Source organism: Enterococcus saigonensis (assembly GCF_011397115.1).
Lineage (GTDB): Bacteria > Bacillota > Bacilli > Lactobacillales > Enterococcaceae > Enterococcus_C > Enterococcus_C saigonensis.
In genome coordinates this window covers 1,241,715-1,299,385 of record NZ_AP022822.1, presented here as the reverse complement: position 1 = coordinate 1,299,385, position 57,671 = coordinate 1,241,715, and the positions used below count along the sequence as shown (strand labels likewise).

Annotated in this window: 58 protein-coding genes and 1 riboswitch (2 of these 59 cut by a window edge); of the genes, 8 read left to right on the top strand and 50 right to left on the bottom strand. The window is 36.0% G+C overall.

The features are described from left to right. From EsVE80_RS06135 to EsVE80_RS06085, 11 genes are all read right to left on the bottom strand, one after another. Positions 1 to 68, bottom strand: partial view of an HAD family hydrolase gene (locus tag EsVE80_RS06135; protein WP_173102924.1) — the 5' portion only. It extends 568 nt beyond the left edge of the window; only the first 68 of its 636 coding nucleotides appear in the window; its start codon is at positions 66 to 68; its stop codon lies beyond the left edge, outside the window. A gap of 14 nt (positions 69 to 82) precedes the next feature. Then, positions 83 to 2,812 carry a sigma 54-interacting transcriptional regulator gene (locus EsVE80_RS06130; protein ID WP_173102923.1) on the bottom strand — a complete coding sequence of 910 codons (2,730 nt, stop codon included), beginning with the start codon at positions 2,810 to 2,812 and terminating at the stop codon, positions 83 to 85. A 104-nt stretch (positions 2,813 to 2,916) separates the two neighbouring features. Continuing rightward, positions 2,917 to 3,894, bottom strand: a complete 978-nt coding sequence (locus EsVE80_RS06125; protein ID WP_173102922.1) for an SIS domain-containing protein — start codon at positions 3,892 to 3,894, stop codon at positions 2,917 to 2,919. Positions 3,895 to 3,946: 52 nt separating this feature from the next. Further along, positions 3,947 to 4,759, bottom strand: a complete 813-nt coding sequence (locus EsVE80_RS06120; protein WP_173102921.1) for a PTS system mannose/fructose/sorbose family transporter subunit IID — start codon at positions 4,757 to 4,759, stop codon at positions 3,947 to 3,949. Between the two features lie 15 nt (positions 4,760 to 4,774). Continuing rightward, a complete protein-coding gene (locus EsVE80_RS06115; RefSeq protein WP_173102920.1) occupies positions 4,775 to 5,554 on the bottom strand; it encodes a PTS mannose/fructose/sorbose/N-acetylgalactosamine transporter subunit IIC in 780 nt (259 codons plus the stop codon). 18 nt (positions 5,555 to 5,572) lie between these two features. After that, a complete protein-coding gene (locus EsVE80_RS06110) occupies positions 5,573 to 6,043 on the bottom strand; it encodes a PTS sugar transporter subunit IIB (RefSeq protein ID WP_173102919.1) in 471 nt (156 codons plus the stop codon). Continuing rightward, positions 6,040 to 6,456, bottom strand: coding sequence for a PTS sugar transporter subunit IIA (locus EsVE80_RS06105; protein WP_173102918.1), 417 nt, complete (start codon positions 6,454 to 6,456; stop codon positions 6,040 to 6,042). Before EsVE80_RS06105 ends, EsVE80_RS06110 begins: the two co-directional genes overlap by 4 nt. Positions 6,457 to 6,777: 321 nt before the next feature. Continuing rightward, on the bottom strand, positions 6,778 to 9,330 hold the full coding sequence (locus EsVE80_RS06100; RefSeq protein ID WP_173102917.1) for a glucosaminidase domain-containing protein: 2,553 nt from the start codon (positions 9,328 to 9,330) through the stop codon (positions 6,778 to 6,780). Between the two features lie 235 nt (positions 9,331 to 9,565). Further along, positions 9,566 to 10,081 carry a GNAT family N-acetyltransferase gene (locus tag EsVE80_RS06095; protein ID WP_173102916.1) on the bottom strand — a complete coding sequence of 172 codons (516 nt, stop codon included), beginning with the start codon at positions 10,079 to 10,081 and terminating at the stop codon, positions 9,566 to 9,568. 17 nt (positions 10,082 to 10,098) lie between these two features. Continuing rightward, positions 10,099 to 10,608 carry a signal peptidase I gene (gene lepB, locus EsVE80_RS06090; RefSeq protein ID WP_173102915.1) on the bottom strand — a complete coding sequence of 170 codons (510 nt, stop codon included), beginning with the start codon at positions 10,606 to 10,608 and terminating at the stop codon, positions 10,099 to 10,101. A gap of 221 nt (positions 10,609 to 10,829) precedes the next feature. After that, on the bottom strand, positions 10,830 to 11,762 hold the full coding sequence (locus EsVE80_RS06085) for a dihydroorotate oxidase (RefSeq protein ID WP_173102914.1): 933 nt from the start codon (positions 11,760 to 11,762) through the stop codon (positions 10,830 to 10,832). 189 nt (positions 11,763 to 11,951) lie between these two features. Here EsVE80_RS06085 and EsVE80_RS06080 point away from each other — a divergent pair, with 189 nt between their 5' ends. Next, complete coding sequence (locus EsVE80_RS06080) at positions 11,952 to 12,287, top strand: metal-sulfur cluster assembly factor (RefSeq protein WP_173102913.1); 336 nt, start codon at positions 11,952 to 11,954, stop codon at positions 12,285 to 12,287. A gap of 93 nt (positions 12,288 to 12,380) precedes the next feature. Here EsVE80_RS06080 and EsVE80_RS06075 read toward each other — a convergent pair whose 3' ends face one another. From EsVE80_RS06075 to EsVE80_RS06060, 5 genes are all read right to left on the bottom strand, one after another. Continuing rightward, positions 12,381 to 13,289 (bottom strand): YitT family protein, encoded by a 909-nt coding sequence (locus EsVE80_RS06075; RefSeq protein WP_408639873.1) that lies wholly within the window; start codon positions 13,287 to 13,289, stop codon positions 12,381 to 12,383. Between the two features lie 127 nt (positions 13,290 to 13,416). Further along, a complete protein-coding gene (locus tag EsVE80_RS06070; RefSeq protein WP_173102911.1) occupies positions 13,417 to 15,765 on the bottom strand; it encodes an ATP-dependent DNA helicase in 2,349 nt (782 codons plus the stop codon). A 180-nt stretch (positions 15,766 to 15,945) separates the two neighbouring features. Beyond that, positions 15,946 to 16,317 (bottom strand): phage holin family protein, encoded by a 372-nt coding sequence (locus EsVE80_RS06065; RefSeq protein ID WP_173102910.1) that lies wholly within the window; start codon positions 16,315 to 16,317, stop codon positions 15,946 to 15,948. A gap of 57 nt (positions 16,318 to 16,374) precedes the next feature. Beyond that, positions 16,375 to 16,584, bottom strand: coding sequence for a hypothetical protein (locus EsVE80_RS13840; RefSeq protein ID WP_232061294.1), 210 nt, complete (start codon positions 16,582 to 16,584; stop codon positions 16,375 to 16,377). A 13-nt stretch (positions 16,585 to 16,597) separates the two neighbouring features. Beyond that, positions 16,598 to 17,068, bottom strand: a complete 471-nt coding sequence (locus tag EsVE80_RS06060; protein WP_232061292.1) for a phenylalanine--tRNA ligase beta subunit-related protein — start codon at positions 17,066 to 17,068, stop codon at positions 16,598 to 16,600. 143 nt (positions 17,069 to 17,211) lie between these two features. On the opposite strand from EsVE80_RS06060, the gene EsVE80_RS06055 reads away from it, so the two are divergent. From EsVE80_RS06055 to EsVE80_RS06045, 3 genes are all read left to right on the top strand, one after another. Next, positions 17,212 to 17,832: an MBL fold metallo-hydrolase gene (locus tag EsVE80_RS06055; protein ID WP_173102909.1), complete on the top strand. Its 621-nt coding sequence runs from the start codon at positions 17,212 to 17,214 to the stop codon at positions 17,830 to 17,832. Positions 17,833 to 17,902: 70 nt separating this feature from the next. Then, entirely contained in the window at positions 17,903 to 18,610 is a 708-nt protein-coding gene (locus tag EsVE80_RS06050; protein ID WP_173102908.1) for a histidine phosphatase family protein, read from the top strand. Between the two features lie 201 nt (positions 18,611 to 18,811). Next, a complete protein-coding gene (locus tag EsVE80_RS06045; RefSeq protein ID WP_173102907.1) occupies positions 18,812 to 19,645 on the top strand; it encodes an undecaprenyl-diphosphate phosphatase in 834 nt (277 codons plus the stop codon). Positions 19,646 to 19,823: 178 nt separating this feature from the next. On the opposite strand, the gene EsVE80_RS06040 is transcribed toward EsVE80_RS06045, so the two are convergent. Together EsVE80_RS06040 and EsVE80_RS06035 are read right to left on the bottom strand one after the other, a co-directional pair. Next, on the bottom strand, positions 19,824 to 20,447 hold the full coding sequence (locus EsVE80_RS06040) for a DUF47 domain-containing protein (RefSeq protein ID WP_173102906.1): 624 nt from the start codon (positions 20,445 to 20,447) through the stop codon (positions 19,824 to 19,826). A 21-nt stretch (positions 20,448 to 20,468) separates the two neighbouring features. Continuing rightward, on the bottom strand, positions 20,469 to 21,452 hold the full coding sequence (locus EsVE80_RS06035) for an inorganic phosphate transporter (protein WP_173104137.1): 984 nt from the start codon (positions 21,450 to 21,452) through the stop codon (positions 20,469 to 20,471). Between the two features lie 242 nt (positions 21,453 to 21,694). Between EsVE80_RS06035 and rpsT the strand changes: the two genes are divergently transcribed. After that, a complete protein-coding gene (gene rpsT, locus EsVE80_RS06030) occupies positions 21,695 to 21,949 on the top strand; it encodes a 30S ribosomal protein S20 (RefSeq protein ID WP_071864692.1) in 255 nt (84 codons plus the stop codon). A 37-nt stretch (positions 21,950 to 21,986) separates the two neighbouring features. Here the strand turns inward: rpsT and holA are convergent, their stop codons facing one another. The 8 genes from holA to EsVE80_RS05990 form a co-directional block, all read right to left on the bottom strand. Next, a complete protein-coding gene (holA, locus tag EsVE80_RS06025; RefSeq protein WP_173102905.1) occupies positions 21,987 to 23,009 on the bottom strand; it encodes a DNA polymerase III subunit delta in 1,023 nt (340 codons plus the stop codon). 48 nt (positions 23,010 to 23,057) lie between these two features. Continuing rightward, positions 23,058 to 25,115 carry a DNA internalization-related competence protein ComEC/Rec2 gene (locus EsVE80_RS06020; protein ID WP_232061290.1) on the bottom strand — a complete coding sequence of 686 codons (2,058 nt, stop codon included), beginning with the start codon at positions 25,113 to 25,115 and terminating at the stop codon, positions 23,058 to 23,060. Positions 25,116 to 25,299: 184 nt separating this feature from the next. Then, positions 25,300 to 25,785, bottom strand: a complete 486-nt coding sequence (locus EsVE80_RS06015; protein ID WP_173102904.1) for a ComE operon protein 2 — start codon at positions 25,783 to 25,785, stop codon at positions 25,300 to 25,302. Between the two features lie 24 nt (positions 25,786 to 25,809). Then, entirely contained in the window at positions 25,810 to 26,433 is a 624-nt protein-coding gene (locus EsVE80_RS06010; protein WP_173102903.1) for a helix-hairpin-helix domain-containing protein, read from the bottom strand. A 100-nt stretch (positions 26,434 to 26,533) separates the two neighbouring features. Then, a complete protein-coding gene (locus EsVE80_RS06005; RefSeq protein WP_173102902.1) occupies positions 26,534 to 27,148 on the bottom strand; it encodes an HAD-IA family hydrolase in 615 nt (204 codons plus the stop codon). Positions 27,149 to 27,167: 19 nt separating this feature from the next. Then, positions 27,168 to 28,511, bottom strand: coding sequence for a PFL family protein (locus tag EsVE80_RS06000; protein WP_173102901.1), 1,344 nt, complete (start codon positions 28,509 to 28,511; stop codon positions 27,168 to 27,170). 15 nt (positions 28,512 to 28,526) lie between these two features. Beyond that, positions 28,527 to 28,793, bottom strand: a complete 267-nt coding sequence (locus tag EsVE80_RS05995) for an ACT domain-containing protein (protein ID WP_173102900.1) — start codon at positions 28,791 to 28,793, stop codon at positions 28,527 to 28,529. A gap of 98 nt (positions 28,794 to 28,891) precedes the next feature. Beyond that, the gene (locus EsVE80_RS05990; RefSeq protein WP_173102899.1) at positions 28,892 to 29,560 is read right to left on the bottom strand and encodes a 2,3-bisphosphoglycerate-dependent phosphoglycerate mutase; all 669 of its coding nucleotides are present in this window, start codon (positions 29,558 to 29,560) and stop codon (positions 28,892 to 28,894) included. 181 nt (positions 29,561 to 29,741) lie between these two features. On the opposite strand from EsVE80_RS05990, the gene EsVE80_RS05985 reads away from it, so the two are divergent. Then, positions 29,742 to 31,109, top strand: coding sequence for an MATE family efflux transporter (locus tag EsVE80_RS05985; protein WP_173102898.1), 1,368 nt, complete (start codon positions 29,742 to 29,744; stop codon positions 31,107 to 31,109). A gap of 80 nt (positions 31,110 to 31,189) precedes the next feature. On the opposite strand, the gene EsVE80_RS05980 is transcribed toward EsVE80_RS05985, so the two are convergent. The 6 genes from EsVE80_RS05980 to EsVE80_RS05955 all read right to left on the bottom strand — a co-directional run bounded on the left by EsVE80_RS05980 (position 31,190) and on the right by EsVE80_RS05955 (position 35,594). Further along, on the bottom strand, positions 31,190 to 31,558 hold the full coding sequence (locus EsVE80_RS05980; RefSeq protein WP_173102897.1) for a P-II family nitrogen regulator: 369 nt from the start codon (positions 31,556 to 31,558) through the stop codon (positions 31,190 to 31,192). After that, positions 31,555 to 32,310 (bottom strand): DUF1538 domain-containing protein, encoded by a 756-nt coding sequence (locus EsVE80_RS05975; RefSeq protein WP_408639868.1) that lies wholly within the window; start codon positions 32,308 to 32,310, stop codon positions 31,555 to 31,557. The genes EsVE80_RS05980 and EsVE80_RS05975 overlap by 4 nt, the downstream gene beginning before the upstream one ends. Then, positions 32,307 to 32,990, bottom strand: a complete 684-nt coding sequence (locus EsVE80_RS05970; protein WP_173102896.1) for a DUF1538 domain-containing protein — start codon at positions 32,988 to 32,990, stop codon at positions 32,307 to 32,309. Before EsVE80_RS05970 ends, EsVE80_RS05975 begins: the two co-directional genes overlap by 4 nt. 231 nt (positions 32,991 to 33,221) lie before the next feature. Next, entirely contained in the window at positions 33,222 to 33,839 is a 618-nt protein-coding gene (locus EsVE80_RS05965; RefSeq protein WP_173102895.1) for a 3D domain-containing protein, read from the bottom strand. A gap of 337 nt (positions 33,840 to 34,176) precedes the next feature. Then, positions 34,177 to 34,314 (bottom strand): hypothetical protein, encoded by a 138-nt coding sequence (locus EsVE80_RS05960; protein ID WP_173102894.1) that lies wholly within the window; start codon positions 34,312 to 34,314, stop codon positions 34,177 to 34,179. Between the two features lie 320 nt (positions 34,315 to 34,634). Continuing rightward, positions 34,635 to 35,594: an L-lactate dehydrogenase gene (locus EsVE80_RS05955; protein WP_173102893.1), complete on the bottom strand. Its 960-nt coding sequence runs from the start codon at positions 35,592 to 35,594 to the stop codon at positions 34,635 to 34,637. 146 nt (positions 35,595 to 35,740) lie between these two features. Further along, positions 35,741 to 35,813: riboswitch (Fluoride riboswitch) on the top strand. A gap of 107 nt (positions 35,814 to 35,920) precedes the next feature. Between EsVE80_RS05955 and EsVE80_RS05950 the strand changes: the two genes are divergently transcribed. Next, complete coding sequence (locus EsVE80_RS05950; protein ID WP_173102892.1) at positions 35,921 to 37,201, top strand: chloride channel protein; 1,281 nt, start codon at positions 35,921 to 35,923, stop codon at positions 37,199 to 37,201. Beyond that, positions 37,191 to 37,532 (top strand): hypothetical protein, encoded by a 342-nt coding sequence (locus tag EsVE80_RS05945; RefSeq protein ID WP_173102891.1) that lies wholly within the window; start codon positions 37,191 to 37,193, stop codon positions 37,530 to 37,532. Before EsVE80_RS05950 ends, EsVE80_RS05945 begins: the two co-directional genes overlap by 11 nt. A gap of 62 nt (positions 37,533 to 37,594) precedes the next feature. Here the strand turns inward: EsVE80_RS05945 and nifJ are convergent, their stop codons facing one another. From nifJ to EsVE80_RS05855, 18 genes are all read right to left on the bottom strand, one after another. After that, positions 37,595 to 41,137: a pyruvate:ferredoxin (flavodoxin) oxidoreductase gene (nifJ, locus tag EsVE80_RS05940; RefSeq protein ID WP_173102890.1), complete on the bottom strand. Its 3,543-nt coding sequence runs from the start codon at positions 41,135 to 41,137 to the stop codon at positions 37,595 to 37,597. 51 nt (positions 41,138 to 41,188) lie between these two features. Next, positions 41,189 to 42,592 carry an NADPH-dependent glutamate synthase gene (gene gltA, locus EsVE80_RS05935; RefSeq protein WP_173102889.1) on the bottom strand — a complete coding sequence of 468 codons (1,404 nt, stop codon included), beginning with the start codon at positions 42,590 to 42,592 and terminating at the stop codon, positions 41,189 to 41,191. Beyond that, complete coding sequence (locus tag EsVE80_RS05930; protein ID WP_173102888.1) at positions 42,579 to 43,418, bottom strand: sulfide/dihydroorotate dehydrogenase-like FAD/NAD-binding protein; 840 nt, start codon at positions 43,416 to 43,418, stop codon at positions 42,579 to 42,581. Before EsVE80_RS05930 ends, gltA begins: the two co-directional genes overlap by 14 nt. A gap of 28 nt (positions 43,419 to 43,446) precedes the next feature. Beyond that, positions 43,447 to 43,890 carry a flavodoxin gene (locus tag EsVE80_RS05925; RefSeq protein WP_173102887.1) on the bottom strand — a complete coding sequence of 148 codons (444 nt, stop codon included), beginning with the start codon at positions 43,888 to 43,890 and terminating at the stop codon, positions 43,447 to 43,449. A gap of 260 nt (positions 43,891 to 44,150) precedes the next feature. Further along, on the bottom strand, positions 44,151 to 45,089 hold the full coding sequence (ribF, locus tag EsVE80_RS05920) for a riboflavin biosynthesis protein RibF (protein ID WP_173102886.1): 939 nt from the start codon (positions 45,087 to 45,089) through the stop codon (positions 44,151 to 44,153). A gap of 4 nt (positions 45,090 to 45,093) precedes the next feature. After that, the gene (gene truB / locus EsVE80_RS05915; protein WP_173102885.1) at positions 45,094 to 46,017 is read right to left on the bottom strand and encodes a tRNA pseudouridine(55) synthase TruB; all 924 of its coding nucleotides are present in this window, start codon (positions 46,015 to 46,017) and stop codon (positions 45,094 to 45,096) included. Positions 46,018 to 46,113: 96 nt separating this feature from the next. Next, positions 46,114 to 46,464 (bottom strand): 30S ribosome-binding factor RbfA, encoded by a 351-nt coding sequence (gene rbfA / locus EsVE80_RS05910; RefSeq protein WP_173102884.1) that lies wholly within the window; start codon positions 46,462 to 46,464, stop codon positions 46,114 to 46,116. Positions 46,465 to 46,484: 20 nt separating this feature from the next. Further along, on the bottom strand, positions 46,485 to 49,139 hold the full coding sequence (gene infB, locus EsVE80_RS05905; protein WP_173102883.1) for a translation initiation factor IF-2: 2,655 nt from the start codon (positions 49,137 to 49,139) through the stop codon (positions 46,485 to 46,487). 12 nt (positions 49,140 to 49,151) lie between these two features. Beyond that, positions 49,152 to 49,454: a YlxQ-related RNA-binding protein gene (locus tag EsVE80_RS05900; RefSeq protein ID WP_173102882.1), complete on the bottom strand. Its 303-nt coding sequence runs from the start codon at positions 49,452 to 49,454 to the stop codon at positions 49,152 to 49,154. Then, positions 49,447 to 49,743, bottom strand: a complete 297-nt coding sequence (rnpM, locus tag EsVE80_RS05895; RefSeq protein WP_173102881.1) for an RNase P modulator RnpM — start codon at positions 49,741 to 49,743, stop codon at positions 49,447 to 49,449. The genes EsVE80_RS05900 and rnpM overlap by 8 nt, the downstream gene beginning before the upstream one ends. A gap of 15 nt (positions 49,744 to 49,758) precedes the next feature. Beyond that, complete coding sequence (gene nusA / locus EsVE80_RS05890) at positions 49,759 to 50,958, bottom strand: transcription termination factor NusA (RefSeq protein ID WP_173102880.1); 1,200 nt, start codon at positions 50,956 to 50,958, stop codon at positions 49,759 to 49,761. Between the two features lie 18 nt (positions 50,959 to 50,976). Beyond that, positions 50,977 to 51,450: a ribosome maturation factor RimP gene (rimP, locus tag EsVE80_RS05885; RefSeq protein ID WP_173102879.1), complete on the bottom strand. Its 474-nt coding sequence runs from the start codon at positions 51,448 to 51,450 to the stop codon at positions 50,977 to 50,979. 140 nt (positions 51,451 to 51,590) lie between these two features. Continuing rightward, a complete protein-coding gene (locus EsVE80_RS05880) occupies positions 51,591 to 51,938 on the bottom strand; it encodes a DUF2752 domain-containing protein (RefSeq protein ID WP_173102878.1) in 348 nt (115 codons plus the stop codon). Beyond that, on the bottom strand, positions 51,923 to 52,342 hold the full coding sequence (locus tag EsVE80_RS05875) for a DUF4234 domain-containing protein (protein WP_173102877.1): 420 nt from the start codon (positions 52,340 to 52,342) through the stop codon (positions 51,923 to 51,925). Before EsVE80_RS05875 ends, EsVE80_RS05880 begins: the two co-directional genes overlap by 16 nt. A 160-nt stretch (positions 52,343 to 52,502) precedes the next feature. Then, positions 52,503 to 54,443, bottom strand: a complete 1,941-nt coding sequence (thrS, locus tag EsVE80_RS05870; protein WP_173102876.1) for a threonine--tRNA ligase — start codon at positions 54,441 to 54,443, stop codon at positions 52,503 to 52,505. A gap of 289 nt (positions 54,444 to 54,732) precedes the next feature. Then, positions 54,733 to 54,909, bottom strand: a complete 177-nt coding sequence (locus EsVE80_RS05865; RefSeq protein ID WP_173102875.1) for a 2-hydroxymuconate tautomerase — start codon at positions 54,907 to 54,909, stop codon at positions 54,733 to 54,735. Between the two features lie 244 nt (positions 54,910 to 55,153). Further along, the gene (locus tag EsVE80_RS05860; RefSeq protein ID WP_173102874.1) at positions 55,154 to 56,935 is read right to left on the bottom strand and encodes a heavy metal translocating P-type ATPase; all 1,782 of its coding nucleotides are present in this window, start codon (positions 56,933 to 56,935) and stop codon (positions 55,154 to 55,156) included. Positions 56,936 to 57,037: 102 nt separating this feature from the next. Then, on the bottom strand, positions 57,038 to 57,671 hold the 3' portion of the coding sequence (locus EsVE80_RS05855; protein WP_173102873.1) for an aminoglycoside 6-adenylyltransferase. 239 nt of this gene lie beyond the right edge of the window; only the last 634 of its 873 coding nucleotides appear in the window; the start codon falls outside the window, past its right edge — the gene reads right to left on this strand; its stop codon occupies positions 57,038 to 57,040.

Below are 57,671 nucleotides of genomic sequence, written 5' to 3'. Positions count from 1 at the left end.
CGTTGGAAATAAAAACTTTCTGAATCAATTAAGACACCGTCCATATCAAAAATTATACCCAAAGTCATATTAATTACTCCTTTTAGCCATTGATTATTTCATGAATCAGACGTAGTTCTAAATCTGAAATTTTGATGGTGTATTCATTTTCAACACTACGAAAAGCGCGATGAATTTGTTCCATCTCCATCCCAGCTTGCATCATATACGCATCAATATCTTCTTGTTGATCAACACTTTCCTTGCGTAAAATACGTTCAATCATGCAACAACAATGCAAATACAATAAAAACAACTTACTATTAGATAGCGTAATATCCAAATTAATTTCTACATCTGAGATTGCACTTTGAACCAAACGCAAAAGCTTTGTTGCATCTAAAATCGTTAAACTTTCAATGATTTTATTAATTGAAAAACTAAACATTAGTTGTTCTTTTAGCTCTTTATCGCTAATATCAAAATAATCTTGTAAAATTGTTACAAACTTCTCAATATCTTGACCATTAATCAAGTGATCTAAACCGATGTATGGGATTTGCTGAATCTTTGGATCTTCAGTGCCAACAATCATAAGGACCTCATACATCTGAAAAGGATCCTCATACAGCTTGTTTTTTTCTAACTTATGATAGTCATATGGAATAATAGCCAGTTCATCACAATAATCCTCTAAACAATGTTCTAAAATTTCTTGAATTTGAATGGCTGATCCCATTCCAGTATAACAACACGTTAAAATAGCTTGCTTTTTTTCTTTTTTCGGTAAAATTAATTGTTTTTGGACTTTATTTTCAATGTCAACCTTTTGGCTGATTTCCGAGATTGATAATTGGCTTTGAATCAAATGCCCAATTTCCAAAACCAAAGGAGTTGAAACATAGTCAATAATCAATAATGGTCCGCGAATTTTGTCTTCTAAGCGTGTTCCTAATTGATTTAAAGAACCCATGTCGACTAATAAAATTAAACCTGCATCGGTATGGTAATCATTGATAAAACGAATAACTTGCTCCTCCACTTTATCCAATGTGATATTTATTGGCATATCGTATGCATGAAAAATATTTTGGTGTAACATACGATTACCGACATTAGCCATACTGCTAGCCGTAGTATAACCGTGGGCTAATATAATGCTTTTAATTTCTTTTTCCTGTGGTGTTATTTGTAGACCGTGAAAATAAAAGGAAATAAAGATTAGATCCTCCTCTTTAAAGTCTTGGTCTAGTTGGCGAGAGATATGTCCTAAAGCTTTTTTTGCATACCAATAGGATGTATCCATCGAACTTGAAATCAAATGCAAGAGTTTTCTCTTCGTGGTATGCCATTCGTGATTTTCTGCAATAGTATCGGTATTATTTTTGCGATAAAGGTACTGAGCAAGTGCAATAACCCGATTCCCGTCTTGATCAAAGCCATAATTGTCATGCATCCAATCAAATGTTTCTCGAATTTGGTACGTCAAAACAGAATAAAACGATTCTTCTTTAGCATAATTATCTTTAAACATAAATTCATCCATTAAATTATTGACACGATTTACCATATTTTCGATAAAATCTTTTATAGCAATCTCTTGGTCTTCGACTTTTTGATAAAGTTGAACCATTTTTTCAAATAACTGCCGAATTTGTTTTGCTTCTGTTGACTCTAAAAAGACTTGATTTTTGGTATGGGGCAAATATTGCCGATCTGGTAAAGCTTTAATTGTTTTTTTTAATTGTTCTTTTAAACGCAATGTATTCTCATGTGGTAAATCTTTTAATCGCACGCGAATTGCTGGGCTATTTTGATTTTTGGCATAGGCACTCCCACAGACATATTTGACAATATTTTTAATTTTACCAACATTTCCTTCTAAATCGCTATTCAACAAAAAATCTACCAATTGATAACTAACATCTACGCGCTTTGATAAAATATTGGCTTCATTAATAAAGAAAGTATCAATTAACTGCATTCTTTCTGATTGTGGACGCTGTTCATAATTGGGCAAGGTGACAATCACGGGCAGGCGACGAATAAAAGTAGGCAAAAAAGTTTGATAGACGTTCTCTGTTGTTGCAAAAATCAAACGCACCTTTGCCTTTTTCTTAATCGCATTGTCGCCCATAGGGGAAAATTCACCCGTATCCATAAAAGTAAATAATTTTTCTTGTCCTTCATCAGACAAACGGTGGACTTCATCTAAAAATAAAACCCCGTTATCTGCCTTTTCAATTAGGCCGATATGATCTTTTTCTGCGCCGGTAAAAGCCCCTTTAACATGACCAAATAAAGCTGACGACAATAATTCAGGGTTATTAAAATACTGGGCACAATTATATGCGATAAAGGGTGCCTCTTTTTGAATGATTTTTTCAGACACTGCATACTCATGTATTTTTTCTGCCAAAAAAGTTTTCCCAGAACCACTACTTCCTGACAAAAGTATTGGCAGGCCATTATTAGGATAGAGGACGGCAGTTTTAACTTGATCTACAACTTCTTTCAAACTTCCCTTTGCACCAATAACCTGCTCGAGTGCATTTTGTTTTTCTAAGGTAAATAAGTCTTCCCAGCTATCATACTCTGTACTTTTGACTATAATTCCAATCTCGGCGAGTGCTTTAACATGCAAAAAAGAGACAGGATAACCTTTAACTTTGACAACTAAGCCTTCTTTTAGTCCTTGATTTAAGTAAGAACTGGTTGTGCTGCGATTTAAACCGACATTTTTACTAATAGCCGCAGCGGAAAAATTCTCGCTAGCGTACTTCCCATAATTTCTTGTTAAATCAATTAAATATTTTTCTACCTTTTCATTCACGATTCACATCACCTCGGCTCTTCTTAACTCAATTGTAAGAGATTTCATAGTTGCTTTCAATATAATGCAGAAAAGCTGAGGCAAATGCCCCAGCTTATGAATTCTTAATACTCAAGTTTCCACATGTAGCGACGTTTTGTTAACGGATGTTGGCGTGCTTCAGCTAATTCTTCAGCATAAACTCGGAAGACTGCCGTAATAACAAATGGATTGAAATAATCTAGAACTTCTTTCGCAATATGTGCAGATAGTCCCCAATCTAGTGCATCGACGACTTCTGTTTTTGCATCAAAGCGATCTAAGAAGGTTAAAGCACGGGCATCAATCGGACGTGTACGACCGTCATTCATCAATAAGATAAATGGTACATCTTTGTCTGTAATTTCAAAGGGACCATGGAAAAATTCACCAGCATGGAAAGTACCAGAGTTGATCCATTGCATCTCCATCATTAAGCAAATAGAAGTAGAATATGCTACTTCGTGAGTCGCACCTGAACTCATCACATAGATAACTTTTTCATCTTTAAAACGTTGTGCAAATTGTTTAGCTTGTAAGCGTGCTCCTTCTGCACTTTCTTGCGATAAATCATAAATTTTATGGAAACCGTCCATCATTTTATCATAATGCACATATCCTTCAACTTGATTTAACAATTCAACTGCCAGTTGCAAACAATAACCTGTTTTCTCGAGTTTCGCAGCATAATTTTCAGCAAAACGATGATAAATGACATAATCCGCATCTTTTGTTAGCGGTGAATCCACGCTACGTGTTAAACTAATTACTGTGGCACCTTTCTCTTTAGCTACTGCGTTTGCTTGAACAGTTTCAGGAGTGGTACCTCCTAATGAAGCTGAAATAACAACAGTATGCTCGTCGATTGAGCTAGGTGTCGCATAATTGAATTCATTAGCCGTAAAATGACTAATACGCAACTTCTGTGCATTTTGATCTAAAAAGTATTTTGCTGGATATAAATCTGCTTTTGAAGCTCCACACCCGACAAATACAATTGACGTTACTTCTTTATTACTAACAATCTCTTTAACAATCTCTTTTGGACTTAAACTTGAATTCATTTTTGAATTCCTCCTCATAACTTTTTTATTTGAACCTTAATAGGTTTGTCCCTTAACTAAAAATCCCACCAACACTTAATAAAATCCCGCCAATAATACAAATTGCCAACATTAATCCTGTCCGAACTTTTTTTTGCAACAACCAGTACATGAAAAATGTCAAACCTAATGGAATTAACTGCGGCATAATGTTATCTAAAACATCTTGCAAAACAAATGCCTTACCAAATTTTAGAGGTGTTGTAATGCCAATCATACTTGCAATCATGGCGCCAATTACCATTAAACCAACAATTGTACAGACATACATCACCTTGTCCATTAACCCTTCTTGATAAAGCTTTGCCAAATATTTATTTCCTGTGTTGTAACCGATTTTCCCACCATAATATGTGACTAAAAACGAAGGAATAAAAGAGATAATCATTGCCAAAATTGGCCCTAAAATGCTACCTTGTTGCGCTAAATTAATCCCGAATCCAAAAGCCAGCACCCGTACAGTTCCTTGAAAAAAGGAATCACCAATTCCAGATAGTGGTCCCATTAATGAAGTTTTTAACGCACCAATTGCTTCAGGATTGAAATTTTCTTGATCTTCAGCATATTGTTCTTCCATTGAGGCTGCTAAACCTAATACAAAGGCACTTGTCTGCGGGGTACAATTGTAATACGCCATGTGACGTTCATATGCTTCTATCTTTTTTGACGCATCTTCTGGCTTGTCATAAATTTTGTCAATAATCGGTGCAATGCCATACATAAAGCCCATATTCATTTGACGCTCATAATTCCATGATGCTTGGATCGCCCACGAACGCCAGAAAAATTGCCAATATTTCCAACTATTTGGATCTTTTTTAGTCATCTATAAGACTCCTTTCTACAAATCATCTAAAGGATCAGGTTCACTTTGACTGCCATTACCGCTTTTATTACCAAAATTAACTTGTGCCATTACAAAAGCTACAATACACGCAAATGCTGCGACCCCCGTAATGCTTAAACCAGAATATGCGGTAATTAAAAAACCAAGCACTAAAAACGGTACCATTTTTTTCGTTAACATCGTTTGTAAAAGTAATGCAAAACCATATGCTGGTAGAATTTTACTTGCTAAAGTTAATCCATTTGTTAGCCAAGCAGGAATACTGTCAACAATACTTTTAACTAAGTCAGTACCAAAATAAATAGCTAGAAAAATTGGAATAAAGTACATTAATGAGTATAAAACCGAACCGTATACGATATGAATTCTTCTTGCCCCAGCAAATTTCCCTTCAGCAATTAACGTATCTGCTCGGTGAGTTAAATTGGATAAGACCGTTCGCATCAAAATGCCTAACATCTGACCCAAAACTGAAATTGGAATTGCAATAGTTAACGCTGTTTCCGCATTAGAACCTGATAAAATTGCAAAAGCTGTTGCGATAATGGACGCCATATTCATATCTGGCGGTGCGGCAGCTCCGATATTCACCAAACCCAACGACATCAATTCCAACGATGCCCCAACCATCAAACCTTTTTCCAAGTCTCCCAATACTAAACCAACCAGCGTACTTACAATCAAAGGCCGTTCAAAGTTCAGTCTTCCCAACAATCTGGAGTCCAGAATACAAAATATTCCGATTAGACCCAGGGCAATCGATTGAAACAACATAACGCAAACCCCTTTCTTCTAAATCATTATATTTAAATCCTCTTTTTTAGAGGTTGGTACCTGTTGCATAAACTGGATAATTCCCATTTCTTTCAAAGCTTTAGCATCTTCAATTTCACTTTCAGTTAAGAAGATTGCGTTACTGAACTGCTTTGAACCTTCTTTTTTTATAATGCCACCATAATTAATCGCTTCAATTTTTGGATACCCTTCACAAAACTTGCGAACATCTTTTGTATTGCCAAAGATCATCATGATATTTTCACTTAAAGTTTCAACTTTTGGCATTTTTTCTAAAGTATTTGTTACTGTGAAAATATTCAGCTTAATTCCTTGAGGTTTAGACAACTCTAACGACATCTTTTTAAATTCATCGTTGGCTGCTTCATCATTTACAACGATAATACGATTTATTTGTAAAGATTTACTCCAAGAAAAAACTACTTGCCCATGTAATAACCTGTGATCAATGCGTACAAGTTTGATCATAGATCATCACCTCCTTTTTTAGTTGTTTGTAATAGGCGACTACAATCAATTAGTGAATTTTGACTTTCTATGATAATTGTTTGTAAATCCTCTGAACTAATCTTCCCAACTTGTGTTGCAATGGAAATCACAAGGGGTAAATTCATTCCAGTAATAAGATGTATTTCGGGATTTTCTTTTAACAAAGACAACATTTCGTTGTTGACACTTCCCCCTAAGATATCCGTTAAGATAAATAAATTTTTTGTGCCCAATTTTGTAACTAATTGTTGTGTTTGCTTTTCAATGGGTTCATCTTCATCACGATAAGCCGATAATGCATAAATATTGTTTGCTGGTCCTAAAATCATTTCAGCTGTTTGTTTTAAGCCTTGAGATAATTCGCCATGACTTGCTAGAATGATTGTATTCATTTTTTCTTCCCTCCTTACTGACACTTTTATATAAGCAAGTTGCGTGCCATTTTTTGTTCAAATCTAAAATACCTTTAAATTTAAGCATTTTAACAACACTCTCAACACATTTATACTTCAAATGAAAAGTGTTGGACATTTTCACTTGAAGTGTTGACGAAGGTACATTTATCCTTCCGTTCGCTTTGTTCTAAAAAAACGCTATCTTTTAAAAAAATTTTAGAATCCATTTACTACTAGCTTTTTCACAACCCTGCTTTTTTCCAAAAGAAAACACCAGTATAAACGTCAGACTGACGTTTATACTGGTGTTTTCTTTTACTACTTAGGCGCGACATATGTTACGTTGTTGGAACGGGCAATATTATTGGGAATAATCCGGTATGAAACTGTTGTTGGCCCGACAACATTTCCTTCTGAAACTAAAATACCGTCTGGGCCAACAGCTTCAACAAAAGCTACATGACCATAAACTGAACTCGATCCGGCAATGCCTGGATGAAAACTTACGGCATATCCGGCTTTTGGCACATCAGATGTTTTATAACCTAAACGAACACCTTTTTGCCCCCACTCACCACCATTACCCATAAAGTTATCAATCCGACCGCCTAATTGTGTGATCCGATTATAAACATACCACGTACATTGGCCTACTGGATAAGAACCAGAGGTATTGTAGTTGCGTCCATCATACGCAGGGAAAATCATTTTATTGCGATAATAGGCCGGAATGTTTTGTCGGGATTGGATAATCATACCTGTTTGTGTTCCGGCCGGTGTTTTTGGTTCATCATACTGGGTTAAATGATACGCAGCAATAATTGAATTCAATTTATTGCTGTATTGTGTATCTGTTGCATATTTTCCCATGAGATGATCCGTTGCTTGTAAGTAATTTCCCGCTTCAGAGCGCCAAACGCCTTGATAAAAATCATCGTTGCCAGATATACCACCACGAATTAATTCTACATAATCTTCTAATGATTCCTTATACCCAGGATAGCTTCTAAAGTTTGCGGTAATTTGATATAAGTCACCATTCCCTTTATCTTCCATTGTTTTCATCGCAACAGACGCTCCGTTATGAGAACCTTTGATGCCAAATAAGTTGTAATACGGTGCTCTTGATAAGCCACTTGCACCTGAACCACTTTCCAAAATTGCTTGGGCAATCATAACAGATGCAAAAACATCATATTTTAGCCCCAATTCTCTAGCGTCATCTGCAATTGAATCAATAAAACGTTGCGTAATCGGGTTGACTTTAAAATCGACAGTGGCTGCATAATTTGCTAATGTCTTCTCGCCTTGTGGAGTTAAAACTAATTTTTCTGGCATCCGAATAGCAAAAGATGGATTTTCGATAACGCCATATTTTTCACTTAATAACGGTGCATCACTTTCTTCATTTTCACCGTTACTGCTATCTTTATTCGTAGCAATTTTGACAATACCGGCATCATTAACTTCGTAGCCTTGGATAGTAAAAATTTGGACACCAGGTAATTCCGTTTTATTGTAATCTTTACTAGTTGTTTTCAGCTGTTCTTTTTTAGTGTCAGTATCCTTTTGTAATTCTATTTTTGCTTTCAATTTCTCCTGTTCTTTTAGTGCTTCATGATTTTCATCAGTTGCCATCATATATTTCCCTTGACCCAAATAAACAGCAACTTTATTAACTTCTTTTTCATCTTGCCAGAAAAGTAAATCTCCAGGTTGTGCTTTTTCTAAAGATATTTGCTCTTTACCTTTGGTCATTTCATCATAACTCTTTCCAAGCGTTACTCCGAAAATTTCCTTATAAAGATAATTTGGCAAACTTAAATTGTCAAAAGCATTGGGTGCTTTCGTTTTTTCATCTTGTGCAAAAGGTTTATTCAACATTTTTAATGCAGCAGCAATTAAAGCACCTTGTTTTTTATCTTTTAGGGTATTCAACAAAGGTAATTCAAAACCATTTAAATCTGAGTCCGTTAAGCTATCGACAACCAAATTATCATCTAAGGGTTTAGAAGATACGCCATCTTTATTTGGACCTTGTACAGGTTGTTTTGGAGTTGTAGCATCTACTACTGTATTAGGTTTTGATTGTTCCTTATTTGAGTCCCCTTGATGGGGCTTATTAATAGCCGGTTTGTTCGGCTGTGGTTTTGGCTGTGGCTGTGGATCAGGTTTTGGTTTTGGTGTGGGATTGGGTTTTGGTGCTTCTATTTTGGTCAAACCATCAATTGCTTTTTGTAAACTAGATTGCATCCCTATTACTTCTTCAGCCGAAGCGTCTTCATTATTTAAAACCCCATTGGTTAGTCCAATTTGATTTTGTAATATTTTGAACGAAGCTGGCGTGTATTCACTGGCTTTAAAAACAAGTGCTTTTGTTAACAACGTGTGTAAACTCGTTTTGTCAGGCTTTACTTCAAGTTGTGTTTGCAGTTCAATTAAAAACGAGGTAATGGTTTCCACTAGAGTATCAATAGTAACTTGATCGACTTCACTTAAATTTAATACTACATTCGCCTCATGATAAAGCGCATTTATTTTATCGGTTGGATATGTTGATGGGCGATAATCTCCTTTAGTGTTAATTAGCTCTTCTAACTGATTATACTTTTCTTTTAGCAAAGCTTTATCGACAACAGGTGTAGGGATGGGATCAGTTGATCCTTCACTACTTTCAGTAGAATTACTAGGATTTTCCTGATTGTTTGTTTCTACAGCAGGCGCTGTGTCAGCATTGTCTTGAGCAACTTCACTACCAGCTGTAGTTGAAGCAACATTTGCAAAAGCCGGTGTTCCTTGCGAAAAAAGCATTAGCACGACACTAAAAACCGAGAGTGCCCTTCGCAAGCGTAAACTATTCTTTTTTTTCATCGGAGAACCCCCTTTTATTTCTTCGCTATTATATTAGCATACATTCTCATGAAATTCTAAGTGAAAACGTCTAGATCATTAATATAACAATCGTAATTACGCATGTAATAAAAAAAGAACTGGCATTCCAAAGCTATTTCACTAGGTTTAGAAGATTAAAGAATGATTTCAACCAATTTTAATAAATAAATTTAATTATTTTGACGCACGCAGTCTACAATAAAAATAACTAATCTTATGGTAGACTCAACTGATAGGCATTTCGCAAACCGGCTGGAATGGGAAATTCTACTTGACCACAATAAACAAAGCCTAACGCATCAATTGTTTTCATCATAGCAAAATTTTCTGGATACGTATCAATGCGAATATCTTGAAATCCATTTTGTTTGGCAATATGAATTAACTTCCCTAAAAATTTTTTTGCTATTCCTTTTTTAGCAAAGTTCTTAGCCACAGCTACTCGATGAAGCGCTACATAACCTTTTTCATCAGATCGTATCCATTTACCATTGATTGCGGTGTAAACCGGGTCAATTCCTTCAACCAAACTTGCTACTGCTACAATCTTGTCGTCCACTACAGCAACCCAACAAAAGTTATTTACAATATCATTTGTCATTTGTGCCTTGTTAGGTCCATATCCATTTTGCCATTGAGGTGAGCCTTGAGCTTTTAAAGATGCGCGTCCATCTTCAATAATTTCCATAATTGTAGTAAGGTCTTTATGCGTTGCTTGTTTTATTTCCATAGTAACCTTAACCTCCTTTAAAACAAACGAAACGAACTAATAGGGTAAAAACGTAGACGGAATGAACCGATAATTTCATCTCGGTGAATAGAACCAAAATTACGACTATCTGTTGAATGGTCGCGATTATCCCCTAGAACAAAATATTCTCCTTGTGGAATTTGGTAAGTAAAGTTTTCCATTTCCCACAACATACCACCTTTTTTAAAACTTTCTGAGGCGGCTTTATCGTTAATAAAAAGATTATTGTTTTTGTATTCGATTTTTTCTCCCGGTAAACCAACAATACGCTTAATGAATTTTTCTTCTTCACTAAATTGATCAGGATTGTTGAGTACAACGATACTAAATCGTTGCAATTTACCAATTTTCAAGGCAAATCCTCGATCACCATCGTAAAGGGTGGGAGCCATTGATGAACCGTCCACAATTACAGGGGAGAAAATAAATATTCGAATGATTATTAAAATGGCGATAAAGCCACCAAAAATACCGATATCACGAACAGATATCTTCGTCTTCTTCATAAACAACATCCTTTAACCGACCTTTTTGAAATTCAAACCAAAGTCCATAGGATAACTTCTTTATCCTCACCAAATTATGATTAGAATCTCATTATAATAAATATATAATAACGACCTCGGTATTTCAATGATTATCCATTGTATTCCAAAGACAATATCCATGAATGACAGTAATTTTTAATAAAAAAGATTGCACTTTTTAGTACAATCTTTTAATGTAATTATTCGATTATTTTTAATTTCCCACGAAATTCATCAATCGTATGGTAACCTTTATCTTTCATTATTGCAGCTAGCTCTGTTATTAGTCGATCAAAAATTGCTGGTCCTTCTTTTTGCAATTGGGTTCCTACTTGCAACATTGTAGCTCCACATAACAAATGCTCATAAGCGTCTTGCCCACTTAAAATGCCACCTGTTCCGATAATTTTAATTTCTGGTTTTAACCGAGTATAAAATGCACGCACATTTGCCAACGCAGTCGGTTTCACATATTCTCCACCAATACCACCAAAACCGCCTTTTGGTTTAATTACAACTTGGTCACGTTTTGTGTCAATATATAAGCCATTCCCAATACTGTTAATTGAATTTACATAAGTTAGTGGGTATTTATTTAAAATTTCTGCCATTTGATCAAAATGTGCCATATCAAAGTAAGGTGGTAACTTCACTCCAAGTGGTTTCGTGAAAAATGTAAACACCTGAGCTAATGTTTCGTCTGTCAATTCAAAATCATAGGCAACTTGTGGTTTTCCCGGAACGTTGGGACAAGATAAATTTAACTCTGTGATACCTTGAAAATCACTAGCTTGAAGTTCTTTTAACATTGCGATATTTTCACTTACACTCATACCGGCAACGGAGAAAAATACAGGACGTTCTGTTTTTTCTTGTTGATTGAGAGCATATTCTAAATAATACGCAAAGCCGTAATTAGGTAATCCCATTGAATTAATACTACCTAACGGAACATCGTAATAACGTGGCTCAGGATTTCCCGTTCGTTTTGCTGGTGTAGCACTTTTCATAATATAAGCACCAGCAGTTGAAGCAGCTAAAGCATCTAGTTCGTTTATGGTCATACAATGAACACCTGAAGCATTCATAAAAGGGTTAGAAAAATCAAAGTTTAAAAAGTTAGTGGTTAACACATAATCGCCTCATTTCGATTTTATTGGACTTAGCATAGCCGCTTTTTAACATAAGTTCAATAGTATTAACTTAATCTTACCCAGAATCAATTCTCTTTGTTCGGCTTTACATATTTTAGCAAACAGATGATTTACAAATTGCCAAAAACAAGTTATTATTTGAAAAGAATTTTAAAGGAGGTTGCCATCATGAATGAAGCCCGCACTCAACAAGAAGTTGAAGAAATTAAAGAACGTATTCTAACTGCTTTAGAAACTGTGATTGATCCTGAACTGGGAATTGATATTGTCAATCTTGGTTTGATATATGATATTGAATTTGAAGGTGAAACTGGCGAGACGGTTATTAAAATGACATTAACCACGATGGGATGTCCATTAGCAGATATCTTGACTGATCAGATTCACCAAGCCCTTCAGGAAGTTCCTGAAGTTACAAAAACAGAAGTAAAACTAGTCTGGTATCCAGCTTGGACCACTGATAAGATGAGTCGTTATGCGCGAATTGCTTTAGGCATTCGTTAAATATTATCTTTTTTTAAAGGCGCAAACCTTTCTTTAGACAAAGAAAGGTTTGCGCCTTTTATTTAAAAACGATATGCTAATTTTCTAACGTTGCTATTTGTGACTTTTTTTCTTTGTCATTTTAATTTCAGGAAAGACTCCCGTTGCCTTAAATGTCCGTTGATCGTCTTCACTCGCAAAGCGTCCAATAATGGACTGCGTGGGTACAAAATCAACAAAAGCATTTTCATCCACTTCTAAAATTGCTTGTTCTAAATCATAAACTTCATAACGCGTGACCACCATCATAATCATCTTACCCTCTACTCCAGAGTACCCCCCCATAGAGGGTAATAACGTCATCCCACGAAAAATATGTTCAGAAATATTTTGTCCGACTTCATTTGGCTTTGTCGTGATAATAAAGGCAGTAACTTTTTGATGACTCGTATGAATTGCATCTACAACGTGGCTCATGGCATAAATAGAAATAATCGTATATAAAGCACTTTCCCAGTTAAAAATGAAGCCTGCAATTAACACAATAATCCCATTTAACAACAACATAAAGTTGCCAACAGTTTTACCCGTAGTATTGGATAAGATAAGCGAAACGATATCTAAACCACCGGTAGTAAAACCAAATTTTAAAGACAGACCGCCACCAACGCCCAATAACACACCACCGACAATGGCATTCATCAAGATATTATTGGTTACTTCTCCTTGTGGAACAATAATAGTAAATAAGGAAACACTAATAACATTCATAAAACTCCAAAATGTCGCAGCTTTACCTAATTTCAAAAAGCCAACAATAAAAATCGGTACATTTAATAAGAAAATAAAAATCCCCGTATCAAAAGTAATACCTAAATATTGCTGTCCTAAAGAAACCACAATTTGTGCGACCCCGTTCATCCCTGCAGCTAAAACTTGCGCTGGGATTAAAAAGAAGTTTAGTGCTACAGCAGCAATTACGCCTGAGAGCAAAACAACTCCAATTTTTTTCATCATTTCCATTTGTAGGTGCTGCTGCCAAACTTTTGTCACTACCTTCAAACTCCTTTTGCAATAATTTATTTTACATTAATTTCGACAATATTATTCCATTTCTAATATAGCAGTTGTTGCTTTTTATGCAATCATTTTAGCTGATTTTTTGTGCCCAAAAATGCAATAAATTTTGCTTTAGTTCTTGGCGATTAAAAATGGATGTATAATGCCGCCAATGCGCTGGAAAAAGCTCCTTATAATCAGAATTTTCAAACCGTTGATCCACTAATAATACAACACCATAATCTTCTTGATCTCTTATAACGCGACCTGCCGCTTGCACTACCTTATTCATTCCTGGCAAGCGATACGCATAGTCAAATCCTTTTTTCCCACCATAATAGTCTTTTAGTAATTCTTGTTCATGATTAATTTGGGGTAAACCCACCGTTACAACCATACTACCAACTAATCGCGTTGCTTTTAAGTCAATTCCTTCTGAAAAAACTCCTCCTAGTACACAAAAAGCTACTAAAGATGTTTTGGGTTCTGCAACAAATGCTGCTAAAAATTCTTCCCGTTCTATTTCTGTTAATTCCGTATTTTGAATCATTGTTTGAACAGTGGGATATTTATTTTTGAAATTCTCCGCTACTAAATCTAAATAAGCATACGAAGGTAAAAAAACAAAATAATTACCCGTTTTTGCTGTGACCATTTCATAAATTGCAAAAACTAAATCTGATAAACTTCTTTCCCGCGCTTTGTATGTGGTTGGAATATAGTTTAATAAAAATAATCCTTGATTTTCTTTTGGAAAAGGACTTGGCAAACGATAACGCAACGCTTCGTCTCCACCACCCAAAACCTCTTGATAATAATCTAGCGGTGTAAAACTGGCAGAAAATAGGACTGCTCCTTTTCCTTTTGCTAACAGCTTCTCTAAAAAAGGAGCCGGATCGATACAAAACTGCTTTATTACAACATCATGGTATTGACGAGTAACAGTTGTTACAAAATGGTCATCATAAAGCTCAGAAATTTTAAGATAATTCAATATAGTAAAATAATAATTTAATGCCTTTTCTTGAAGGCTATCTTCAGGACTCTCTCCTAACCATTCTTGGAGTTTTTCAGAAACTTTATACAATTTCTGGTTTAGATTATCTGCTGGTGAGGACTGAGCAAAAAAATTATTCTTTTTCTCAGCTACAGCTGCCTCAATTAAGGTAAATTCATCATCTAAACGAGTTAACGAGCGTCGTAGTTTACGCTCTTTTATTGGTAATAGTTGTTGCAGATGCGCCCCACTTTTTCGATTGATAGTAGCAGAGTACATTTCTCTAGAGCGCGAAACCAAATTGTGAGCTTCATCAATTAAAAAATAATAATTTTCATTTTCCTCTTCAAAAAAACGACGCAAATAGACAGTGGGGTCAAACAAGTAGTTATAATCTCCTATAATAACGTCACACCACAAACTGACATCTAAGGATAATTCAAAGGGACAAAGCGTATGTTTTTTTGCATATGCTTCAACAATTGGTCGTGTAATTTGATTTTCATGATGTAATAAATCCCACAGACCTTCATTGATACGATCGTAATACCCATTGGCAAAAGGACAATGCTCAGGTGTACAATTACGTTCTGTCAAAAAACAAATTTTATCCTTAGCGGTAAGTGTAACACTTTTAACTTCTGCACCACTTTCATCACTAAGCGCTTTTAAAGCGTCTTCTGCTACTTGGCGTGTAATTGTTTTAGCAGTGAGATAAAAGATGCGATCATCATCTTCTTCTCCCAAAACTTTTAAGGCTGGAAAAAGTGTAGAGATTGTCTTACCAGTTCCTGTTGGTGCTTCGACAAAAAGTCGTTGCTGCGTTTTTAATGTTTTATAGGCAGCTACCGCTAATTCTCTTTGTCCAACTCGAAATTCATCGTAAGGAAACTGTAAAAGCTGCAAAGAGGTATTACGTACTCGCCGCCAATCATTTTGAAAAGCTAACCATTTTTGGTATTCGTTCGTTAAAGCGTCAAAAAAATCAGTTAACTCTTGCCACTGAAATTCGCGCACTTCTTTTGTAATTTTTTCTTCAATTGTTTGAAAATAAGTCAACTGTACTTTAATCTTATCTAGATTTTGTTGTAATGCGTAAATGTAGGCGTAAACCATACCTTGATAAAAAAATAATTCCTTTTGTTCAGACGGTAATTCCTCAAAAGATATTTCCGACGTTTTAATTTCATCAATCACATAACCAGTGTCATCCTTAAAGATTCCATCGGCTCGCCCTTCAATTGTTAATTCATCATCACTTATTTTAACTGTCTGTTTTAAAAAGACCTCTTTTTGATAGTCCTCTCCAGCGGCTTTTTGCAACCGGCGATGAATTCTGGCTCCTTCTTGAGCTGTGTGGCTACTCGTATGTCGGCTATCAATACTGCCTTTACGTAAAATAAACGTTACCAGTTTTCTAACAGAGACTCTCGCACTTTGCAAAAGCTCACCTCCTATTATTCGAATCAATCTTTTAAAACACAACTCAATTTAACAGAAAATAAAAACCAAAACAACCAGCATCATTCATTGAATTACATGCTCTTTAAAATCTTTTAAAAACTAAAAAGCCATGACGAATCATAGCTTTTTGAACTTGACTATTAGATGCCCTTATAAGGCCTACTTCCGTTTACGTATTTCTGCTAAGAATTTTTTAAAGATTGCTATATCAATTCCAAGCTTACGATAGTTTTCCAAAATAGACTCAATTTCTAACCATAAATATCCCACATAGAAGACCCACAACATTGCTACTCCTGTTTTAGCTGGTAAGATAAAAGCGACTGGAACAAAAAAGAGTAACAACAACATACTCGCCAATTTTCGAATGATTCCATTAATGCCAATCCGAGACGAGATGGATTTCGTTTGTGTCGCTGCTACCATACCGCTAAAAAAATCAAAAATCATCGCTATTGCCAAAACTGCCACAACATTAAAAATACCAGTACCGTTCAAATACAATAGAAAACGCCAAAATTCTTGATACATCACTATCTCCTCCTTCCTATTAACAACGAAGAAAGAAAATAAAATGTCAAAGACTATTCAAAAAAAAGTATTATCTTTTTGCGTAACAACTGCGATTTCATATTCTGAATACGGACAAATTTCATGAATGTTTTTACAAACCCTTGTTAAAGCTGCTACCCTTGATAAGACGTCTGTATTAGCATTTCCTTGCATAACCAGTAAAAGATTTTTCGTTTCTGAAGTGATTTTATAGGCCTCACCATCCCGTGCATCGAGATAAGCCATGATACCTTTTTGATCACGATAAATAATATCCTCCAACCGCTACTTGTTTTTTATTCGAACCAATTGGTAAAAAAACAGTTGGTTCTGTCGCTCGCGTAAATTCAACAAAATCAGTAATCGCATCGTAGTCATGGGCACCAATCGCTAAAAACGAATGCAATGCTTCTGCGTTATACAAGTCTACAATACTGTTTACCCGTGGCATACTGCCACGTCGCTGTATATTTTTTATTAATGCCTCTGCCGTTGGTGGATTTTTTTTAACACTTTGTCCAATACTTTGCATTTTCTCTCGATAACCAGCAATAACAAAATAACTACGAATCGCGTCACGATCATAGTTTACTGCTAATTCTTCACTAGCGGTAATATACATTTCTAATTCTTTAGTTAACGGAGCTTCTGGACTAACGTTTGTTACTTTTGCCAATACAATTGCCTTCATTCCCAACGCTAATAAGCTATCTCGCAAATAAAATTCCACTATCTCCTACCTCCACTACCATTACTCTCATTTGTTGTTATCATAGCATATTTATCTGAACCATTTCTTCAGACATCTCTCTTTGTTTGTTTTTGTGCTTTAAGCTATACTAGAAATGACAAATGTTGTTTGGAGGCGAAAAAATGGAAATTATCAAAATTCCAACAGGCGAAATTCAAGAAAATTGCTATTTGGTAGCTGAAAAAGAGAGTCTTTTAATCATTGATCCTGGTGCTGACGGACCTATTATTAAGCAAGAGATTACAAAATTAAAAGCAAAACCGCTAGCTATTTTATTAACCCATACTCACTACGACCATATTGGTGCTGTAGATGAATTGCGTAACTACTACGATATTCCGCTTTACGTTAGTCCACTAGAAGCAGACTGGTTGCAAGATCCGATGATGAATCTTTCAGGTTTAGGACGACATGAAGATATGGCAAACATTGTTGTTACCCCAGCTGATTTTTTATTCGTATTAAAAGAGTATGTATTTGGCGATTTGTCTTTTAAAGTTGTTGCTACTCCAGGGCATTCAATCGGCAGTGTAAGTTTTATTTTCAATGATTTTGTTATAAGTGGTGACGCCTTATTCCGTGGTAGTATTGGCCGGACCGACTTACCCACTGGCAATCTTCAACAACTACTAACTAGTATCAAAACTGAGCTATTTACCTTACCTGATGAATTTCCAGTTTATCCAGGACATGGAGATGCTACAACGATTGAACGTGAAAAACAAACAAATCCGTTTTTTTAGACAACACTTTAAAAACTGCTTTCTTTTGCAGTCAAAATAACGAAAATTGAAATAAAAAGGAGATTTCGAGATGGAAAAAGTTGAACTATATGTTATTCGCCACGGTAAAACGATGTTTAATGCACTTCAACGGGCTCAAGGTTGGTGTGATACACCGTTAACTGAAAAAGGGGCAGAAATGATTCATTACTTAGGTCTTGGCCTAAAAGAAACAGACTTTGTTGAAGCTGTCTCTAGTGATTCCGGCCGAGCAATTGAGACAATGCGCATCATCTTAGGGGAACATAAAACTGGCAGTAAAATTTCCTATTCTGTAGATAACCGAATCAGAGAATGGTGTTGGGGTTCATTAGAAGGCGGCTATGATTCTGAAATGTGGGGCGTGTTACCACGGATTTTAAATTTTAAAGATAGCGCAGAGATGTGGGAAACAAATATTTCTTTTAAAAAAATAGCTGAAGCAGTTAAAGACGCTGACACCGCTAATTGGGCAGAAGATTTTGAAACAATTAAAACTCGTGTACTTTCTGGTTTTGAAGACATTGCCCATCGCATTCAAAAAAAAGGCGGTGGTAAAGCTATCATTGTTTCTCACGGTTTTACAATTGCCTTTTTGCTCAATTTAATTGATGAAACACAACCAGTCCGGGTAGACTTGCAAAATGGCAGCGTCACTCGTATAAGCTATGATGAAAATGGTAATTTCAACATTGAAGAAGTTGGATCGACTAATTTTATCGAAGAAGGCAAAAAGATTTCAAAAAATCTTTTAGCATAAACCGGCTAATAAATAAGTTTTCAAAAAAATATTCATCTTCAAGACAATCCTCCAAAAGATTTTGAGGATTGTCTTTTTTTTATAAAAGACTCAATAAAGCAATTGGTTTTCCAAAAATTTAAGGGTATACTATAGCCTGTAATCTTTTTATAGCGCTTAATGCTAACTACAAACTCATCAATTTTAGAAAGGAATGAAAGCATGTTTTTGCTTAACATTTTAAAAGCAATTATCTTAGGGATCATTGAAGGGATCACGGAATGGTTGCCGATTAGTAGTACTGGACATTTAATCTTGGCCAATGAATTTATTAAGTTGCAAGAATCAGAAGCATTTATGACGATGTTCAATGTCGTCATTCAATTAGGTGCAATACTAGCAGTGATTTATCTTTATTTTAATAAATTAAATCCTTTTTCTCCTAGTAAAAGTGCTATTGAGAAAAAAGATACTTGGAATCTTTGGTTCAAAGTTATTGTAGCCGTTATTCCTTCTGTTATTATTGGATTACCTTTAGATGATTGGTTGGATGCACACTTCCATAAATTTTTTCCGGTTGCACTCATGTTAATTATTTATGGGATTGCGTTTATCGTTGTAGAAAAACGTAACAAAAACGTAACACCAAAATGTACGGATTTAAATAAATTTACTTACAAAGCCGCACTAATTGTAGGTATGTTCCAAGTACTTTCTTTGGTTCCAGGTACTTCTCGTTCGGGAGCGACGATTTTAGGAGGCATTCTAATTGGTGCTTCTCGCTTTGTAGCAACTGAATTCTCATTTTTTATGGGAATTCCAACCATGATTGGCGCCAGCGGTTTAAAGATAGTGAAGTTCATTTTACATGGTAACAGTTTTAGTTTCCAAAGCACAATTGTTTTATTAGTTGGTACAGCTGTATCTTTCATTGTTTCCGTTTTAGCAATTAAATTCTTAATGAGTTATATTAAGAAAAACGACTTTACTATATTCGGTTGGTACCGCATTGTCCTAGGTGTTATTCTTATTGGCTATTGGTTAATTGCTATGTAATTAATTAGTATTTAAAAAAAAGACAGCAGCAGCCATTAAAATGGCTGCTGCTGTCTTTTTAATTCATTTTAACTCTGTTTCAGAACAATAAATTTTGTTACTATTGAAATAGCTTCTTCATACATGTAACTAAAAATACGCAAACCACTTCAACGTTTAGGAATGGTTTGCGTATTTTTTAGGTGTTTTTGATTACCATGCCATCAATAATATCCACAGCATCTTCACTAGCATTTACAATTTGTTCTAAGCGATCATAGACATCTTTCCACTTGATAATCTCTAAAACATCCGTTTCTTCGGTAAATAAACTTTTTTTCAATTCAGAATACAACTGATCAGATTCTGATTCAACGCGATTTACTTCATCAATCATTTTTTTCAATGTTTTGGAGTGTTTAAACTTTGGGAATTCCTGCATGGCAGTGTGAACGCCATTGGTTGCGACCAAGACCATTTTTGCAAACTCATCTGTTTGTGGCCGCATTTTCGTAATAGCTAAATTTTCAAATAGATAAGTCAAAGCATTAATACCATCTAATATATCATCTATTCTTTCAGCAATGACCAAAATATCTTCCCGATCAATTGGTGTGATAAAAGCATCATATAATTCATTAGTCAGCTCCGTTACAATACGATCGCCTTCTTTTTCTAAGTCATGAATTTTTTCTGCTTCTAAAACAAGCGTTTCAGAAGAATAATTTTTTACCAACTGTACCAATACTTCAGCAGCATCTGCTGCATTTTTAGTTAAATGTGCCATTGCACCTAAAAAGTCATATTGTTTTCTTCGTGCCATTGTATAAGCTCCTTATCAAAATTAAAAGATAGCGACAAATAATTTTGCCATTAAATAGGCAATCAAACCACAACCTGGAAAAGTCATCACCCAGGCAAAAATCATTTCCTTTACAATGCGCCAATCAACACTGGAAAGCCGTCTTGAAGCGCCAACGCCCATAATCGCTGTTGTTTTTGTGTGTGTAGTAGAAACCGGAATACCAAATACTGAGGCTAAAAACAACACAATTGCTGCACTAACATCAGCAGAAAAGCCTTGGTATTTTTCCAACTTCACCATATCCATTCCAACAGATTTAATAATCTTCATTCCACCAACGGAAGTCCCAATTCCCATTGTGATAGAACATAACGCCATTACCCACAATGGAATAGTGAAGCCACCGCCTGTTTTTTCAGCTAGGTTGTTATAGTAAAGGCCTAACATGAAAACCCCCATAAACTTTTGTCCATCTTGTGCGCCATGCAAAAATGCATTTGCCCCAGCAGCAACAGCTTGCCCCACAGTAAAGAACTTATTGGCCTTACGTCGGGGAACATCCCGAAAAATAATAGCAATCAATTTAGTAATTAGATAGCCACCACCAAAACCTAAAATTGTCGAGACCACTAAACCAATTAACACTTTAACCCACTCTTGTCCATTAACCGCACCAAGCCCTCCAAGAGCCATTGCAGAACCAGTCAAACCGGCAATTAAGGCATGGGATTCACTAGTCGGAATTCCAAAATACCAAGCCGCAACGGCCCAGACGACAATCGAAAAAAGTGAAGCAGCAAGTGCTACTTGCGATGCGCCAAGATTTCCCTGAGCATCAAAACTTACAATATTACTGATTGTTTCTGCGACTTGTGCATTAAAATAAGTCATTACTAATGCACCGAGAAAGTTCATGATTACTGCAATCCAGATTGCTACGTTAGGTTTTAAAACACGCGTAGAAACAGCTGTCGCAATAGCATTGGGTGCGTCGGTCCAACCATTAACAAAAATAACACCCATCACCAAAGTAATCGTTACAACTAATGCTATACTCAAAAAATTACACCACCAAAAAGCAGATTTGTTTTTTTACGTTAGTATCATAGCATATTTCGATTTTGTTTGCGCTATTTTTTTAACTTTTTCTGTTAAGTAAAATTTCTTTACAACTTTTATTGCATTGCTTACAATGTTTGGGTATAATGACTAGTGTTGATTTGTGTGACACGTCATACAAAACTTTTTATTCGGAGGTGAAACTTATGCCAAACATTGAATCTGCAATCAAACGCGTGAAAACTAGCACTGCTGCTAACGCTAAAAATTCATCTCAAATGAGTGCTGTGCGTTCAAGCATCAAAAAATTCGAACAAGCTGTCGAAGCTGGTGCCGACAACGTTGAAGCTTTGTATAAAGAAGCTAGCAAAGCGATCGATATGGCCGAAACAAAAGGCTTGATCCACAAAAATAAAGCTAACCGCGATAAAGCTCGTTTAAGCAAAAAAATCGCTAAATAGTCTTAAAAAGCGCTGAGGTTAAAGCCTCAACGCTTTTTTATTTTGCTGTTTTTAAAACAAAAAGTTGAAATAAAAACTCTTTATCCATTTGTCCTGTCTTTACCAAGTAATCATTTTCAACCAATTCATCAAACAAGACCATTAGTTGTTTTTCAGCATATTTTTTTGCTTGTTGCATTGCTAATTTCACACGATAAGGATGAACTTTTAACGTTTGTGCTATATTAGCTTGTTGATACCCCGCTTTCATTAATATCTTAGTTTGCAACAATAACCGCACTTGACCAATTAAAATCGCATTAATTTTAATCGTTTCTTCCCCTTGTAGATGTAAATCATCATATATCCGTAACGCTTTATCGGCATTCCCCGCTAAAACATTTTCTGTCAACTCAAAAATATTATTCTCCAAAGATTGCGGGACAAGCTGTAAAATTATTTCTTTAGTTAGAGGGGCTCCTGTTGCTCCATATAATAGCAACTTCTTCACTTCTTGCATCGCCTTTGTTAAGTCCATTTCTGTAAGCTGCATAAAGGTTTCAAATGCACTACGTTCTAACTGAATCTGAGCGGACTCAAAAGTTTGCCGGACATAACGTTGCACTTCTTGTTCTTTCAAGGGTTGGACATCGATTATCGTTGCTTGTTTTTTCAGCAACTTGCTAACTTTTTTACGTTCGTCCAGCTTTTCGTATGGCGCAATAATAACTACGACGCCACTTTCTGCGGGCGCTGCCAGATACGTTAAAAAGTCGGTTAAGTCTTGTTCAATCACATTACTCTTTTTTTCAGCTGTCAAAAACAAAGGATTTTCAGCAATAATCAAACGCTTGTCTTCAATAGAAAATAAAGATGGTGTTTGCGCTTCTGCTACAACTAAATTCAAAGGATCTTGTTCTAAATCAAAATACACAAAATCCAAGTCATCTTTTTCTAATTGTAGCCGCTCCATGAATGCTTGTTTAATACGATTTTGCAAATAACTTTCAGTACCTAAGATAAGATATAAAGGCGCCAGTGGTTTTTCTTTAATTGCTTGCAATGCTTCTTGGGCTTTCATTTTATTTCTCCTTCAATTACTCTTTTTCTATCCTAACATTTTCAGCTATTAAGGGCTAGAAGAATCTTGGAGTACTTCAGGAGCAGCTACTTGATTTATAAAGCCCCAAGAAAAATAAACCATTCCTTGCTGGTCCGTACGAAAAAGTGCTACTTGATGACTTTTTAATGTTTCCAAGACTTCGTGATGCGGATGATTAAAACGATTACTTAAACCACAAGAAACAATTGCTGCTTGTGGTTTCAGTTGGCCAATAAATCGTGCCGAAGAAGATGTTCTACTTCCATGATGACCTAGTTTTAATACATCGCTTTTCAGATTTTTATATTCCTTTAGTAGACGTTCTTCTCCAGACTGATCTAGGTCCCCAGTCAATAAGAAATTTTGATTTCTTATTTTCGTTTGTACCACAATAGAATCTTCATTTTCACCGTTACTATTTTCTGGAGCAAAAATTTGTAACGGAAAATACCCCTTTACGTAATGCGCTCCGGAAAGTAATTTTAAATCAGTTTTACGCGGAAGTTTTTTTAAAGATTTTGAAAGATTAGGATGTTTTTCACTCCCCGCTCCTAAAATCAGTTCCTTTACAGTAAAATGATGTAATATTTCTGTTAAGTCTCCCATATGATCACTATCCCCATGCGTAATAATCAGCTTATTAATTTTTTTAATGCCACACGCTTTTAAAAAAGGAATCACTGTATTTTGAGCATTACTATTTTGAATTTTTCGTTGCCATTTTTCTTGGGTAAAGGTTATTCTACCTCCTGTGTCGACTAAAATAACTTCACGATTAAAGGGAGCCTTAAATAAGATGCTATCTCCTTGCCCGACGTCAATAAAAGCTGCCATTAGAGGAAATGTTGAACGATTAATCAGGATAGGGAGAAATAGTAATATTCCAACTAATACAATTTTGGGAAATTTTTTTTGATAAAGAAATATTCCAAATACCGTGAGAAAAAAAACATACAAAGTAGGAAGCCAACCAATGGGAACAGTAAAATAAATTGTCCATTTTAGGATATTTTCAAATAAAAAAATAAAATTTTCAAATAAGTAAATCAAAAAGTTAAACGAAAAAACAAATGTACTAATGATAAGTAAAAGCCCCATTGGCAATAAGAAAAACTTAAAGACGGGTAACAATACAACAGTTAGAACACCTCCCAATAAGGGCCACTCGTAAAAATAAAAACAAATGATTGGTAATGCTAATAGCGTTAGCCAACAACTCTTTTTAAAGTCTTTTAACTTTCCTTGCTCATTTTGGGTTACTAATAATAGAAAAGATATGAGAAAAGACAATTGTCCCCCTGTTTGGAAAATCAATAATGGATCTATCCACAAACAAACCAAAAGGACGATGCCAAATTTATCCAATGCAGATAAAACAACTGGCAGTAATTTGGTTAAACTATTTAAGAAGAAAAGCAACGTTGCTCGCCATATTCCAATAGCTCCCCCCGTCAAGACAATAATCAAAACAGCAAAAATAGTCATTGGTAAAATGCTTTCTTTTAATGTCAATCGTAGAAGTTGGAATAAACTTAAAAAAACTCCTAAAAAAATATGCACATGCATCCCAGAAATACTAAAATAGTGTAAAATGCCGCTTGGTGACAACGTCAGTTGTGTTTCCTTAAAATCTTGATCTTTATACCCAAAAAATAGCGCACATAAATAAGCACTCGTTTTCTTGGGTAACTTTTCTTTGAGCTGACGAATCAAATACGCACGAAATTGATTTAGTTCAAAGTTCTTTTTACTGTACCAAGTAATTTTTTTTATATTGATAATGCCACAATAGCCATGGCTCCTCAAATATTGCTTTTGATTAAAACCGGCTAAATTTCGTTGTTGCCTACCTTTAGTAAACGTTCCATTGACAAGCGCATAATTTTGTTGGAGATTCTTTTTTGTCACCCAATTTTTTTCGGATTCATTTTTCAAAGTATAATAACAACGAAACAATGCGCCTTTTTTATTTTCACCATAAAAACTCAAACTGTCTCCGTTAATTTTCAAGCTGTCAGGAGCAACTTTTATCACAAACTGTTGATTTAAAGAGTACGTTTGATCGATTTTTTCTAAAGTCATCATAATACGTGGTACGATAAAAAAACTGCAGCAACCAATTACAAAAATAAGTTTGAATTGGCGGCTGCAACAAAAATAGATACAATATAAAGTTAATAGTAAAAATAGCAGAAAGCAATTTAAGTAAATACCACTAATGAGTAAAACCATTGCCAGACTCGGGAAAATCCAACGATTGGTTAATCCTTTAATCAATTACTTCATTTAAAGAACCAAAAGAAAGTTTTTGAAAATATTCGGGATCTAAAATAACTTTTTGAGCAGTTGCCCCAACTTGTGCAATTAATTCAATCGCATAAGGATCATTACGATAATCATGTAAATAATAAATTTTACGAATTCCGGCCTGTAGTAACGCCTTTGTACACTGTAGGCAAGGAAAATGGGTAACATATACTTCTGCTTGATCTGTCGAGATACCTAATTTAGCACATTGCAATAATGCATTCATTTCGGCATGGATGGTACGAATGCAATGATTATCTACGACATAACACCCATCATCAATACAGTGAATGTCGCCACTAACTGATCCATTATAACCTCCTGCAATAATCCGTTTATCTTTTACTAACGTTGCTCCGACTTCAAGACGGGTACATGTACTGCGTAATGCTAAAAGTACCGCTTGTGCCATAAAATATTGGTCCCAAGGGATTCTTTGATCAGTCATAGTGTTGCTCCTTTATTATTTTATTTATATTGTAATCGATGCACGTAATTTTTCAACCGTCTTTTCTCCGATTCCCGAAACTTCTTTTAGTTCTTCAATTGCTTTAAAATTTCCATTTTCTTCCCGATAACTAATAATTGCCTCTGCTTTTTTGATACCAATACCTGACAGTGTCTGCAGCTCAGTTAAATTTGCGGTATTAATATTAACCATTTCTGTCACATTGTTTTCTGTCTTTTCTTTTTCTACCATATTATTAATACTATTCACTTCTTTTTGATTGGGAACGTAAATCATTTGTTGATCTGTTAATTTTTGCGCTAGATTAATTTCCTTTTGTTGCGCCTCTTTGGTAAAACCACCAGCCAACTCAATAAGTTTTTGCATTCGTGCTTCTCTAGGTAATTCATAAACACCAGGTTTGACAACTTCTCCTTTAACATCTACGGTTATTCTATCGTCTTTATCCTTACTATTACTTTTCTTAGCTTCTTTTGTCTGATTGCTACTGCTTGCTACAGGAAGTGCTTCCCAAGGTTGGTCATCGCTTTGTTTTTTCCAAATAAACAATCCCCCTATAATTAGTAAGAAAATGGATACTACACTAAGAATCAGCAAACGGTTTTTTTGTTCATAAAAAAATTGCATTTTCTTCCTCCTTTCACAATTATTTACGCAAAAGAAAAAGAAAAAAATGCAACAATCAAAAAATCGTAAAAATCAGCCTAAGCTAATTTTTACGATTTTTTTAATTTAAGATGAGATTTTGTAATTGTTGAAAATCAGTAGCATGATAATCGGCAGCGATATTTTTCAATAAATTTTCATTATCAAAAAAACAAGTTTTTAAACCTGCATTCTGACCTGCTGCAATATCTAAAAGTCGATCCCCAATCATAACCGTTTGGCTTTTTTGCAGCTCATATTTACCAACCAAATAAAGTAACGCCTCTGGACTAGGTTTTCGAGCGAATCTATTTTCTTCACCCACAATTTCAATAAAAAAATCAGTCAATTGATAATAGCTTAATAGTTTTTTTGTAGAAGAGACAGTTCGGTGAGTCATAATAAAATTTTGACCACCCTTCTCTTTCACTGCAGATAGCATCTCTTTTACACCTTCAAAAGGACGTGGCCACTTTTTCATTTCATCTTCATACTTATGAAAGCGTTCGGAAAAATCAACAAAATTCAAATGATAGTGTTCAGCAACCGCTTTGGAAGATTTTTCTTTCAAAAGCCGATAGATTTCCTCACCTTTGGCATCTATTCCTTCTTCTTGCAAAACTATTAAAATGGCTTTTAACATATTGGGGTACGTATTAAATAATGTTCCATCAAAATCCCAAATAAACTCTTTCATTTGTACCACCCACCAACTTTTAGTTTTTAAACGAATGGATAGGCGCAGGAATTCGGCCGCCTCGTGCAATAAAATCTGCACTTTTTGCAGGGTTAACTTTCATAACCGGTGCTCTACCTAACAGTCCACCAAACTCTACCATATCGCCTACTTTTTGACCTTTCGCCGGAATAATGCGAACAGCTGTAGTTTTATGATTAATCACACCAATTGCTGCTTCATCGGCAATCATCGCCGCAATCGTTTCAGCAGTTGTATCACCAGGAATAGCAATCATATCCAGTCCAACCGAACAAATCGCAGTCATCGCTTCTAATTTTTCTAAATTTAGTAATCCATTTTCGACAGCTCTAATCATACCCGCATCTTCAGAAACCGGAATAAAAGCTCCAGATAGTCCGCCAACGTGATTACATGCCATGACGCCTCCTTTTTTCACTGCATCATTTAAAAGCGCTAAAGCAGCAGTAGTTCCGTGAGTTCCGACTGATTCTAAACCCATTTCTTCTAAAATTAAAGCTACACTATCTCCTACGGCAGGCGTTGGTGCTAATGATAAATCGACTATTCCAAAAGGTACGCCCAAACGTTTTGAAGCGACTTGTCCAACCATTTGACCCATGCGCGTGATTTTAAAAGCAGTTTTCTTAACTGTTTCCGCCACTACATCAAAAGATTCTCCTTTAACTTTTTCCAATGCCCTTTTTACTACACCCGGACCACTGACACCTACGTTAATTTCACAATCGGCTTCGCCAATGCCATGAAAAGCACCAGCCATAAAAGGATTATCTTCTACTGCGTTAGCAAAAACAACTAATTTTGCACAACCCATATCAGAGGCATCCGCTGTCTTTTTTATTGTTTCGCCCATTAATTTGACCGCATCCATATTAATCCCTGCTCGCGTAGAACCAATATTTACCGATGAACAAACAAATTGGGTTTCTTTTAGTGCTTCTGGAATAGAAGCAATTAATGCTTTATCTGCACCCTGATATCCCTTTTCTACTAACGCAGAAAATCCACCAATGAAATTTACACCTAAAGCAACTGCCGCTTTATCTAAAGTCTTTGCAAACGGAATACAATCGTTTGTTCCACTTGCTGCTGCAATAAGTGAAATGGGGGTTACTGAAATTCGCTTATTAATAATAGGAATACCAAATTCTGTTTCAATATCTTCTCCTACTTTCACCAGATTGCGGGCTTTTGTAGTAATTTTTTGATAGATATTATCACAGGTCTTATTGACATCACTGCTGATACAATCTAGTAAAGAGATTCCCATTGTAATGGTTCGTATATCCAAGTTTTCTTCTTCTACCATACGAATAGTTTCTAAAATCTGATTTGTCTCCATGGTTAAAACTCCTTACTATAATTTATGCATTGCATTAAAAATTTCTTCATTTTGAATGTTGATTTTAACGCCTAACTTGTCTCCAACCAAGTTGAGTGCCTTTTTGATACTTTCAAAATCTGCATTTTGTGTTAACTGTAACATCATGGTCATTGTAAAATAATCTTCCATAATGGTTTGAGAGACATCTAAAATATTAATATCTAAATCAGCCAATTTTTGACTGACACCGGCGATAATTCCAACCTTGTCTTGTCCAATTACTGTTAAAATAGCTTTCATAAAAATACCTCCTGTTTTTTTCGAGTATAGCAAAAATAAACTGTCCTTTCGACAAAAAAGTGAACAAAAATAAAACTTTCCAATTAAAAAGTTCGTGTTTATAACATATTTTTACTTATTATATGCAATCTTTCGTCAAATTCATAAACAATAGGTGCAGCATTGGGAATCTTAATTGTTTCCATCTCATTTTCCGGAACGGCTTCCAAATATTTCACTAATGCGCGTAGACTATTGCCGTGGCCGGCTATTAAAATATTTTTCCCTTTTAGTAGTTGCGGAACAATTTGATCTTGCCACAAGGGAACAACTCGCTTAACCGTTAAGTTTAAACTTTCTCCTTTTGGTAAATCTTGAATCGCCAAGTTTTGATAGCGACGATCAAAATTTCCCACCAGTTCTAATGGCGGCACTTCAAAATAACCTCGTCGCCACTTTTTAACTTGTTCTACGCCGTAAATTGCTATCATCTCATCTTTGTTTTTGCCAATTAACGCCCCATAATGTCGTTCATTTAAGCGCCAAGTCTTTACTACAGGCAACCACAATTGATTACTTGCTTCTAAGACCAATTGACTTGTTACAATAGCACGTTGCAAAACAGAAGTAAAAACAGCATCAAAATGGATATTGGCTTCTTTAATTTTTACTCCCGCTGCTTTTGCTTGATTTTCTCCTTTTGTGGTCAATGGAACATCAAGCCAGCCCGTCCAATAATTTTCAAAATTTGCAATACTTTCACCGTGGCGTATCAATACAACTTTCATCCTGCCGCCTCCTTACCGTTATTATCCCAGTAATAAAAAGAAATGTCATGAAAAAGATGAAAATTCTGGCAAAACCTTTTTGAAAAGGCTTGTATTTAATCGCCGTTATGCTACCATTTACTGTGCCTAGCTCAATAAGTTTGAATAAATAATAATTTTACAAAAAAATAGGAGTAAATAGATGAAAGATCTGACAAAGGGAACACCGGCTAAACTTATTTTTATGTTTACAATTCCATTATTTGTAGGGAATATTTTCCAACAATTTTACAATATGGTAGACATGATTATTGTTGGTCAAACAATCGGAAAAGACGCTTTAGCTGCAGTAGGTTCAACAGGTAGTATCACCTTTTTAATCATCGGATTTGCCCAAGGATTAACAGCAGGACTTTCCATTATCACAGCGCAACGTTTTGGTGCAAAAGATTATAAAGGGGTAAAAAAGAGTTTTGCTGCTAGTCTTGTAATCAGTTTAATCGTTACACTTGTTTTAACCATACTAAGTTTGATTTTTCTAGAACCTCTATTGCATATTATGCAAACCCCACCCGAAATTTTTGAACAAGCACAAGAATTTATTTCGGTTATACTAGGTGGGATGTTTGCAGCTATGGCGTTTAACCTTTTAAGCAATATGGTACGTGCATTAGGCGATAGTCGCACGCCTTTATTTTTCTTGATTTTTGCAGTAATTATCAACGTCATATTAGATTTAGTTTTTATTACCAAATTTAATATGGGCGTCGCTGGAGCTGGTTATGCAACGGTTATCGCCCAAATGTCAGCCAGTTTGATGTGTTTTGTTTATATTAAACGGCGCATTCCTTTACTACAAATTAGTAAAAAAGATTTTAAAGCATTAAAAGCGGAATACCGTGTTCACTTAAATGCTGGTTTACCAATGGCCTTTCAAGCTTCTATTATTGCAATCGGGGCAGTTATTTTACAGTCCGCTCTAAATAGTTTGGGGACCGATGCAGTAGCCGCTCAAGCTGCCGCCGGTCGAATTGATCAGTTTGCGACTCAGCCCATGATGAGTTTCGGTGTCACTATGGCCACTTTTACCGCCCAAAATTATGGTGCCAAAGAATATGGCCGTATTTTAGAAGGCGTTAAGCAATGCTTAATTATGAGTATTATTTTTAGTATCATTGCTGGGATTGTCGTAATTTTATTTGGTGATTCTTTTGTCGCGTTATTTGTCAATCGTAGTGAAACAAAAGTTTTTGAATTGGCGCGTATTTACTTCCTAATTGTTGCTAGCCTATATTGGATTTTAGCTATTCTCTTCATTTTACGTTATACTCTCCAGGGTTTAGGACAAACAAAAATCCCTACCATTGCTGGTATTATGGAATTAATCATGCGTTCTTTTGCTGCAATTGTTTTAACCCACTACTTCCAATATCCAGGTGCAGCAGCTGCGTCACCATTAGCTTGGGCAGGATCGGTAATCGTTTTATTATATTCTTATATTAAAGCCATGAAAGATTTACGCCGTTTAGATCAAGAGCAAAAAGTACAATTACCAAATGAAACTCCTTAAATTAAAAATATCCAGTAGTTATCTCTTCGTCTTTAAAAAGAATAAGTGATAACTACTGGATATTTTTCTTTACTGTTACACTAATCTAATAATTGATCCATATCAACTACTTTTCGATAGGAATTAATTTCTGTGATTCCCATCACCTTATCAATATCAATACTAAAACAAATCCCATTTCCTGGTTCACTAATTCTAATTCCTTTACCAATTGCATCCATCACTTCATTTGTTAAACTATCAGGAACTAAAGTCAACACAATATCTTTTTCTGGTTCAATTTCAATACCAAAGAACTTTCCTTTATCGTGAGAACCAGATCCCTTGCCATGGAGCAAAGTTCCGCCATTTGCTCCAGCAAGTTTTGAATATTTAACGACCTCATCCCCAATGCCACGATCCACAATTGTAATAATCATTTCAAGATTCAATGCTACTGGTTTATTCATTTCTCATCCTCCATTATTACTACTTTTTGTTCTGCTCTTCTTTTATAAATATAACCTAATGCTAATGTCGATAGAATCGGGGTTAAGGCAATTAAAGCGACAACACCAAAACCATCAATTAAAGGGCTACGCCCTTCAATTTCAGATGCAATGGCAACTGCCATTGATAAAATAAAGGTCGAACACATAGGACCTGTCGCTACTCCACCATTATCAAAAGCCATAGCTAAAAACATTTTGTCAACTTTGCGCCCCAAAATAAAAACTAAGAGATAACCCGGAATAAGAAAATAATATAGACTAAAACCTGCTAATAACCGCCACATGGACAGACTAACAGCTGCACCTATTCCAAGAGAAACAACTGCTAACAAAATTCTGCCTCGGATGGTACCGCCACTTTCTTCTTCAACTTGTTTAACCATCACATGAATTGCTGGTTCAGCAAAACCTACGAGAAACCCCATCAAAAAGCCCAAGGGAATTAGTATCCAGTTATACTCCAGCTGTGCAATTTCACTACCTAAATATTGTCCCACTGGTACGTAGGCAATATTAACGCCATGCAAAAATAAAATTAGACCGATTGTTGTAATTAAAAAGCCCTTTAAAATCTGACTGAATTTTTTTTTACTTAATTTAAAGCTTGTAAAATTTAACAAAATAAATAAAAAGACAATCGGAAAAATTGCAATTAAGACATCTTTAATCATTTCAGTAAAACCAGTAAAGACCTGTTGTAAAAAGATCACTGAAAAATCACCCCCAAAACCATCACGGCAAGAATTGGTCCTAGTGAGGAAACCCCCACCATTCCAAAACTGTCATTTTCTCCTTTCCCTTGATGAATCATACTAGTTAAACCGCTAGCCAGAGCTAAAATAAAAGGTACCGTAACCGGCCCTGTTGTCACACCACCAGCATCAAAGGCAATGGGCATAAATTCCGGACTAGTGAAAAAAGAGGCGATGAAAACTGCAACATAACCAACTAACATCATTTGATAATAGGATAGTCGAAATACTGTTCGCAACAGGGCAAACGCCAAAAATATCCCTGTCCCAATGCTTACTACTCCAATCAAGACTGCTTTTGTAATAGTACCTTCAGAAATTTCTGTTACTTGCTGAGCCAGGACTTGAACAGAAGGCTCTGCAATTGTTATGCCAATTCCAATTGAAAATCCCAGACTAATCATAATTGCTAAACTACGCCGTTTGATCATATACTCCCCTACTAATTCACCAACACGTAACATCGAATATTCAGCCCCAAATAAAAATAAGGTCATCCCAACCATCATAATTCCAGCACCTACAATAAAAGTTGCCAAATCTTCAACAGGTAATGGTGCAAAAATAAAAGTCAAAATGATTATCAAGACAGTCATCGGTAAAATCGCAACAATTACTTCTTGAAAATTTTTTTGCATATTTTCCCTCCTTAACAAATATTCACTTTCTTTCTCAAAAAAGCTTCCAATAATTCAAGTATACAATAAAATGACAAATAAAATACAAAACTATGTAACTATTTTAATAATACAATTTATTATCTCATAATTTTATTAATTAGTTTTTCATACCTAATACAAAAAAATAGCTCAATTCTGTCCTTTTTTAAAGAAAAGAGACTGAATTGAACTACTCGCAATATTTTTATATTAGTTATCTAAAATCGTTACTTGTACTTGACGACGCCCCCAAGCATTACATTGCGCTGCTGTTGGGAAATGAACATCAATAATATTTCCTTGAATTGCAGAACCGGTATCTACCGCATAAGCTTCACCATAACCTTCTACATATAGATGTGTACCTAAGGGAATTACATTCGGATCAACAGCTACTGCCATAGGATTTTCCAAAAGATTTTGACCTGTTGCAGTCACCGTTCCCCCTCCTAAAGCATCAGCAGGGTCTGAACTATATGCCGTTGACTCCATTGTGAAAGTACGACCTGAATAGCCTGTTTGGTTTTCATCTTGTGTCGTAGTTTGACTAGCTTGGGAAGCCGTAGCTTCTGTTGATGTTGTAACATTTTTGTCTGTATCAAATTTTAATACTTGACCATCAATGATCAAATCGACATTTTTAATATTATTTGCTGTTGCAATTGTTTGTACATGATCTGTGTCACCATAGTATTTCAATGAAATACTTGTTAATGTGTCTGAACTTGTAACGGTATGCTCAACTTCTGCTGCATTGGCATTAACACCAAATGCTGCGATGCCAGCTAAAAGTGCTGTTGTTGTAAAAAGCGATTTTACTAATTTCATATATAAGTTGCTCCTTTATGATTTCAATATTCGTCTCAAACGACTTTTATATCATAACAAGGAGCGACAACTTGTAGGTAACAACACCATAACAGAATATTTCAGTTCTACAAAGTTTATTACAAAAAACCACGTTTATTTAAAAATAGCCGTGCAATTCCTTTCAAATTTGGAAGTATTTATCCCATAATATTCTGACAATTGTCATACAGCAATTAAAATTAAGGTACAAAAAATTAAGAAAACTTTAAATGGCATCATAAATTATTATTTTCCACTTAAAAATTACAAAAATATTATTTTGTTACTTCATGACGAAATGTAGTCCAAATACTTACTATCGCTTTTTACGGTAGTACTTTATTAAATTTGTTATTAAAATTGTACCGCATACAATCATGGAAACATCTTGAATGGTTTTTCTTTCAATCGTCAATTGGTAATGAAAATCTTTATTTTTAACTTCTACTTGCAATTTCTGCCCTCCTAAAAACCAGTTAGTGTTTTTTGTGCAGCTTCACTAAGTTTGTCAATTCAATTTGTACAATTAATACTTCTTTTACTTTATTTAGGGCCTTAGATATTTGTCATTTAATAGCATAATTTCCGTATCTGTCTTTCTTAAACAATCTGCTCATACAAATCAGCTCTTGGTAAGCGCGTTTTTATAGCGTTGAGTTATCAAATTATTCATTATTTTATTTTTTAAAAGATTTTTACGCAAAATTTTCGCACTAGTTAATGACTATCAAGCTCCATAATTTTTCCAGAAACACTGTAGGACGTTCAACTAGACTAGTTTTCATACTTTCGAATTTTTTCTGTATATTCACGAATAACAGTTGCAGAATGACGGAATTTAGCTTCTTCTTCTGCTGTCATATGAATTTCTAAAATATCAAAGACACCCGAACGATTTAAAACTGCTGGAACGCCTGCAAAAATCCCTACTTCATTATATTCACCTTCTAATAAAGTAGAAACTGGAACAATTGAATTTTCATCATATAAGACTGCTTTAATAATACCGACGCAAGCTGAAGCGATACCGTAATATGTTGTTCCTTTACGATTGTAGATTTCCCAACCTTCTTGTGTTGTCTTGTAGACGATTTCATCTAAATCAACATCTCCAACTAGTTCTGCATTGTCTGCAATAATGTCTGTAAATGATTTTCCTGCTACGGTGACTGTCGACCAAGGTACCATTAAAGAATCTCCGTGTTCACCTAAAGCATAGGCATAAACACTTCTAGGATCAACATCCACTAAATCTGCTAAAAAGTTTTGTAGCCGAGCGGAATCAACAGAAGTCCCCGAACCGATAACCTGATTTTTTGGTAGACCTGATAATTTATAAACTAAATGCGCTAACATATCTACAGGATTAGAAACAACAACGAATATCCCATCAAAACCGCTTTGCATTACGGGCTGCACAATTGATTTGGCAATTTTGGCACTGATATCTAATGTGTCTAACCGCGTTTGACCAGCTTTTGGAGGAGCTCCTGCAGTAATAACTACAATATCAGCATCGCCACAATCAGCATATGTTCCGGCTTTCACTCGAACATTTCGCCCCAAAAATCGGATAGAATTGCGTAAGTCCCGCACTTCACCGGATGCTTTTTCAGCATTAATATCTACCATTAACACTTCATCACAAACCCCTTGTGTAATTAAACTGAAGGCTGTTGAAGAACCTACTAGACCGCTACCAATAATGGCGACTTTAGATTTATTTATTCGCATATTTTTCACCTCAAAATTATTTTAAGTACAACATCATGTTATCAAAACATGGTCAAACTGACAAAGTTTTGCGATTATATATTTACAAAAAAATTTCTGAAATTTTCTTGACTTGAATAATGCTTTTCGCTAGACTAACAATAGTTAAATATTTTGGGAATGATGTTCTCCCTTGGATTTATCCAAAACCGCAATTACGCTAATGACTTCTACAAGTTTATTTGTAGAAGTCATTAGCTTTTTTTGTCTTTATTTCCAAACTTTGAACAATAAAGAAATAAGAACATTATTACCATTATTAAATAGCATAATATAGGAGGATTTAAATGAAAGAAAAATCAGGAATAAAAATAGTCAAAGAAAGCGGAATTTTTTATGGAGCTATATTAATTGTTGCACTTACCACGGGAACTATTTCTCATTTCTTATTAACTGGTTTAACTTGGGTAGGAAATTTTCGTGATAGTCATTTTTACCTATTATACTTACTTCCCGTACTTGGGATAATTACTGCTTATTCGTATCAAACTTACGGAAAAGGCGCAGACAAAGGTAATAATTTAATTATTGAAAGTATTCAAAAAGAAGCACCTGTTCCTGTTAGAATGGGATTTTTTACTTTCTTTTTCACAATTTTTTCTCACTTATTTGGTGCGTCTGTAGGACGCGAAGGAAGTGCCGTTCAAATTGGTGGTGTTATTTCCAATAGATTAGGATTAAAATTAAAATTAAACAAAAAAAAGCGAAAATTGCTAGTCCACGCTGGAATTAGTGCCGGTTTTGCCTCTATTTTTGGTACCCCTTTGGCAGGTGCTTTTTTTGGGATGGAAATGGCTTATATTGGCAAAATTGAACGAAACGCTTTGCTTTCTTGTTTTATGGCTGCTTATCTAGGAGATTTTACTGCACAACTTTGGGGAACTACTCACACTCATCATTATATTACTGAGTTAACAAGCATTACACCTCGTCTACTTTTTGCCTTTGTTCTCGCAAGTATTTTATTTGGGTTAGCTGGACGACTTTTTGCTTATTTAACTCACCATGCCAAAAAAATTTATCGCAAATTTTTTAGCAACTATTTAATACGCGCGTTTATCACTGCAGGGATTGTTGTTGTTTTAATGACCATTTTAAATGGACAAAAGTATGAAGGCTTGAGTTTGTGGATGATGGACGATGCTTTTACGGGAGTAGCAACAGCAAAAGAAGGTTTGTTTAAATTATTTTTTACTAGTTTAAGTTTAGGAGCTGGTTTTCAAGGCGGAGAAGTTACTCCGTTATTTGATATTGGTTCTGCATTAGGCTCAGGAATCGCTTCATTTTTTCATCTAACACCTAGTCTTTTTGCTGCGATAGGAATGATTTGTGTCTTTGGGTGTGCCGCCAATGCGCCTTTAACGACAATTATGTTGGGAATTGACTTATTTGGTTCCAAAATGCTGCCATTTTATGTAGTTAGTGCTTTTATTAGTTATTTCATCTCGGGCCATCAAGGAATTTATACTTCTCAGTTAATTATTCGACCAAAATCTACTCTCTTAGCTCATCATATTGGCCATCGTTTATCTGAATTACCTAAAGTAGGAGTCTCAAATGAAAACTAATTCAGAAAAAGTCATTCTTTCTAAACTATTTGGAAAAAAAAGAGTTCACACGTTACACTTTAATCAGACTGGCCCAAAGTATTTTCAAATTAGAGTCCACGAAGGCGTTGTACAAGTAGTTCATAATAGCTATAGTTTGGATGGTAACAATTGGGTAGATAATCCCAAACGACATAGCAGCTATCAATCACAATATGTCATAAAAGCTGGCGAGGAAAGAATTGTCAAATACGAAATTGGTAAAGTGCAAAAACAACATGATAAAGTTTTTGTAATAAATCATCATTTATTCCAACTAGCTAGCTTTTCTATTCATGAGATTGCTGATTAACAAGCATATTATTATAGCTTTTAAAAAGCCAGTTTTGCTTTTAATGCAAAACTGGCTTTTCATTATTTCTTCAAATCAGCTAATTGACTGTACACTTCTGTTCTTTCTTCCATATCTTGAACAGTTTGTCCTAACATTTGATCAACTTCTTCTGATGAAGGTTTAATAATTCGCAAAGCAGAAAAACGAACTTGATTTTCCAAAAATTCATTCATTTTCGTAAAATCAACTTTTTTGAAATCTACTCGCATTGGATCCTTGCCTTTTTCTCTTAAACGTGGATCATAGCGATATAGTTGCCAGTAGCCACTTTCTACAGCTGCTTTACTCTCTTTGATTGATTGGCTCATCCCACCTTTAATTCCATGGTTAATACATGGCGTATAACCAATAATAACAGATGGTCCTGGATAGGATTCAGCTTCCATAATTGCTTTTAAAGCTTGTTTTGGGTTAGCCTCAATTGAAATTTGTGCTACGTAAACATCTTGGTAAGCAATTGCCATCATACCCAAATCTTTTTTCTTGGTTTTCTTCCCACCAGCTGCAAATTTTGCAATAGCAGAAGTTGGGGTCGCTTTAGACATTTGACCACCTGTATTGGCGTATAGCTCATTGTCCATGACAAAAATATTAACGTCTGCTCCAGTAGCTAAAATGTGATCAATGCCTGAATAACCAATATCATATGCCCAACCGTCGCCACCAATAATCCATTGACTTGGTTTTACAAACATATCTTGGTATTCCAACAATGGAGCTACAGCAAGATTATTAACTTCAGATTTTAATGCAGCAATAACTTTTGCTGCCCGTTGTTGTGTACCATTACCCTCATGGATATGCTCCATCCAGTCAGTTAACAATTCATTTGTTTCTGGTAAAACAGCATTTTGATTCAAAACATTTTTAACCGCCGTTACCAACCGTTTTCGTTTTGTTTCATTGGCAATATACATACCTAAGCCAAATTCTGCGTTATCTTCAAATAATGAATTTGACCAAGCTGGACCACAACCATTTGCATTGGTGGTATAAGGCGTTGCTGGAGAAGAACCACCCCAGATAGAAGAACAGCCAGTTGTATTGGCTATCATCATCCGATCCCCATACAACTGTGTTAACAATTTGATATAAGGCGTTTCGCCACAACCAGCGCAAGCACCAGAAAATTCCAATAAAGGTTGTTCAAACTGCGAGCCTTTGACAGATTCTTTTTTTATAGGATTTGCCTTTTGACGTAATGTCATTGCAAATGCCCAATTCATTGCTTCATCTTTCATCGCTTCATACGGTTTCATGACTAATGCTTTTCCTTTAGCCGGACAAGCCTCTACACAAAGACCACAACCTGTACAATCTTCAACAGATACCTGAATACGATATTCTAAGCCATCTGCGCCGCGCATTTTCCGAGTAATGAATCCTTCAGGCGCTTCAGCTTTTTCTTCTTCATCAGCTAAGAAAGGACGAATTGCAGCATGAGGACAGATAAAGGCACATTCATTACATTGCGTACATGCGTCTGGCAACCATTCAGGAACTTCTAAAGCAATGCCGCGCTTTTCATAAGCTGCAGATCCCATTGCCATTGTTCCACCTAACATATCATTATCCATTAAGTCTTTAACAGATAAACCATTGCCTTCTTGACGATTAATCGGTTCTAAGATATTACGAATATAAGCAGGTTTGTTTTCATCTGTTTTGGGATTTTTTACTGGGACTTCAATATTTGCCCATTCTGTTGGCACGTCCACTTTTGTTAAAGCTTCAAAAGTTTCATCAATCGCATTCCAGTTATTTTCCACTAGTTTCATTGATTTTTTTCCATAAGCATTTTGAACTTCCTGTTTTAATAACGGCAGGAAAGTCTCTTGGTTCATAATATCCGTCACTTCAAAGAAAGCCGCGGAACAAACTGTATTAATGCGGCGTCCAAGTCCATTTTTAATTGAGATATTCATCGCATTGATAATATAAAAATTAATATTGTGAACAGCCAGATACTTTTTCAAGTGACTTGGTAAGTTCTTTTTAACTCTTTCTTCATCCCAAACGGTATTAAGTAAAAAAGTACCGCCATCTTTTAACCCTTTTAATAACTCATATTGATGAATATAGGCACTATTATGACAAGCGATGTAATCAGCTGATTCAACATTGTAAGTAGAGCGAATTTCATGATCGCCAAAACGCAAGTGAGAAATGGTTAACCCACCAGACTTTTTTGAATCATAAGCAAAATAAGCTTGTGCATACTGATCTGTATTATTCCCAATAATTTTGATAGCTTGTTTGTTGGCACCCACTGTACCATCTGAACCAAAGCCCCAAAATTTGGCTTGGAACGTACTTGGTGATGTTAGATCTAAAATTTCTGACTGTGGCAAAGATAAATGGGTCACATCATCTTTAATACCAATTGTAAACCGATATTTCAACTGATCTGGCGGTAATCGTAAATGATCAAAAACTGTCACGATTTGATCTGGCGTAACATCTTTTGATGCAATACCATAGCGACCACCAATGACAATTGGGCGATTAATATGACGATACAATACACTTTGTACATCCAGTAACAAAGGCTCACCGTCAGACCCAGGCTCTTTTGTTCGATCCAAAACAGCAATCCGTTCCACTGTGTCGGGTAAATTTTGTAACATATTTTCAGCTGGGAATGGACGATATAAATGAATATTTAAATGGCCAACTTTACGACCTTGCTTATTTAAATAATCTACTGTCTGTTGAATGGTTGGTGAAGCTGATCCCATGGAAATAATGACTTCAGTCGCATGGGGATCACCGTAGTAATTCGTTAAATCATAATTCGTTCCCCGCAACGTATTGATTTTGCCCATATATTTTTGGACAATCGGCAAGATATTATCATAATACTGATTTACTGTTTCTCGTTGTTGGAAATGGATATCGGAATTTTGGGCAGTCCCAGAAACAGTGGGATGATTTGGATTCATAGCTCTTTTTCGGAATTTTTCTAATTTTCCCCAATTAACCATTCCCTTTAAATCTTCATAATCCAATACTTCAATTTTTTGTAACTCATGACTGGTACGAAACCCGTCAAAAAAGTTCATAAAAGGTAAACTACCCTCAATTGAAGCTAAATGTGCAACCGCAGACAAGTCCATCACTTCTTGCACACTAGATTCTGCCAACATACAAAATCCAGTCTGTCTAGCAGCCATCACATCACTATGATCTCCAAAAATAGATAAAGCATTCGTTGAAACAGCCCGTGCAGCAACGTGAAACACTGTGGGCAGAAGCTCACCTGCAATTTTATACATATTAGGAATCATTAAAAGTAGACCTTGTGACGCAGTATATGTTGTTGTTAAAACACCTGTCTTTAAGGAACCATGGACCGTTCCAGCTGCACCTGCTTCTGATTGCAATTCTACTAAATTGACAGGTTCCCCAAAGATATTGCGTTGATCATTAACTGATGACCATTCATCTACCATTTCCGCCATCGTTGAACTTGGCGTAATCGGATAAATTGCCGCAACTTCTGTAAATGCATAAGAAATATATGCTGCTGCAGTATTACCATCCATTGTTTTCATTTTTTTCATTCCAGTCACCTCACTTATAATTTATGACAAACAGCCATAAATACTTTGTTATTATACATGGACTTTTTGATTTTGGATATAGCTGTCAATTTGCGTTGCAGCAACTTTTCCAGCTCCCATTGCCAAAATAACTGTCGCAGCACCTGTTACAATATCACCACCTGCAAATATCCCAGGTATATTGGTTTCACCTGTTTCACGATTAGCCTCAATATATCCCCAACGATTCAATCGTAAATCAGGAAAAGTATCGAGTAAAACGCGATTAGCCCCTTGACCAATCGCTTCAATTGCTGTATCAGCAGTAATAATAAATTCACTATTCGGTATTACTATTGGTCGCCGCCGTCCTGATTCATCCGCTTCTCCTAATTTTATTTTTACACACTTAATTGCTTTTAATTTACCGGTTCCATCATTAATATACTCAACCGGATTGGTCTGCCAATGATAGTTAATTCCTTCTTCAACAGAATGCTCATACTCTTCTTTTCTGGCTGGTAATTCTTCTTTTGAGCGACGGTAAATAACTGCAACATTTTTTGCACCCAAACGTTTAGCCGAACGTGCAGCATCCATCGCTACATTCCCTCCGCCAATCACCACAACATTTTTTGAGGTAAGAACAGGCGTATCATAATTGGGAAAATCGTATGCTTTCATCAAGTTAATACGCGTCAAATATTCACTTGAGCTGTATACACCATTTAAAGACGTACCCGGTAGATTCATAAAGTTTGGCGCTCCTGCACCAACAGACAAATAGCACGCAGCAAATTCTGCTTGAATTTCTTCCATCGTAATTGTTTTTCCCACAACAACATTCGTCTCAATTGTTACACCTTGAGCCGTGATTATTTCAATTTCTTTTTCCACAATTTTTTTAGGCAAACGAAATTCAGGAATTCCATACGTTAAAACCCCGCCTGGTACATGAAGAGCCTCGAAAATCGTAACATCATAGCCTAGTTTAGCTAAATCTCCTGCTGCTGTTAAACCTGAAGGCCCAGAGCCTATAATTGCTACTTTTCCTTTATCTTTTGAATTGCTAATCATCTCAATGGGTTGTTGGCAAGCCCAATCAGCCACCAAGCGTTCTAAATTGCCAATGGCAACTGGCTCAAATTTCTTTGAGCGCCCCAATCGACACGTCATTTCACATTGTTTTTCTTGCGGACAGACGCGGCCACAAATTGCAGGTAAATTTGTATATTTACTTAGTACTTCGTGGGCGGATTTTAGATCCCCTACTTCAATATGTTTAATAAAACCTGGAATATCAATCATTACGGGACAATTTTGAATGCAAGGTGCATTTTTACACTGTAAACAACGTGATGCTTCTAGCTGGCCTTCTTCTAAGGAATACCCTAAAGCAACTTCTGAAAAACTTCGATTGCGAATTTCAGGAGCTAGCTCACGCATCGGCGTCTTAGTATAACTACGCTTTGCCATTTGGCATTCCTCCTTTATAAATAGTATCAGCAATTTGTTCTTCATCACGATATTGTTTCATACGATTGCTAAAATCATCCCAATCAACACCAGCGCCCAAAAATTCTGGACCATCTACACATGCAAATTTAATTTTTTTATCTACTGTTACACGGCAACCACCACACATACCTGTTCCATCTACCATGATTGGATTTAACGAAACATAAATAGGCACGCCGGCTTTTTTAGCAGCCAAAGTAGAAAATTTCATCATGGGACTTGGCCCCACTGCCCAAGCAGTATCTATTTTTTCTTTGGCAAAAACAAACTTCATTGCATCGGTAACTAAACCTTTTTGTCCTAAAGTACCGTCATCGGTCATCAAATAAAGTTCATCTGAATATTTCCTACATTCATCAGCTAGAATCAGCAGCTCTTTATTCTTGGCCCCTAAAATAGTAATAACCTTGTTTCCTACTGCCTTTAACGCTTTGATAATTGGAAACAGTGCCGCGATGCCCACTCCGCCCCCAACTAACAACACAGTTCCATAGTTTTCAATTTCTGTTGCTTTTCCCAAAGGTCCGACAAGATCTGACAAACTATCTCCTGTTTGTAACTTTGCTAAAGCAGCAGTAGATTTACCAATCACTTGAAAAATCAGACGAACTAACCCCTTATCTGGTTCTGTGTCCACTACAGTCAAAGGAATTCGCTCGCCATTATGGTCGATTCGCAAAATAACAAATTGACCAGCCTGTGCTTTTTGCGCAATTCGCGGTGCTTCAACAAAAATTTCAAATTCAATAGAATTTAATTCTCTTCTCTCTACTATTTTAAACACCAAAATTAGACCCCTTTTATTTTCTAGCCTATGCTTTTGTTAATGCTGTTACAAAAGCTTTTAACACCTCTTCATCTTCATCATCTGCATCGTTTTCAATCTTAACTAATTCAGCTCCACGTTTGGCACCTGTTTTTTCAAAAGCTTGATCAAAATCAATTGCCGCCTGACAGAAATAATCTGGATATAATTCACTATCACCTGAACCAACGACACCAAATACTTTACCTTCTAATTCTAATTCGGATAAATCGTCATAAAAATCTTCTAAATCAAATGGAACTTCTCCATCCCCGTCTGTATAAGTGGCCACGATACAAATATCTGCATCATCAAAAGTTGCATCATCAGCATCATCTGCTTCAATTCTTTCAACATCAATAGCTAGTGCCTTTAAAGCATCTTCTAATATTTCTGAAATTCCTTCTGTATTACCTGTTGCACTTGCATAAACAATTTTTGCTACTGTCATGTTAATTGTTCCTCCTTAATATGGTTGCAAAACTTTTATCTTTAATTGATAAAAATTCGTTTATAGTAATTAATACTTAATTATATTTTACTTCATTCTTGTTAATAACTAAACATAATTTGTATTTTTTTGTTTTATTCTTTATATAGTTATCATTTATTCTTTTGCACATTTTAAAAGATTCCGTATAGTTTATCTTCATTAATCAATCGTTAGTCTTAAAACAAAAGAAGTCTACCAAATTGGTAGACTTCTTTTGTCTATTTATAAAAATAATTACGAGTATCTTCCTCGTCTTGATTCAACTGTCTAATCAAATCCTCTGCACCAGCAAATTTCACTTGTTCTCGGATTAAGTGATTAAAGCGAACACGGACTGTTTCACCGTAGATATCTTTGTTAAAGTCTAAGATAAAGACCTCCACTGTAAGTTTCCTGCCTTCTCCAAAGGTGTCGTTATGACCAATGGAACTCATTGCTTTATACCAGTTACCTGCTACCTTAATTTCTGAAACATATACTCCTTCTACGGGTAAACGAACACTATTTTTAAAGCGAATATTCGCTGTTGGATAACCTAGTGTGCGCCCTCTTGCGTCTCCATGAACAACAGTTCCCTCAATTTCATAGATATAACCTAGTAGCTTTGCAACCTCTTCCATGTTTCCTTCGTCCAATAGATCACGGATTCTAGTGGAACTAATTTTATCACCATCCAATGTTTTTTTGGCAACAGTAACAATGTCAAAACGCTCTTTAGCATATTCAGGTAAATGCGCTACGTCTGCAATATCTTTTGGTCCATAAGTATAATCAAAACCACTTACGGCAGCAACCGCATGGAGTCCGACAATATATTGATCGACAAAATCTTGCGGTTTTAGATAAGCAAAATTAGAAGTAAATTCAATCTCATATAAATAATCTACACCAAGGCGCTCCATGTGGTATTCCTTTTGCTTTAGTGTCGTTAAATATTTTAAATTCTCCCCTTCTTGTTTTTTAAACACAACAGAGGGATGCTGGTTAAAAGTCATAACGGCTAATTTGACGTTTTTTTCCTTAGCTAATTTTTTGCCGGTCAAAATAACTTTTTGATGCCCGCGATGAACACCATCGAAAAAACCCAAAACAAGTACAACCGGCTCGTTTGGTATTTGATCTTTTGTATAAGGATGATGAATCTCAATGATTTTCACAATATTAGACCTCAGTTCGTAACATTTTTAAAGGTTTTAATTTATTTTTTTCTTTTGGATTGCTTACGTATAAAGCTACAACTTTTCCCGCATAATATAAAGCAATCGGCTCATTTGGCATTTTCTCTAGGCCGAAAGTTTGCGGTGATAATCGCATGCCATTTTTAACTTGTTGCCAAATTTTATCATCAATATTAACTCGTTCAAAGTTGGCAACGCCATATTCAATTGGTAATAAATGTTTTGAAATACGCTGTGTTTCCATGGCTTTTGTAACTTGTTCTAACGTTAATGCTTGCGAAATTTTTAACCCACCACTTTCTAAACGGGTTAAATCTGACATATGAGCTGGAACACCGAGCTTTTTCCCGGTATCAACAGCTAAGGTTCGTACATAAGTCCCTTTACCACAGACGACTTCAAAGCGCCAACTTTGTGTCTTCATTTTTTTGTCAAAGAAAGATTCAGTTGTGCGACGAAAACTTTTAATCTGGGCTATTCTTTTAGGTCTTTCAACGGTCAAACCTTCCCGCGCGTATGCGTATAACCTCTTTCCATTTACTTTAACCGCTGAGTACATCGGTGGTATTTGAGTTATTTCACCTTCCATCGACTTCATAACTTCATCAATTTCAGCATCACTAAAAGGCGTTTCAATCGGCATGACCTCAACTTTTTCACCCGATTTATCTTCTGTTGTAGTCGTATACCCCAGTGTAATTTCACCACTATATACTTTACCACTGTCTTGCATGAATTCAATCACTTTAGTCCCCTTCCCAATACAAATGGGTAAGACACCGTCTACATCTGGATCAAGCGTTCCTCCGTGACCGATTTTTTTCGTTTTTAAAATTTTCCGTAATTTGAACACACAGTCATGACTGGTCATGCCCCGTTCTTTCCATAAAGCTAAAATGCCGTCCATTCTAACTCCTCACTATCTCTTTAATTCAATTCAACTGCCCTATTATAGCAGAAAAAACGCCTCTCCAAAAGGTTTCCCTTTCAAAGAGGCGTTTGATTATAAATCTTTGTTCAAATTACGAATCATTTCGTCGATTTTGTTGCCATATTGCACAGAACTATCAAGTTCAAAAACGATTTCTGGTGTTTTGTACAACGTTAATCGTTGACCTAACTCACGACGAATTAAGCCGCTCGCTTTTTCTAGTCCGATTTGTGCTTTTTGTTTATCAGAAGCAAGATCTGATAAAATACTGTAAAAAATTGTCGCTTGTTGTAAATCACCCGTTACGCGTACATCTGTAATTGTAACTTCTTGTACACGTGGATCCCGCACTCTTTTACGTAAAATATCATTCACTTCTCTTAAAATTTCGTGGGCAACACGACGATCGCGATAATTGGCCATATTTATGTCCTCCATTTACCTTAGTCGTTTTTGATTTCTTCCATTACATAAGCCTCAATGACATCATCAACTTTTAAGTCATTGAATTTATCAACCATAGCACCACATTCGAAACCTTGTTTTACTTCTTTAACGTCATCTTTAAAACGCTTCAAGCTAGCAAGCACGCCTTCATAAATAACGATACCATCCCGAATAACACGTACGCCACTGTCACGACGAATAAAGCCATCAGTCACAAAACAACCAGCAATTGTACCTATTTTAGAAACTTTATACGTTTCACGAACTACCATTTGACCAGTAATTTTCTCTTCGAATTCAGGGTCAAGCAACCCTTTCATTGCTGTTTCAATTTCTTCGATTGCTTTATAGATAATACGATGCAAACGAATATCTACTGTTTCAGCATCTGCTTGTTGTTTAGCTTGTGGTGTTGGCCGCACATTGAAACCAATAATAATTGCATTACTTGCTGCTGCAAGTGTTACATCACTTTCATTAATTGCGCCAACGGCTGAATGGACAATGTTAACCCGCACACCTTCAACTTCAATTTTCTTCAGTGAAGCAGCTAAAGCTTCTGCCGAACCTTGTACATCAGCTTTTATAATAACATTAACTTCTTTTAATTCGCCTTCTTTTAAGCTTTCAAATAAGTTATCCAATGTTACGCGGCTATTGGAAGCACGTTGTTCCATTAATGCACGTTTCGCACGTTCTTCACCGGCAGCACGAGCCGTTTTTTCATCTTCAAACACAACAAAACGATCACCAGCCTGTGGTACATCATTTAGCCCCGTAATTTCGACTGGTGTTGCAGGACCTGCCGCTTTATCACGACGACCTAGATCGTTTGTCATCACCCGAACACGTCCATAAGTATTACCGACAACAATTGGATCACCAACATGTAAAGTTCCTTGTTGTACTAATAAGGTTGCAACTGGACCTTTCCCTTTATCTAAACGAGCTTCAATAACAGTACCAATTGCACGTTGTTTAGGATCAGCTTTTAAGTCTTCTACCTCGGCAACCAATAGAATCATCTCTAATAATTCTTCAATGTTTTGCCCAAACTTCGCTGAAATTTCAACGAAAATAGTATCGCCGCCCCAACTTTCTGGAATTAATTCATATTCACTTAACTCTTGCATAACGTGTTGCGGATTAGCACCTGGTTTATCAATTTTATTAACAGCAACAATAATTGGCACTTTCGCAGCTTTTGCGTGATTAATCGCTTCTACTGTTTGTGGCATTACACCATCGTCTGCAGCTACAACCAAGATAGTAATATCTGTGATACTTGCTCCACGTGCACGCATACTCGTAAAGGCTGCGTGTCCTGGTGTATCCAAGAAAGTAATTGGTTTACCGTCAATATCAATTTGGTAAGCTCCAATATGTTGCGTAATTCCGCCTGCCTCGCCACTTGTAACACGAGAATGACGCAATGTATCAAGTAAGGTTGTTTTACCGTGATCGACGTGTCCCATAATCGTCACAACTGGTGGACGGGGAACTAAGTTTTCAGCTACAACTTCTTCCGCTTCAAAGAATTTATCGATATCAGCAATATCTACTTGAATTTTTTCTTGTGGTTCAATACCATAATCTGTCGCTAAAAGTTCAATTGTATCTTTATCCAAGGCTTGGTTTTGATTAACCATAACCCCCATCATAAACAATTTTTTAATGATTTCTGCTGGTTCACGATGAATCTTTTTCGCAATATCAGCTACGTTCATACCTTCTGTATATTCCAGTACTTCTGGTAATTCACGGAATTTACGTGGTGGCACAGCTGGTTTATTAGAAACTTGTTGTTTACCTTTTTTACCCTTTTTCTTGAATTTATTTCGGTTTTGCTGGTAGCCACCTTGACGGTTTTGTTGGCCGTAATTTTTATTACGGTTATCATTACTACGGTTACCACCTTTATTACCATCGGCTTTGGCTGCAGGCTGATTATTTGCAGGTTTTGCCGCAGGTTTATTAGTATTCGCCGCTGATTTTGTCGCTGGTCTATGTTGTGTAGCTGGCTTTTGTTGTGTTGTAGACTTTTGATTTTGTGGTTTCTGTTGCGGAGCCTGTTGGGCTGATTTTGGTTGTCCCGTTTGGTTGCTCCGTTTTTGATTATTATTATTAATAGGCTTTTGATCCTCCGTTTTTTTGTTCACTACTGGTTGATTGACAGATGAATTTTGCTTTGCAGTTTCTGATTTTACTAGAGCAGATTTATCGCCTGCAGAACCAGCATTAGTTGAACGGTTGTTTTGTGATAGTTGTGTTTTATTTACGCTATTTTGTGGACGATTTTGATTTTGTTGTCCATTCAAACGAGCATTATTGGGGCTTTGATTCCGATTTTGGCCTTGCTTACTAGCAGGGTTATTTCGATTTTGAAACTTCGGATTATTTCGTTGAGTCATAAATTTTTTATGTTCAGGTTTTTTTGCTTCATCTGGGTTAGCTGGTTGGGATGCAGGTTTTGGAGCATTGCCAGTACTTTTGCTTACACCAACGACTTGGCGTAACTTTTTCTCCTCAGTATCTGAGATTGCTCCCATATGATTTTTCACATCAAATCCTAAAGATTGTGCTGTATCCACTAATTCTTTACTAGATTTGTTGATTTCTTTTGCAAGTTCATAAATTCGTTTTTTTCCCATGCAATCACCTTCCTAACCTTGTATTAATTCTCCTATCTTTTTGGCAAAACCATTATCCAAGATGCCAATAACCATCCGCGGCTTGCCGATCGCACCCCCAATTTCCAAGGCGGTTAAACGATCTGTGTAGGGAATTTTATAATAAGTGCATTTATCACTTATATTTTTTTGGGTATTTTTGCCAGCATCTGTAGCAATGAATACCAAACGAGCCTTGTTGCGGCGAATTTCTTTTAAAGTCAATTCTTCGCCAGTGACCAACTTTCCAGCGCGCATTGCTAAACCTAACATGTTTAATACCTTATTCTTATCCATTGCCAAATAACTCACGGCGGGCTTTTTGGTGGGTAACGTAGTCAAGGAGTTCTTGATAAAACGCATCAGTTAAAGTAGTTTCTAAAACGCGATCCAAAATTTTTTTGTCCCAAGCTTTTTGTACTTCTTCTGGTTCAATCGCAATATAAGCTCCACGGCCTGGCATTTTACCAGTTGGATCGATCGCAACTACTCCTTCTTTAGAACGTGTAATGCGTATGAGTTCTTTTTTGGGCTTCATTTCACCGGAAACAATGGATTTACGTAAAGGGATCTTTCGTTTCTTCATGAAATCACCTCCTGATTAATCCTCTTTTTCTTCGTTAAATGCGATATTCTCGTAATCATCGCTAGTCATATCGCTGTTTTCAATCACTTCATCTACTGAAGTTGTTGTGTCATCTACCACCTTGTTAGCAAACTCACCTTCATCAATATAGTCGCCTTCTTCTAATTTTGCATAAAAGTCTTCCATATCAGATTCAGCTTTAATATCAATTTTATAACCAGTTAATTTTGCTGCTAAACGAGCATTTTGACCACGCTTGCCAATGGCTAGTGAAAGTTGATAATCAGGTACAACAACCGTACAAGCCCGAGGATTATCTAAATCAAAGATAACATCTTGTGCTTCCGCGGGATTTAAAGCATTTGCAATGTAGATTGCTGGGTCTTCATCCCACTCGACAATATCCATATTTTCACCTTTTAGTTCATTTACAATTGCTTGAACCCGTTGTCCTTTTGGCCCGACGCACGTTCCAACCGGATCAATATTTGGATCATCAGAACGAACGGCAACTTTTGATCGATCCCCAGCTTCTCTTGCAATGCTAACAATCTCTACAGTACCATCATAAACTTCTGGTACTTCTTGTTCAAATAAACGACGTAATAAATCTGGATGAGAACGACTTACAAAAACTTGTGGACCCTTTGAAGTATTCTCCACTCGTGAAACATAAACTTTAATTCGATCATGAGGTTGGTAAAATTCATTAGGCATTTGGTCTTGTTTTGATAATACCGCTTCGATTTTACCTAAATTAACATAAATATAGCGGTTATCTTGACGCTCAACAATTCCTTGCATAATATCTTTTTCATAAGCAGAAAACTCATTATAAATAATTGTTCTTTCTGCTTCTCTAACCCGTTGTAAAATGACTTGTTTTGCAGTTTGGGCAGCAATACGTCCAAAATCTTTTGGTGTCACTTCAAAACGAATTTTATCACCAATTTCATAAGCGGGATTAATTTTAATCGCTTCTTTTAAAGATACTTCTAGTTGTGAATCCATTACTTCTTCTGTTACTTCTTTAACAGCGTAAACATGAATATCACCTTTTTTTTGATTAAATTCAACTTCTACGTTTTGAGCTTGTCCATAATGACGTTTATAAGCCGAAACCAAAGCAGCTTCTAAGGCTTCCACCACGATTTCTTTTGAGATGCCTTTTTCCGCCTCTAACGCATCTAGTGCATTTAACATTTCTTTACTCATCTGCTGGGAACTCCTTTTTTAAAATTGAATAGCTAAGCGAGCTTTAGCAATATTTTTGCGATCAAAAGTTAATTCTTTTTCACGGGTCTTAATTTTGATTTTTAACACTAATTCTGTTTCGCTAAGAGAGATTAAAAATCCTTCATATTGTTTTTGTCCATCAATGGCTTGGTACAATGAAATATGAATATATTCACCTACAGCTTTTTTAAAGTCTGCCTCTTTTTTTAACGGTCGTTCGGCACCAGGGGATGAGACCTCTAAAAAGTAAGCTTGGGGTATCGGATCTGGATCTACACTATCCAATTTTTCACTTAATTTTTCACTTACATAAGCACACTCTTCAATATCAATGCCGCCTTCTTTATCGATGAATACCCGCAAAAACCAGCTCTTACCTTCTTTAACAAACTCGACTTCTACTAGTTCGAAATTTTGTTCATCTAAAATTGGTTGAACCAAGCTAGTTACTGTTTCTACAACTGTACTCAACTATCATCGCCTCCTTGGACCAAATCCTTTTCATTAAAAAGAGTGAGGGAAAAAATCCCTCACTCCACTAAGTATCATTACCGTTATTCATTCTATCACATTTTTTTGAAAATCACAACTGAAAGCAGAAACGACGTTATTTACATAGTAAAAATTTGCCATAACCCAGGTAAAAAGGCTTCAAAATTAAAATCCAAAGGGGCTTTTTCAGGGAATAATGCCATCATACGGATAAAATAGACACAAACAAACAGACTGCTGACACCAATCCACCAAAATTTATTTTTAAAAAGTTTCTTAATTCCAACTTTTTTTAAACTGATAATATATAAAAGTATCAGTATAATAATTACCCAAAAAAGGGGATGATAATAAAAGGCTCCGCTAACATCTCCTTGCACAAGATGAATAAAAGAACGGGTCATCCCACACATCGGACAAGGAAAACCAGTAATAGCTTTTAAAGGACATTCTAATAGTCCGACCATTCATCATCATCTTCTATCTCATTTTGTGGTGTTTGTGCAAGGTGGAGATTGGTGTAAATATCATTTAAATCAGATTGGACAATTGCCATATTGATTATCGCTAGTCCAAAAATGCGCAAAACAACAAAAAGTAATTTATTATCACTGCGAAATGGTCGTTGCGCTTTTATTTGTGCTGCCATGATTAGATCATTGATTTTATACCACCAATAAAACATGTAAAGGCCACAAGTAAGCAACCCAAAAAGTAATGTCCATCCTGGCTTGATGCGATAATCGCCGGTAAATTCATTTAAATCACGGGTTGTTATATAAATCCAGTAAACGCCATAGATTCCCCCTGTAATTAAAGTGAATAAAATCACAGCAATAACCGAACGCCTGTGCAAGATAGGATCTGTCAAATTAAATTCTCCTTTTCAATTTATTTCATATGTAAAAGAAGCTGCCTTCTTTTATTTCTTTACATTTCAAAAATAATTTTCCTGTTTGAAAATCCATCAAGGCTTTCACAAATTACTTTATCATATAAATGTTTAAAAAGGCAGGCAAGCTTCAAAAAAATTACACGCGACTGTAATTTGCAACCTCTGCAACAATCGCATCCACGAAAATGTTCAACTCTTCAACAGAAGTTTCTTTACTACCGTAGCGCCGAACATTTACTGTAGCATCTTTTACTTCGTTATCCCCTACAACTAATTGATAAGGAATTTTTTGCGTTTGAGATGCGCGTATCTTATAACCCATTTTCTCATTACGGTCATCAACTTCCACACGAATGCCTTTTTCTTGTAAACGTTCTTTGATTTCATAAGCATAATCAGAGTGCGCTTCTACGGAAACCGGAATAATCGTTGCTTGAATTGGTGCCAACCAAGTTGGAAATGCACCTTTATAAACTTCTGTCAAATATGAAACAAAACGTTCCATTGTGGACACGATCCCACGATGAATCACAACAGGTCGGTGTGTATTTTCACCATCTTCACCCACATAAGTTAAATCAAAACGTTCTGGTAATAAGAAGTCTAATTGTATTGTCGATAAAGTTTCTTCCATACCAAGTGCTGTTTTTACTTGAACATCCAGTTTTGGACCATAAAAGGCCGCTTCTCCTTCTGCTTCAAAATAATCCAAACCTAATTCATCCATCGCGCCTTTTAACATTGTTTGCGCATTTTCCCACATAGCATCATCGTCAAAATATTTTTCCGTATTATTTGGATCACGATAGCTTAAGCGGAAACGATAATCCGTTACATTAAAATCAGCATAAACATTTACCATTAAATCAAGTGTCCGTTTAAATTCATCTTTAATTTGATCTGGACGAACAAAAGTATGCCCATCGTTTAGAGTCATTTCGCGTACCCGTTGCAAGCCTGACAGTGCTCCTGATTTTTCATAGCGGTGCATCATACCAAGTTCAGCAATTCGAATTGGTAACTCACGATAAGAATGAATATCATTTTTATAAACCATCATATGATGCGGACAATTCATAGGACGTAAAACAAGCATTTCGCCGTCTCCCATGTCCATTGGTGGAAACATGTCTTCGTGGTAGTGATCCCAATGTCCAGATGTTTTATACAATTCGACATCAGCCATAATTGGTGTGTAAACATGTTGGTAACCTAAGCTTACTTCTTTATCAACAATATAACGTTCAATTGTCCGGCGAATTGTTGCACCTTTTGGTAACCAAAATGGCAATCCAGAACCAACTTCAGGGGAAACCATAAACAAATCTAATTCTTTTCCTAATTTACGATGATCACGTTCTTTTGCTTCTTCTCTTTGTTTGATAAACTCTTTTAAATCCTTCTTATCGAAGAATGCTGTCCCGTAAACGCGTTGCATCATGTGATTGTTTGAATTTCCGCGCCAATAAGCACCTGCCACAGATAATAATTTAAACACTTGAATACGACCTGTTGATGGAATGTGTGGGCCACGACATAAATCAACAAATTCACCTTGACGATAAGCTGTGATAATTTCATCAGCTGGCAATTCACTAATTAATTCTACTTTATAAGGATCTGTTTCAAACAAATCCATAGCTTCTTCTTTTGACAAAACTAAACGCTCAATTGGTAAGTTTTCTTTGACAATTTTCATCATTTCCGCTTCGATTGCTGGTAGATCTTCAGCAGTAATTGGATGTGCGCCATTGTCAGTATCATAATAAAAACCACTTTCGATTGCTGGGCCAACACCAAAGTGAATATTAGGAAACAGACGACGGGCTGCTTGTGCCATTAAGTGTGCAGTAGAATGACGTAATAAAGGTAATGCTTCTTCATCTGCTGGAGTAATAATTGCTAAAGTAGAATCTGCTTCAATTGGACGATTTAAATCAACTAATTCGCCGTTTACTTTACCAGCTAATGCTTTTTTGGCTAGGCTATTGGAGATACTAGCTGCAATATCTTTAGTTGTGATGCCGACTTCAAATTCTTTTTTTGCCCCATCGGGAAATGTAATTGTAATTGCCATAAAAAATTCCTCCTTAATAATAAAAAAAGTCCTAGCGCTATATTAGCACTAGGACGTGATTAACGTGGTTCCACCTAATTTTAAGATAAATTCATTATCTTCTCTTAAAGCAGATAACGGCTGCTGGCCGCCTGAAATTAAACAGGTATACATAAAGTGGTCATCATTTGGTTTTCTGTTGAAAAACTTTCAGCAGTTGTTTTTCTCTCTGTTACAGACTCTCAAAGTCAGTTGGCTTTACAAGTTGACTTTATTTAAACACTTATTTTTGAAAAATGCAAGAATGAACTTACTTAAATTCACCATTTACTGCATAAGTTCCTTTTTTCATCTCGTTGATGATAACGTGAATGTGCTCTTTTGGTGCTCCTGTATTTTTGTGTACTGCTTCTGTTACATCTTTCATCATAGCAGTTAATTGTTCTTTGCTACGACCTTCGACTAATTCGACATGAACAAATGGCATAATTTCACTTCCTTTTTTTAGTTAACCCTATCTTAACGCTAAATGAGCTAAAATGTCTTGTAAAAAATTAATTTTATTTTATAAAATTACGTCAAACTCCTGTCTTTTCGTTGTAAAAAAGCAGAGTAACTAGACTGACAATTCAAACCCTCACAGTGTTTAAAGACTGTAAATTTTTTTTCATCTTCACCAACTATATGTTGTATTTTCACGGTTGTCACAGTAATGTACTTTTTAACAATTTTCATTCACTTTTAGCCCGTAAAGCACTTAAAATTGAAACTGTATCGACAACTTCTTGTAACATTGCCCCAATCAAGGCTGGAATTACCCCGGTACTTGCAATAAGCATTAGTCCCACGCAGATAAAAATACCAATTAAAACCGACTGACGAGCAATTTTCATAGTGTCTTGCGCAACTTTCACAGCTACAGCGACGCGACTTAAGTCATCTTTCAAAATGACAGCATCAGCACTTTCAGATGCTGCTGAAGAGCCATGCGCTCCCATAGCTATCCCGACATCTGCAATCGCCAAAGCTGGAGCATCATTAATACCATCTCCGACCATAATCAAAGGACGTTCATTTTTTGCTATGTTTTTTAAAACATTAATTTTATCTTGAGGTAAACATTCAGCATGAACTGTTTGAATTCCAACTTTTTCAGCTGTTAATTCTGCAACACCTTTGCGATCTCCAGTTAACATAATTTCATTATCGACACCTAAAGTGCGTAATTGCATAATTGTGTTTTTCGCTTCAGGACGAATTTCATCTGTAAACGTTACACTTCCAATGTATTTGTCGTCTAACGATGCAAAAATCATCGTAGCATCTCCTGGCTGCGTATCAGCATGGGCAAACGAGGCCCGTCCAATCTTAATTATTTGCCCGTCAATTTCTCCTTTTACACCAAATCCAACTACTTCTTCTAAATTATCAACAGGGACTAGATTCACACGTTTTTGTGCATAAGATACAAGAGAACGAGCCAGAATGTGCAGGGATTCTTGCTCAGCACTGGCTAAATAACTCAAAAATTTATCTTCAGAAAAACCAGCAACTGGATTAATTTCTGCAACCATTAATTGTCCTTTAGTAATAGTACCCGTTTTATCAAACGCAATGGTTTTTGCTTCGGCTAATTTTTCAATCGTCGTTCCAGTCTTTACGACGATACCATTACGGCTAGAGCGACTCATTCCAGCAACCAAAGCCACTGGTGCAGCTAAAATTAAAGGACAAGGAGAAGCAACTACTAAAACCTCTGCAAAGCGAACAGGATCCTTTGTTACAAACCACGCAATACCACCAATTAAATAGGCAACCGCGGTAAATGGTACTGCATAGCGATCAGCCATCCGAACGAAATGTGCTGGCTTTTCTTGTGACTCTTTTACCAATTTAACGATTTGTTGATATTGAGAGTCTTCTGCTAGAGAAGTTACTTTATACACAATTGTCCCTTCTCCATTAACTGAACCAGACATAATTTCATCCCCAATTACTTTATCGACTGGTCGGGATTCGCCTGTTAAAGAAGATTCGTCAACACTTCCAGCTTGCAATGCTTGTCCGTCAACCGGCACAATTTCATGAGGTTTTACAACCAAAATATCTCCGACTTTTACTTTATCTAAAGTTAAATCTTCTAAGCGATCCCCTTCTTTACGGTGAGCAATTTGGGGAGAATTATCTAACAAAGACTGTAATTCACGTCCAGCTTGCCGACTAGCATAATCTTCTAAACTATCTCCACCAGTTAACATAATGAGAATCATCAAACTAGCCCAATACTCGCCTACTGCTAACGTTGCTATAATTGCAGTGATCGCCAAAATATCTACACCATAACGACCGGATCGAAGGGTTTTAATCATTTCAATTAGCATAGTGAAGGCCATAACCCCCCCCACTACCACAACTAAAATAAACGCCCAATGACCTTTCCCCAAAATAAATTCAAAAAATAGAGCAAGTGCTCCCACCATGACGGTTAGAAAAAATTTTTTAAAATGGCTCATTTCCATTCCTCACCTTTCCAACTTGTATCATACAAGTTTCAATTATAGGATAGCTTTCTTTATTTAGAATAGAAATAGAAAAGTGCTAAGTGAAAAAAATAATCATTTACAATTAGCATTAAAATCACTAGGAGCCCATTGTCGGCAATAATTCAAGACGTCTTCGGCAGTTTCTAAATCATACGAAAAATCAAATTTATCAGCATAATTTATTGCAGTCTGGTGAAAAAACTGTTGCGTTGAAAAAAGACTTTCCCAAATTTTTATACGCGTAGTGAAATCAAGTAATTGTGTAAATTGCTGAGAAGTATCAGTCGATAAAAGCTTTAATAAATACTTATCATTCTTACCAGTATCAATTGTATAATTTTGTCTACTGGCAACGTGCCACGTAAGTAAGCGGCGTAATTCTCTTTGGCAATTGCCATACAAATGATCAATTGCATATAAATTCTCTTGGCGTCGCAGCCCTTTAACTACGTAAGTTGACACCCACCAAAATTCATTACAACAATCTAAAAACTCTGCTTGAGTTGGCTTTTTTACTAAATAAGGCATTTTTTTGCTACCATCATTTAAGAAAGATAAAAGCTGGGTTGGATCCCAAAGCACTTCCACATTTTTCTCCGTTACCAACCACTCTTGTTTATTTTTTATCGGACACAGCATTAAGTCTATGCGATTACCATCAGAAAATAACATTAAAAATGTAAAACATTCTCCCAATGTAGCTGGA

Excerpts from the sequence above, each read along its gene's own strand:
- EsVE80_RS06125 (WP_173102922.1), bottom strand. The coding sequence starts at position 3,894 with ATGAATTCAAGTTTAAGTCCAAAAGAGATTGTTAAAGAGATTGTTAGT.
- EsVE80_RS06120 (WP_173102921.1), bottom strand. The coding sequence starts at position 4,759 with ATGACTAAAAAAGATCCAAATAGTTGGAAATATTGGCAATTTTTCTGG.
- EsVE80_RS06115 (WP_173102920.1), bottom strand. The coding sequence starts at position 5,554 with ATGTTGTTTCAATCGATTGCCCTGGGTCTAATCGGAATATTTTGTATT.
- EsVE80_RS06110 (WP_173102919.1), bottom strand. The coding sequence starts at position 6,043 with ATGATCAAACTTGTACGCATTGATCACAGGTTATTACATGGGCAAGTA.
- EsVE80_RS06105 (WP_173102918.1), bottom strand. The coding sequence starts at position 6,456 with ATGAATACAATCATTCTAGCAAGTCATGGCGAATTATCTCAAGGCTTA.
- EsVE80_RS06100 (WP_173102917.1), bottom strand. The coding sequence starts at position 9,330 with ATGAAAAAAAAGAATAGTTTACGCTTGCGAAGGGCACTCTCGGTTTTT.
- EsVE80_RS06095 (WP_173102916.1), bottom strand. The coding sequence starts at position 10,081 with ATGGAAATAAAACAAGCAACGCATAAAGACCTTACTACAATTATGGAA.
- lepB (WP_173102915.1), bottom strand. The coding sequence starts at position 10,608 with ATGAAGAAGACGAAGATATCTGTTCGTGATATCGGTATTTTTGGTGGC.
- EsVE80_RS06080 (WP_173102913.1), top strand. The coding sequence starts at position 11,952 with ATGAATGAAGCCCGCACTCAACAAGAAGTTGAAGAAATTAAAGAACGT.
- EsVE80_RS06075 (WP_408639873.1), bottom strand. The coding sequence starts at position 13,289 with ATGGAAATGATGAAAAAAATTGGAGTTGTTTTGCTCTCAGGCGTAATT.
- EsVE80_RS06065 (WP_173102910.1), bottom strand. The coding sequence starts at position 16,317 with ATGTATCAAGAATTTTGGCGTTTTCTATTGTATTTGAACGGTACTGGT.
- EsVE80_RS13840 (WP_232061294.1), bottom strand. The coding sequence starts at position 16,584 with ATGGCTTATCTCGATGCACGGGATGGTGAGGCCTATAAAATCACTTCA.
- EsVE80_RS06055 (WP_173102909.1), top strand. The coding sequence starts at position 17,212 with ATGGAAATTATCAAAATTCCAACAGGCGAAATTCAAGAAAATTGCTAT.
- EsVE80_RS06050 (WP_173102908.1), top strand. The coding sequence starts at position 17,903 with ATGGAAAAAGTTGAACTATATGTTATTCGCCACGGTAAAACGATGTTT.
- EsVE80_RS06045 (WP_173102907.1), top strand. The coding sequence starts at position 18,812 with ATGTTTTTGCTTAACATTTTAAAAGCAATTATCTTAGGGATCATTGAA.
- EsVE80_RS06040 (WP_173102906.1), bottom strand. The coding sequence starts at position 20,447 with ATGGCACGAAGAAAACAATATGACTTTTTAGGTGCAATGGCACATTTA.
- EsVE80_RS06035 (WP_173104137.1), bottom strand. The coding sequence starts at position 21,452 with ATGGGTGTTATTTTTGTTAATGGTTGGACCGACGCACCCAATGCTATT.
- rpsT (WP_071864692.1), top strand. The coding sequence starts at position 21,695 with ATGCCAAACATTGAATCTGCAATCAAACGCGTGAAAACTAGCACTGCT.
- holA (WP_173102905.1), bottom strand. The coding sequence starts at position 23,009 with ATGAAAGCCCAAGAAGCATTGCAAGCAATTAAAGAAAAACCACTGGCG.
- EsVE80_RS06020 (WP_232061290.1), bottom strand. The coding sequence starts at position 25,115 with ATGATGACTTTAGAAAAAATCGATCAAACGTACTCTTTAAATCAACAG.
- EsVE80_RS06015 (WP_173102904.1), bottom strand. The coding sequence starts at position 25,785 with ATGACTGATCAAAGAATCCCTTGGGACCAATATTTTATGGCACAAGCG.
- EsVE80_RS06010 (WP_173102903.1), bottom strand. The coding sequence starts at position 26,433 with ATGCAATTTTTTTATGAACAAAAAAACCGTTTGCTGATTCTTAGTGTA.
- EsVE80_RS06005 (WP_173102902.1), bottom strand. The coding sequence starts at position 27,148 with ATGAAAGAGTTTATTTGGGATTTTGATGGAACATTATTTAATACGTAC.
- EsVE80_RS06000 (WP_173102901.1), bottom strand. The coding sequence starts at position 28,511 with ATGGAGACAAATCAGATTTTAGAAACTATTCGTATGGTAGAAGAAGAA.
- EsVE80_RS05995 (WP_173102900.1), bottom strand. The coding sequence starts at position 28,793 with ATGAAAGCTATTTTAACAGTAATTGGACAAGACAAGGTTGGAATTATC.
- EsVE80_RS05990 (WP_173102899.1), bottom strand. The coding sequence starts at position 29,560 with ATGAAAGTTGTATTGATACGCCACGGTGAAAGTATTGCAAATTTTGAA.
- EsVE80_RS05985 (WP_173102898.1), top strand. The coding sequence starts at position 29,742 with ATGAAAGATCTGACAAAGGGAACACCGGCTAAACTTATTTTTATGTTT.
- EsVE80_RS05980 (WP_173102897.1), bottom strand. The coding sequence starts at position 31,558 with ATGAATAAACCAGTAGCATTGAATCTTGAAATGATTATTACAATTGTG.
- EsVE80_RS05970 (WP_173102896.1), bottom strand. The coding sequence starts at position 32,990 with ATGCAAAAAAATTTTCAAGAAGTAATTGTTGCGATTTTACCGATGACT.
- EsVE80_RS05965 (WP_173102895.1), bottom strand. The coding sequence starts at position 33,839 with ATGAAATTAGTAAAATCGCTTTTTACAACAACAGCACTTTTAGCTGGC.
- EsVE80_RS05955 (WP_173102893.1), bottom strand. The coding sequence starts at position 35,594 with ATGCGAATAAATAAATCTAAAGTCGCCATTATTGGTAGCGGTCTAGTA.
- EsVE80_RS05950 (WP_173102892.1), top strand. The coding sequence starts at position 35,921 with ATGAAAGAAAAATCAGGAATAAAAATAGTCAAAGAAAGCGGAATTTTT.
- EsVE80_RS05945 (WP_173102891.1), top strand. The coding sequence starts at position 37,191 with ATGAAAACTAATTCAGAAAAAGTCATTCTTTCTAAACTATTTGGAAAA.
- nifJ (WP_173102890.1), bottom strand. The coding sequence starts at position 41,137 with ATGAAAAAAATGAAAACAATGGATGGTAATACTGCAGCAGCATATATT.
- gltA (WP_173102889.1), bottom strand. The coding sequence starts at position 42,592 with ATGGCAAAGCGTAGTTATACTAAGACGCCGATGCGTGAGCTAGCTCCT.
- EsVE80_RS05925 (WP_173102887.1), bottom strand. The coding sequence starts at position 43,890 with ATGACAGTAGCAAAAATTGTTTATGCAAGTGCAACAGGTAATACAGAA.
- truB (WP_173102885.1), bottom strand. The coding sequence starts at position 46,017 with ATGGACGGCATTTTAGCTTTATGGAAAGAACGGGGCATGACCAGTCAT.
- rbfA (WP_173102884.1), bottom strand. The coding sequence starts at position 46,464 with ATGGCCAATTATCGCGATCGTCGTGTTGCCCACGAAATTTTAAGAGAA.
- infB (WP_173102883.1), bottom strand. The coding sequence starts at position 49,139 with ATGGGAAAAAAACGAATTTATGAACTTGCAAAAGAAATCAACAAATCT.
- EsVE80_RS05900 (WP_173102882.1), bottom strand. The coding sequence starts at position 49,454 with ATGGATAAGAATAAGGTATTAAACATGTTAGGTTTAGCAATGCGCGCT.
- rnpM (WP_173102881.1), bottom strand. The coding sequence starts at position 49,743 with ATGAAGAAACGAAAGATCCCTTTACGTAAATCCATTGTTTCCGGTGAA.
- nusA (WP_173102880.1), bottom strand. The coding sequence starts at position 50,958 with ATGAGTAAAGAAATGTTAAATGCACTAGATGCGTTAGAGGCGGAAAAA.
- EsVE80_RS05880 (WP_173102878.1), bottom strand. The coding sequence starts at position 51,938 with ATGGTCGGACTATTAGAATGTCCTTTAAAAGCTATTACTGGTTTTCCT.
- thrS (WP_173102876.1), bottom strand. The coding sequence starts at position 54,443 with ATGGCAATTACAATTACATTTCCCGATGGGGCAAAAAAAGAATTTGAA.
- EsVE80_RS05865 (WP_173102875.1), bottom strand. The coding sequence starts at position 54,909 with ATGCCATTTGTTCATGTCGAATTAGTCGAAGGTCGTAGCAAAGAACAA.
- EsVE80_RS05860 (WP_173102874.1), bottom strand. The coding sequence starts at position 56,935 with ATGAGCCATTTTAAAAAATTTTTTCTAACCGTCATGGTGGGAGCACTT.